Consider the following 55,794-nt stretch of genomic DNA (forward strand, 5'->3'; position numbering starts at 1 on the left):
AAATTAGGAGAAAGGATTGCTCTTAAAATAATTTCGGAAGAAGTTTTTTATAGAACCTGGTGGTTTGCTTTATTACTCTTTCTTTCTGCTTCCTTCACTATTCTGTATTTGTTTTATCAGTATAAAATAAAACAGGAGCTATTTGCTAAAAATGAAATTGCCTTAAATGATGCCAAAACTAAAAATACTATGATGTTAGAAATCCATCATAGGATTAAAAATAATCTTCAAATTGTTTCCGGACTACTTGGCCTGCAGATGGCAAAAAGCACTAATAAGGAATTAAAAGCAAAATTGCAGGATAGCCAAAGTAGGATCGAATCCATAGCCGGTATTCATAACCTGTTATATAATTCAAACAATCAGGATCTTATTTCTGTTAGAGAGAATATAGAAAAAAGTGTTGCTTACTACAAAAAGCTTTTTCCTATTAATGCAAGGTACCGTTTAGACATAGACGGTTCCATATTAAGCATCAAACAAGCCACCCCTTTTGCTCTTTTACTGAATGAATTAATAAATAACTCAAATAAACATGCTTTCCAGGAAACAGAGCATCCGGAAATTTTTATAAAATTTGAAAAGCGGGATAACAAGTATGTATTTGTATATTTTGACAATGGTAGTTTTAAAAAACAAGAGAGCCAGAAAGAGTCTATGGGTATGAAAATAATAGAAATGATGAACAAGCAATTAAAAGGAGATTTAAAGATCGAAAACGCTACTAATTTTAAATTAACTTTACTTTTTCCCACAAATGAATAGCATAAAAATATATATTTTAGAAGACGAAATAATAACCCAGGAGCTTCTAAAACAGACGTTGGAGGATCTAGGTTTTACAATTTGCGGAATGGCAACAAATGCAGAAACTGCGCTTGGCGAGATTGCCTTTTTAAAACCAGACATTGCTATTTTAGATATTAGAGTAGAAGGTCCCCAGTCCGGGATATGGCTGGGAAATCAGTTAGATATTCCCCTCATCTATTTAACGGCTTTTAATGATGTTGACACCATAAAGAAAGCAATTGCTACAACACCGACCAGTTATTTGGTGAAACCTCTTAATAATAAGGATCTATATATTGCGGTTGAATTGGCTGTAAGTAAAATAAAAAATAAGTCGCAAATCATTGTAAAGGATAAAGACAAAAAAATTATCCTTTCTGAAGAGCAGATTTTATTTGCCAAAAAAGAGGATCAATATCTAATATTACATTTAAAGGATTCTGAAAAATTAGTAAGGTCCAGTATTAAAGATTTTTTGGATCAGATGAATTCTCCATCATTTTTACAGGTACATCGTTCTTATGTAATTAATAAAGATTGTGTCACTGCATTTAATAATAAAGAAATCATCATTAATAACAGCAGGATTCCACTATCAAAAAGCTATGCTAAAGAAATTTTAGAAGAAATTTCTTAACCTTTTTGTAGTCCTATATTAATTTGGACATTAAAGACTTTTGGTAGAGCAAAATAAACTTTTTGGCCAAAGTTTGGTATGTTTAGTCCGATTGGCCGTTTAACTATTTTTGGTACAAAAATGCACCAAAGCTTGTTCAAGGCTAAGGTATAACTTGTCTCCTACCTGTTTCCTACTAGTCCATTTTTTGGAGTAGTTCTTCTTATATAGATTAACTACAATTTTTGCCTTGTTCCCAATCATTAGGCTTGATCCATTACAATTCTGTACCTATTCTGTACCCATTGAAAAAAGAAAGGCCTCACATTTCTGTGAAGCCTTGTCTTTTCTAGTAGCGGGAACTGGACTCGAACCAGTGACCTTCGGGTTATGAGTTTTCAACCCTCACCCTTCAAAAGCGCCTAAAACACCTGTTTTTCAATGATTTATGATTGGTGTAATTTTTTTTAATATTAAAAAATAAGGCTTGAAACTAATAAATGTTGTACCTATGTTGTACCCATAATTTACTATATTTATAATTCAATGTATTTATTATGGCAACCATTAGAGCAGTTTTACGTAAAAAAAAGAACTCAGAAAATAAATTTCCGATAGCAATTAGGATCACAAAAGACAGAAAAAGTACGTTTCTGGGTACCGGTCAATATATTGAAGAAAAATACTGGGATAAAACAAATAGGTGTGTGAGGAAAAAACATCCTAATGCCAATTACATCAACAATTTTATTATATCGAAAATTGCCGAAGCAAATAAGAAAGTTCTCGAAGCTGAAAGCAGTGAAGAATACCAAAACGTTAGATCCATAAAAAGGAAAATCACACAGAATAAAAAAGTCGATTTTTTTGAAATTGCAGATAAGCATCTGGAAAATTTAAAAAACAGGAATCGACATCATCAATATGATACTGAGGTAGGTCGCTTAAAAAAGCTAAAAAAATTTATAGAGAAAAACGAATTAGGTTTTAATGAGATAACTGTTTCACTTCTTAAAAAATTTGAAGCCTATTTACTTCATAATAAAAAGCGTTCACCGCGTACGGTAGTGAACTATCTGATTTTAATACGAACTATTTACAATCTTGCCATATCTGAATCTTTAGTTGACAGAGGTATGTATCCCTTCGGAAAAGGAAAAATTCAGATCAAAATTCCAGAAACCCAGAAAATTGGTTTAAACCTTAAAGAGATACAACGCCTGGAAAATGCCGCCGATCTGACAGAACCTCAGCAAAAAGCCGTGCATGTATGGCTTATCAGTTTTTATTTTGCCGGGATCAGGGTAGGTGATGTATTAAAATTAAAATGGTCAGATTTTAATGATGGAAGGTTAATGTACCGAATGAACAAAAACAGTAAATTGGTAACCCTTAAAACACCAGAAAAGGCTGAGGCTATATTCAAACAGTATCGAAAGAAAGATTCCCTACAGGATTTAATTTTTGATTATCTCAAAGACACAGACCTATCAGATACCCATAGAGTTTCTATTAGAACCCAAAGTGTAAACAGAAACCTAAACCGGCTCCTAAAAAGGGTGGCATCAAAACTAAAGATCAAGAAAAAAATGAGCATGCACATTGCGCGGCACAGCTTTGGGAATATTTCTGGGGATAAAATCCCAATTCAAATGCTGCAAAAGCTTTACCGTCATTCATCGGTGACTACCACCATAAATTATCAAGCGAATTTTATTCATAAGGAAGCTGATGATGCATTGGATAGTGTAATCAATTTTTAAATTTAGGTGATGGCAATTACCTAAATTTTTTGAAAGGTGCCGGTGACCTCAGTAGTATCTTTCCATTTCCAAGAATATCTTCTGCAAATACAGATGCGGGAGAGATTAATTTCAGGGTTATTAAAGATATATTCAGTAATGGATTAACAGAAAATCTGCTAATTATGTCCGTCAATTTTTTTAAATATTTCTGGCATTGACTCTTCATCAATTGCTTTCATATCTATTAATTTCAGAGATTTTACCATTCTCTGGGTATTGGTTTTATAATATTGAAAATGCGGTGCTTCCAAATGAGACTCGTATGCTTTTTTATCAGCATAAATTTCTAAAATCCTTATTTGGTTAGGGTTTTCCGTTTGATACATGGGGAAAATTGAAACGACCCCGGGCTCCACCCTAACAGAGGCCTCAGCTTCTTCTTTCAAAATTTCCTTATATTCCTCTATGTACTCAGGATAAATTTCTAATTCTGCTATTCTGATGAGCATTTCCTTAGAGCTGAAGGCATCTTTACTTACATTATTTTCTTTGCAAGATGAAAAACATAGTATGATTGTTAAGAAAGCAAGCTGGATTTTTAATGACTTCATAACTCCCATTTTTATTTATTATATCTCCCTTAGATTTCTATATTCTCACTGGTTAAAAACCAATTTAGAAAAAATTAAGTTTCCCAGCTTGTAATATACAGTTATTTAAAAGTCCTTTATATTTGAATTCAAGTTGAAGATAGCGGTTAAGGAGTGGCCAACACCTTGCAGATGATGGGGGCGACTTGCGGCTGATAAAGACGGCGTTATCTAATATTAATCTGCAAATAAGTCCCGTATGAGGCGGGGCTTATTTTATCCAGCGCTGAGGCGAGAGTTTCTAGCATATTATATATCTTACCAAGGTACATAAGTGAACCACCCGGAAAAGGAAATTCAGTAATTAAAACTTTACACGATTCTTTATGGTTTTTCAAGTGTTAGGCAAGATTTTATTGCTCTGGTTCTCTCGGCCTTTTTAGTGAAGACTATAATGTATATCTCCCTTCATAATTTTTGGTATGTTTGTGACCTCTGAGCTGCTATAAATAATTGATACTAAAAATTTGCATATACATTCGTCCGTACCACCAACAGGAAGGCTTACTTCCTAGTATCATTCTTTTTCATTCGCAAGTCAGTTATTTTCCACAATTGATAGTCCATTTTATACATAGATTTAAATGCTAAACATATTTCCGAAATCATTTTACTGAAATCCTCGTCAGGCTTCCATTTAACTTTGAAGTTTCCAATATCTATGTCATTATGTTTTTCTGTATGCGATAAAAAGAATTTTCTAAACATTAAGAACAATGTATCTTTGTAAGTATGAAATAATTCAGGATATTTTCTTTGCACATCGATTGAGAAAAATGAATTTTCCTCATACTCAAATCCACTGAATTTTTTTAGCTTAAAAAGTTCTAGCCAAAAAGAATCGCTCATATTTTTCAGGTTATCAGCATGAAGAAATGATGTTGTTAAGTAAATCCCTTCTAAATCAGTTGCTAAATAATAAGTGCCGCCAGTCTTTTTTGATTCAATTATTAATGATGGTCCATATAAATTCACGTACATTTTACTTGTATCAAAGTCATCTTTAAAATTTCCATATTCTATAGCCAAATCAGCAATTTCCCCAAGTATGCCAGAAGTTTCGTAAGTCAAATTTGTTAACTCTTCCTCACTTTGGTTCTCCATATCAAATAAAGAGTTCCTTTGCCGGTTCAAAACTTCAATCCAGCGGTCGAAATTCTTAAAATCACCTTTAATTATATTATTTAATCGATTATTCATTGAATATTAAATTGGTTAGGAGTAATTAATATTAGTGCGTTAATAAACTTAACATCCTGTCATTTACTGACTCAAGTTGGTTGGATTGAATGCGAATACCAAATATGCTCCGTTTACCGTTATTATAATTCCTAATAATATGGGACATTAAGTTCATCTTTTAGAGAAAGAATTTCATCTTCTATTTCTCGAATTTCTTTTCTAAGAATATTGATATTTTCCTTACGTTTATCGCATTCTTCTTCTAAGGTTGCAATTTTTTCAAGTTTAGAATTGTGATTATCAATTAAAAATTTATTCCTCTCAATTTCCTCAAATAAATATTGCTGATAACCCTCTACATAGCTACCATATTCATCCTCGGACAAATATTCCCACTTTTTACTTTTTTTTGAAATAAGATATTTCTTCAATGTCTCAAATGAAAAATTGAAATAAAAATTATCAAGGAAATCTACGAGGTCTATAGACAAAGTAGGCTTTTTGATTCGTGATAATTTTTTCTTCTTATCATCATCTATAGAGTTCGAAAAGAATGGTTCAATAAAATACTCTTTATCACCAACGGTCGCTACAATGTCAATTCTAACCTTCCCCAGCTCGGTATTATACTCCTTTTCGGTTTCTATTCCTTCTATTGCTAAATTTTTACTATCAGTTAGATTTGCTGTATCCGTCCGAGCCAGTGTTTTTAGAAGTTATGGATTCTGGTCATTTCTAGTAGAGATATATTCCCCATCATTCCCTTCCTTATCTATCCCTGCCATCTATAAAACTCTACTGGGTTTCAAAGCTCTGAATAAAGCTAAGAATACCTAAAAGGATTATTCCTTTGTTCTCCCGATCCATATTGATTAGTACTGGTCTGTTATTATATCTGAAGAGCACAGCTGTCCACAAGGATTTAGATTGGAGATTCTGCAATGTATCTGTATAAATCTTTTCTCTGGATTCTTCGGGTTCTCCTTCACTATAATCAAGCATATGCTTATTACCCCTTTGAAGCTTTTCGAACTGGGCCTGGGTCACTTTCCTTTTGGGAAGATTTTCGTTTGATCCAAAATACTCCCATATTAAAAAATAAATTTTCATTATTTCTTCCAACTCCTGCGGGGAAACATCTGCTCTGTAACCTAGAAGAACGGTTAGGAAGAAAGGTTGATGTTTAAATATTTCCTCACAAATCCTATTTACATACTGCGCATCTAAAGTGTCTATTTTTCTGATCAGACCGGCTAATTCAGAAGTTTCACTATTGTCCTTTTCATTATAAGTCACTTTCTTCATAATTATATTTTAGTATAGGATTCTTGTGGTATCTCTCAAGGGAAGCTTGCTAAGCTTTTTGATAGCCGGGCAATAACTCCTCCAGTTTTTGGATGCTATGATTAGGTATTCTTTGCAGAGTATCCTCTAACCACTGTTGGGGATTCACACCCTGCATTTTACAACTCCCAAAGAAGGAATATAACATAGCCGCATTTTGCGCAGCCTTGTGAGAGCCTGCAAACAAGAAATTTTTTCGGCCGAGAGCCAATGGACGAATAGCATTCTCAATAAGGTTGTTATCCAATTCGATCCTGCCATCTTCAAAGATCACCTCGAACTTAGGATATTGATTTATAAAATACGTCATGGCTTTCCCCATCGCACTTTTAGGTAACACCTTAAACTGTTCTTCCTGGATCCAGGTTTTGATCTGTTGCAGTAGCGGCAGCACCTTTTGTAATCTTAGTTCCTTTCGCATCTCTGCATCCCCGGCTGCTGCTTCTTTGATCGCTCGTTCCTCCCTATAAATTTCACTAAATATCGCTAGTGCTTTTTCTGCCCTTGCTTGATCCTGGTCCCGGGCATCCACAAATTTTCGCCTGGCATGCACCAGGCAACCGGCCATAGTAATATCCGGATCTAACCCGATTTTATCATATACCGTGTAACCATCGCATTGAACGTACCCTTTATACCCATCAAGGAGTTCCTTGGGACCATGTTGCCCGCGTCCTTTGCGGTAATTAAAGAGCACCAGTTTTTGCAAGGGGTCGTGATAGACCCATTGATAGCCTTGATGTGTGCTGCCTTTTTTATCACTATCCAGCACCTTTATCGGGTCGAGTAGACAAGGGGAATTTCACCCCAAGTCTCTCACAGCACCGTACGTGATAGTCTCCCATCATACGGCGCTTCCAGATTAACGGTACAATTAGTAAGGTTTTATATCTAAGACAGGTTTCCAATGCTCAAACAATTGTGGGTTAGTCTTGTACACATTTTTTAGCCATTTTCGAGCTTGCACTCTACTGCGCTTTCTGTACCTCCTAATCCATCTAACTATTTTCCTGTTTAACCAATACCATAGTCCACGGGTTGTCCATTTCGAATACTTGCAAAAATATTGATACCAGCCCCTTATCATAGGGTTGATTATCTGTGCCAGTTCTTGGATGGATCCCCGAAACTTTCTATTGACAACCTTCTTAAGTCTTCGCCTTGCTTCTTTCTTTGAGGCGTGGCTCATTACTGGAAAGTAAGTCAGTTTCCAACCATTTTTGGTTGGTCGTCTGAGGGGGCGGAACGTGTAACCGAGAAAATCAAAACTTGTATTCTTGTGACTTTCGCTGTGCACGTGATTCTTGCAATACACAATGTGAGTTTTCTCACTATTGAGTTCCAACTTACAAGCTTTCATCCGTTTAGAAACAGCCTCTCTAATGAAATATGCTTGTTTCTCTGATGTGCAATGTATGATGGCATCGTCGCAATATCGTTCGAAAGGCATATTGGAGTGATGGATTTGCATCCATTTATCGAATGCAAAGTGAAGAAATATATTGGCAAGTAGCGGACTAATGACGCCGCCTTGAGGAGTACCTTTTATTCTATCGGTGATTTCACCTTCTCTGGATACTCCTGTTTTCAACCACCTTCCAATATACATCAACACCCATTTCTCTTTTGTATACCTTTCTACTGCCTTCATCAGTAGGGTATGGTCAATGTTATCAAAGAATCCACGAATATCAAGGTCTACCACCCAACTGTAATAACCACATCTGGACACTGTTTTCTCCAGTGCCTGATGCGCACTTTTCCTGGGTCTGTATCCATAACTATTCTGATGAAAACTGCTTTCCACCTTGGGTTCTAAGTAACTTTTAATCACCTGTTGCGCAATGCGATCCGATACCGTAGGAATTCCGAGACTGCGAAAGCCTCCTGTTTTCTTGGTTATACGAACTTCCTTTACAACAGGCGGAAAATAACTGCCTGAGGTCATACGGTTCCAGATTTTATACAAATTTCCAGAGAGGTTCTCCCTAAAATTCTGTAAACTCTGTCCATCGACTCCGGCACTGCCCTTTTTGGACTTTACTTTCTTGTACGCATCCAATACCATTTTCTTGGTTATTGGATGTTGTTTTGTTTCATAATAATCAATCATCCTTCTTTCAAAGTTGTGTCTTACATAAAACTAATCTGGCTAAGCCCTTCCCTCCATCTCCATTACAGAGACTTCTGCAGTACTACGGCTTAGTCCGCCTCTGTACAGTTCATTGGTTTTCTGCCTCACGGGGTTTCCGCTTGTGCATTTCCCTTACCATCCCTGTACAAATTCCCTTGTTCCGTTAGATCGCCTATTTCAGTGTCCTGCCACCTCTGTACCGCCTGTCACTTAGTCAACTTCAGGTTACTGCCACTAAGTTTTATTCTCGGAGAAGAAACACAATTCTCCGATTTCGACAGAATCTGGCGATATCGGTACTTTAACTTAACCAGTGATTCACTTTCGTTCAGCTCACTGAAATTCACCTGACGAGTATTCTCTCGCCTTTTCCTTGTCGCTCAGCACCTCATTCTTTCGAAATAAAGCACCACAAGGTGGTTTGTAGGGTCTGTCTGTCAACCCCTACGGTGGGTCTACCACCATCAATCTAACAGCCTGCGGCATTACTTTAGGCCGCTTCAAGGCACACACTTTCATCCGCCTGGATGTACCCGTCTTCAAGGATTTTTTGCTTCAAGGTATTATAAAGAGGTTCCAACAGCTGGCAACAACTCGCCATCCAGTCACTTAAAGTACTGGAGGCCGGTTCCCACCCAAACTCTCGTTTAAAGCGCTGGATCTGACGATAGAATGGCAGGTGATCAATATATTTACTCACCAGGATATAGGCCAGTAAGCAGGCCTCGGCAATAGATTTTTCGATAGGACGCGTGGGTAGTGGTGCGATTAGTACCCCTTGCTGGTCTTTCCTGGCATATTTAGGACGAATGGTACGTCTTTTAACCAGGCTGGCCGGGGTATATTCCAGGGTTTCACTAACTTCCTCGCCAATTTTTTTCAGCGTGCTTACATCTTCTTCTGGTTCAAGAATGACTTCCCGCACCGGAAGGTGTTCCGGCAAACTACCACGTCCCGGGTGTTTTTGTTTTTCCCGGGTATAGGTGATCGTTTCTTTAGGTGCAGCTATTTGCCCCGGTTCATCTTGTTTTTCAGAAAAAAGCGATAGTTGCTGTTCCAGGATTTCTGGGATAAAACGTTCCGATTTAAAACCCTGGATCAGTTTATAGAGCTGCCCGAGTTGCACTTCCAAAGCGGAAATTTTCTCCTTAAAGAATTCATTGGACTCTCGAAGTTGCTCGTTTTCTTTTTGTAGCTCCTGGTAGGTCATCGGGTAGCTAAAATACAACCCTTGTTAAAAATATACCAGCATTTATTGGGCTTTTTTATAGCGTTTTCTCCGGGTAATATTAGTGATGGCTACCCCGTCTATGAGCATTACCAGTTGGGTGTAATCCAGCTGGAGTCCTCCCACGGATGCATCGTAATCGGGCAACTCAAAAGTACCACGCTCCAGGCGTTTATAATATAACACAAAGCCCCCGGACTGCCAGTGCAGCAACTTGACTTTATTGCGCGCTTTATTGATAAAGATATAGACCGAACCATCCTGGGGACTATGACCTAATTCTCCAAGCACCAAACCACATAGCCCGTCAAAACTCTTACGCATATCGGTACCAGGAAGATATAACTGGTAATTCAGGGAACTGCTTAAGGCAAACATTACAGGGGAATTTCAATTTCTACGCCATTACCTAAACGGATGTGCATACTCCTGGAGGATGTCGGTGTGGTAGAAGGGTCGGCCGATAAGGAAACAAAATTGCTTTTAGCGGGTTTTGTAACTTGCTCCCTGGGAAATTTCTGGATCCAATAGGATAGCTTGCCTTTGCTGATTCCATGGGCACGGGCAAAAGCGGATTGATTTTGATCTGATTCATAAAAGCTGGTGACCAGCTTACGCATTTCTGAGGTAGAAGATCGAGTCATTTTTAAGTATATTTAGACTGCTAAATTATAACCTACACGGTTCTCAGAAAAGATGCACTTAGACGGACGCATACGATTTGCTTTTAATCCTTTTTTAAATTCTCCCTGAAATGAGTAAGGTATATTTGTATCTAGTATCGCATTAAAATCGAGTTGAAATTTTTGCCTATGTTTTTCGGGAAGGTCATCAATTAAGAGTTCAGGTATATCCAATTCTCCAATTTGTTTAAAAACCTCTTTTGTTAACCAGTGTATATAAGACTCTAAATTGCCGGAGCACTCAGTATTGGGTTTATGTCTGAAATGTGGATTTCGGTGATTAATAATAGCTATAAAATTATCCTTACACACAGGACAAATTAATTTCAACCTATTATCCTTCGTAACCTTCTCTATTGGAACATTTTTTTTGTTGGCTTGGTTAAATGCAACGGGATATTTTATGCTGTATTTATACAAGTAGTACTTTTATTCTTAGAACTTATTTATTTTTCTTATAAACGGCAAGGACTACTTTTCCTAAAGGGGTGGTATAATATTTTTGTAGCTTGCTTGTTGGCTTGTCCTTAATTGTTCTTCCTAGAAGTTTATTTTCAAACAATGATTCAATATGGGTTTTAAAATTTTTTGTTTGGTTTGAAATATTCAAATTATCCTCCAAAATTTCTTCAGTTGGGTTTACATTTTCCGGAAAAAAGCCCTCCAAATTATGTTTGTTAATTAATTCCACCAATTTATTATAATCTACATCTTGGTTACCATCATAGTTACTGTCTTGGTTACCTGCAAAAACATTAAAACACGGCAAATTCAAACTTAACTAACTATTAAATATTCGAGGGGTATACATACTCCTGAATAAATTTTTTAGCAACCTATATTTATAAATTCAAAAAATACTTATCTACCCAAAGCGGCACTTCTTCAGTTTGAAAAGTAACTTTCTTGCCCTGATAAACATCGAGTATTAATTTCGAGGTATTTTCACTATTATCAAAAATAAATGACCGGTAAGAATTTTCTATTGCTTCCGGCAGTAGCTCAAGACTTCTGTAATATCGTTGTTCTGTTTTCTCGGGAGGCACATTATGACCACCGCTCTTCACACGCTCTTCAACCCTCGCTTTATTAATTTCTACATTCTCTGTACATATAAAATATAAGTAGTTCTTATAACCTAATTCCTTGGCTTTCTTAAGTGTTTCTATTTTAGAAGGATGTGACATTACCGTTTCAAATGTAATTTTTTGACCAGCCTGAATTAATTCGGTTCTTAAAAAATCCGTAAGAATTGAAGCCTCATAAGAATGTGTGGCATTATTAGGGTTAGATATTATACCATTTTGGCAATTAAGGTCTATGTTATAACCCTGGGAAGAAGCTTTCTGGAAAAGAGAATGATTTTGAAGAAATTTATTAAATTTTAGTCCGTGGGATTCACTAAGATTAAATGCCTTTAAGGACAACTGGTTCCGGTTGCGCAAGAGATACTCAATCTCATCGGCATTAAGATAAATACCCAGACTAAATTGCGAACGTATTTTATTAAAAATGGTACTTTTTCCGGAGCCATTAGGGCCTGCAAACATTCGCAATCTTTTGCTGGCCATAATAAATTAAGGTATGGTAATTGTCTTTCCTTTTTGTACTGACTTTCGAGGTGCTAAGGTTTGAATAACTTCAAAACTTCCATCCTTTTGTTTGCGAATCACTTTACCATCTTCTACTTCGATAATACTCTCTGAAATCGCTACAGCCTTATGATAAGCCTCATTTGTAGCACTAGCAGCAATCGCTCCTATAAAGGAAAGATCTCTATCATCTTCCAACACTTTAAATCTCCTATTTTTTACGCCAGGTTTTAAAGCTGCCTTTCTTAATTTGTATTTTCTATTATTTTCCATTTGCACTAAGAAACTAAGTTATAAACTTACTATTTTTCGGGGATTTATGCAAACAAACTACTTTTGTAAGCTAAAAATTCTAGTGATTTAGATTAGAAGGGATTTACTAGCTTAAGCACTTTTTCTCTGGTTTCTAAAAATTACACTTTTTACACAATACCCGTTTTTTCCGATGAACCGACTTAAGTTGGCAGTAGTTTTTTATCTCATAATTGATGGTGTGTAATCAACCTTTTCAAGGTCAAATTCCCAGTATTTTCCAAAATTTTCTTTTTTTTCGGTCAAATTTCTTAGTAAATCTCTAAATAACTTTTTTTCTTCTTTATTTCTTTCTAATTCACTTGGTAAATCCGTCATTACGAATTGTTGATATCCCTTTTTAGTGATTTTTATTTCATCTAAATGAAATGTATTTAGCATAGCTTATAAGAATCTATATCTTCCATTTCGAGTATCATAGTCATCTGAACTTACTATTACTTGTCCATTCTGTTTTCGAAAAAAGTTAAGTTTCATCGGTTTCCCATATGATAATCTAGAATTCCAAATGTTGAAGGTTTTTCTGAAGAATGATTAAATTCGCTTAATAAATAATCACATTCTTGATCCGATATTCCATCAACGATTTCTCGATGAGATTTTCGAGTATTATATTCTGCCTTCCCCAATCCAATTGGTTCAGAGTGTGCTAATAATGTCCTTATAAGTAGTTTTTTATCAATATCTGTTATGTCAAATTCCATATATTTTTTGCTATTTATTTTCTTGTGAAAAATATAATCCAGATTCTACAATTTTATTAATATCTGATGATGAATTAGCATTATTTACTTCTATGGATAAATCACTTAACGCTTTCTCGTTAATCTTATCCAAATGATTATTTTTTATAATTAATTCAATAGCTTTTATTAATCTACCTTTTATCTCAGATAATTGTTTCTCTCTATTTGGTAGGAATGTATGTTTGATTCCATTTTCACAATTTATCAAATTAATCAATTCACTCTTACTTGCTCTACTTACTCTTCTATTGAATCGAAAACCTCTCTTGAGAAAATTTTCGTATTTCATAGCATTAACTTCATTCTGAGGTCTGCCAATTTTTCCCATTAATTATTTGATTTTAAAATTCAACTATTTAATAATAAAGAATGACAAAAATTACCGCCAATGGTCTCGGTTATCGCATGTTGGCGGAGTAACTGATTTGTCGGCTTAGTATAGGTTTGTTTGTCAAGTTAATTATTTTCTTTCTAACGGTACCGGATATTTGCGATGAACCGCTCTGTTGTAAGTATTTATTGTAGTAAAATAATTGTTCCGGGCATCAAAGCATTTAATTTTTCTGCATTTTCTAGAGTTACATTTGTTCCCTTAGCAGCAACCTCTTGTAAATTATGGTTTTCTTTTAATGGTAATAGATCGTTAATCGAAGTATTATTAATATTAATTTTTACAAGGCTCTTTAATTCGGCTAACTTATTTAAATCCCTAATATTAGTTGAATACGCGTAAATAGTACGAAGATTTTCAAGTTTTCTTATTGCATCTAAATTTTTAATTTCAGTCCGAAATATTGATAGATATTTTAGATTTTTAAGATTTTCTAATCCATTTAGTGAATCAATATCAGTATTACTTGCATTTAAAAAATTCAATTTTTTAAGTTCTTCAATTCCGTTTAAATTAGATATATGTGTATTATGAATATCCAGATGTTCCAAATTTTTGAATTTTGAAATATTTAAAAGAGAATTTAACGCTGAGTTTTTAGCATCTAAAAACTTTACACTTTCTAAAGTTGGCATAGTTTCTAAATTACAGCACCTCATACCATTTAAAAATAACCTTTCAATTCTCAAAAAGTTTTCCAATGGTTTAAAATCAGTTATCAAAAGGCTCGTATCAAAATTAAAAAAACAATCTTTGATTTCTTTTAGTTCATCAATGAACTTTTTTAGTTCAAATTTGTTGTATTGTTTAATTTCATCTAGTACTGAATTGAAGTCTTTTATTCTCCCACTGGTAAAAAACCTATATTCATAATTGTGATTATAAAGCATAATAATTTTCCAATCGTAGCTTAGTTTTTTCCACCATATTATGTCTGAATCTAGATTCAATAATTCTTCGAAATTAAAATCAAGTCCATTTTGGCTAAATATCTCATTTATTTCCTTCCGGGAATAAGATTTTTCTTCTTTCATCTAAAATGAATTCTTTATGGAAATTTAAATATAAAATTTTTTATTGAAGGATAATCTGCTCGTTTTTAATACTCGCACGGTTGTGAGAGTTAAGACAAAAATACAAAATCTCGCACATCACTATTCAATCGGCTCCACCTTCACAACCTCTACCGACTTATTCCTAACCTTTCCGCTATCTTGAATAACGCGGGTAACTTTTAATGTCAATTTTATCATATCATAATCTGGAGCTGGAAAGTCAAATAGATTTGCTACCGATTTATAGCGAAATGCTTTTGCTAAAAGACCTAGATGTCTAATACTATATTTATGGCGTTGGATAAATGATTCAACATTACCTACAAAACTTTTTGAGACTCCCATCTTTTTGCTTAAGTCTTGTTGAGTCCAATTATTCCTTTCTCGAAGTTGTTTTATGTATAGGATAAAAAGATAATCTAAGTGAGATATTTCACTGTAGACAGTTGTAATTAAAACCTTTTTATTAGACATAAATCATAAGTTTTTTAAACCAACATATTGGTTTATTAAAAAATGTTTCTTATATTTGTTTCGATAACAATTCAAATCATTATTAATGAGACTTGTACGGATTTAATTAATCCATAAAATACTGTCACTCCCATATTGGGAGAGAACTAACGATGTTGCTCGTTCGAAAAAAAGACCAAGCATTTCCATACGAGTTGACCGTGAGTTCGTCCAAAATTGCCAGAAATAGGTATCTTTACAGAGCCTTTCTGGCGGACGCCTCTCGCGTTAAACTTCTGTATGGACGTCAAAGCTTTTCGAAGCTAAGGCGGGGTTAAAGCTTGGTCGTTTTACCCTTTCGGACAGAAGTGTGAGGGGCGTTTTTTTGTATCTCATCTATCAGCAAATCGTTTACATAATTTTGAAAACTATGAAAACGAGAAGAACAGACCCATTAAAGCACTTCTACGGTAGTAAACCGGCAAAAGGTTTTGTCTCGTACCATAGCCTTAAGGTACAACCCCGATCGTTACAACCTATATCAAAAAACATCAAATGCGCCCCAGAATAATGAGGGCGTAACCGGTCCGCTACCTGTGCAAAATAAACAGGCATTGCCAGAAGGGTTAAGACACTACATTATATGGTTATTCGCAATGCTATAAATGTAATAGGTTTTCCTTATTCGTGCAAATCCAAAATTTGCGTTCTTAGGTGAGCAGGGCCGGTTTTGGTATTTAATAAATTAACCTACACTATAATTTATTTCAGGCCAAAGCGGTCACCGGTTGCAAAATCGCAGCTGTATTCACTAATTCCTAGCTTGCGGGAGCAGGAAAAATCACTTAAACAATCCCGTGGGTCGCCGTTGTGAGCCCTATAATTTTCAGCGGCTTTTGGGTGGGGCTCCGCTGGAGCCTTGGGTAAAATTATTGGTGAATAGGTTTAAGTGAAACCGGTATTTGGGCACCGGTTTAGAAAAAAAAGAAATTGCTATTGAAGAAAAGTTTGAATTAGCCTATAAGCAAAAAGACCTTCCTCCTAAAGATTGGCGTCTGTGTGGGGAAGGCCTAAGCTTAAATAAAACAATGTTTCATTCAAAACACACGTAAAATTATGAAAAATAATTACTCGCGCCTTAAATGGGTGGCGCTAATTATTATAGGCGGGGTACTCTTCTTCCTGTCCAAGGCTGCTAATGCAGCAACCACTACTCCCCTGCCCTTGCAGCAGCAAGAAGTTTCAGGTGTAGTAGAAGATCAAAACGGCCTTCCTATTCCAGGTGTTACCGTTACAGTAAAAAATACCAATAGAGGAACAGTAACTAATTTGGATGGAGCATATAACATCATTGCTCCTGCCAATGGGACTTTGGTTTTTTCCTATATAGGTTTTAAAACAGTAGAAATCCCGGTAGATAACAACGAAGAAATTAGCATTCAATTAGAGGAAGATGTTTCTGCCCTTGGCGAAGTAAAAATTAATGCTGGCTATTACAATACTACTGAACGAGAACGAACTGGGAATATTTCAAGAGTTACCGCAGAGGAAATAGAACTACAACCGGTGGTAAGTCCTATACAGGCCCTGGCCGGTAGAATGGCGGGGGTAGAAGTTACTTCCGGTGGCAGCCATCCTGGAATGGCTCCTACTATAAAAATTAGGGGAACCAATAGTTTACGGGAAGAAGGAAACTATCCTTTATATATTATAGATGGTGTTCCTATCAATTCAACCCCGGTAGAAAGTAATTCCCTTATGTCAAGTGCGGGGATAGATCCGTTAAATAACCTGGATGTCTCTAATATTGAAAGTATAGAAGTTTTAAAAGATGCCGATGCTACCGCTATTTATGGCTCCAGGGGAGCCAACGGAGTTATTCTAATTACCACAAAAAAAGGACGTGAGATTGGGACCAGCGTGAAAGCAAGATTTTATACTGGCATGGCAACAGTTCCTAATCGATGGGATTTATTAAATACCGAAGAATACCTTGAGATTCGAAGAGCAGCTTTTGAAAACGACGGAGTTGAGCCCACAGAAAGAAATGCTTATGATCTTTTATTGTGGGATCAGGATCGTTATACCGACTGGCAGGAATTTCTTTATGGAGGGACTTCTGAAACAACTAATGCAAATATTACTTTTTCAGGTGGAAATGAAACTACTTCATTTAGATTTGGTAGCTCCTATTATACCCAGGGCACAGTTTATCCCGGGGATTATGATTACCGAAAAGTAACCGGGAATCTAAATCTTAATCATCGCTCTGGAGACAATAAATTCAACCTAAGTCTTTCCCTAAATTACGGAGTTGACACCAACAATTTAGTGGGAAATGTAGGATTCAATGCCACCACAGCATTTTTGCCACCCAATGCACCTGAAATTTTCAACAATGATGGATCCCTGGCCTGGGAAGAATGGGGGGTGGCCGGACTTGATAATCCGCTGGAGGGCTATTTTAATACCAGCAATACGCAAACCAACAATTTCATTTCAAACCTTACTTTATCCTACGAAATCTTTCCTGCATTAAGGTTTAAAACCAGTATGGGATATTCCTATTATGATTCAAAGGAAATGAGAAAACAACCTTCCCAATCGTATAACCCTGCTGATGAAACACCGAATAACTCTTCACACTTAAGCGCTGGCCGAAAATCCTGGATTTTGGAACCACAAATTTTATTTGAAAAGTCTTTCAATAATTTAAAAATTGATGCAATAGTAGGAGCTACTTTTCAAGAAAACATCCAAAACCAGGAAGGTTTCCGGGCAACCGGATATGCTTCGGAAGCATTAATCGGCAATATCGCCGCAGCTGAATCAATTATAAATGCCAGAAGAGAAAGTGCAGAATATAAATATGCAGCCCTATTTTCAAGAATTGGCATTAACTGGGATAGAAAATATTATATTAATCTTACCGGAAGACGGGATGGCTCGTCTCGGTTTGGCCCTAATAATAGGTTTGCCAATTTTGGTGCTGTAGGAACTGCCTGGATTTTTACCGAAGAAAATTTCTTTAAAGAAAAACTCCCATTTTTAAGCTTCGGGAAGTTAAGAGGAAGTTACGGTACCACAGGCAATGATCAAATAGGAGATTATGGTTATTTAAATGCCTATGAAGCAACCGATGGCCCCGGGGGATTATACCCCACTGGCCTGGCCAACCCTAATTATTCCTGGGAAGTTAATAAAAAACTTGAAGTAGGTCTTGAAATAGGTCTTTTTGAAGAACGTATTCGTGCAGGATTTAGTCGTTACCGAAACCGTTCTTCCAATCAATTGGTAGGTTATCCACTTCCAGAGATTACCGGTTTCACCTCAGTACAAGCCAATTTACCTGCAACAGTTGAAAACTCCGGTTGGGAATTTGAATTTTCAAGCCTCAATATAGACAGCAAAGAATTTAGATGGCAAACTTCTTTAAATGTTAGTCTCCCAAAGAATGAATTGGTTAACTATCCCGATATTGACCAGTCTTCATATGCCAATACCTATCGGGTAGGTTACCCGTTAAATATTTCCCTTTTGTTTGATTATACCGGCTTAGATCCTGAAACGGGTTTTTATACGGTAAGAGATGTAAATGAAGATGGAAGCTTTGATTACCAAGACCGTATAATTATCCAGGATTTAAACCGTGAACTGTTTGGTGGCATAAACAACAGCTTTTCATTTAAAAATTTTAACCTACAATTTTTATGGGAGTTTGTAATGCAAGAAGGTTTACAAACTAGCTTTGATGGTGGGACAGTAGGTAATTCAAGATCGGTTGCACTGGCTACACTTGCAGGAGAATCCGTTTATCAAAAAATTTCACAATCTGCACAGGCAAGAACTGCTTATGGCTATGCTATCAATACTTCAATTCCTGTTGAAGATGCATCTTTTGTACGCCTGAAAACTATAACACTTAACTATAACCTGCCAAAAGCATTCACGCGGAAATTTGGAATGGAAAATTGGAGACTTTTTCTTCATGGCCAGAATCTATTGACCTTCTCGGAATATTCCGGAATGGATCCCGAACGCACTTCTTCAGGGATTGGAAATCTGAGAACGATAACTGCGGGTCTTGAAATAAACTTTTAAAACTTTTTAATTATGAAATCACGACTTTCTATAAATAACACATTTGTAATTGCTATAGCGCTTCTATTCCTCTCGTGCGAAGATTTCGTGGAAGTAAGCTCTCCAAATAATAAGCTAATACAACAGGATGTTTTCAGCACTGATGCAACAGCGAGAAGTGCAATGAATGGAATTTACAATCAATTATTCAAGGCAGCATTTTCAAATGGCTCCAGAAGCAGTGTAACTGTCCTGTCCGGATTATCAGCCGATAATATTCGGAATATTAATCCGAGTAATTATACCCGGATGGAATTTGAGGAAAATGAATTGATCCCCGATAACCCAAATAACCTTTATTTGTGGTCCAGTGCCTATAATATTATTTATATGGCCAATTCCTTATTGGAGGGAGTATACAACTCCGAAAATTTAAGCGAAGGTGTCAAATTACAATTAGAAGGTGAAGCCAGATTTATTAGAGCCTTTAGCTATTTTTATCTTGTAAATCTCTATGGTGAAATACCCCTTTTAACAACCACTGAATATAACAATAATCAATTAGCTTCGAGATCTCTTATTGAGGAGGTATATGATCAAATAATAAATGATCTGGAAATTGCTGCTGATGTATTAGGTACGGATTATTTAAATGGAGAACGTACCAATGTTAACAAATATGCAGCTACAGCATTGTTAAGTCGCGTAAACTTACACCTGCAGAATTGGGAAGATGCTGAGAGTCTAAGTAGCCAGGTTATAGCGGAAACTGGCACCTATCAACTTTTGGATAATCTCAACGATGTGTTTTTGGTTAATAGCAAAGAAGCTATTTGGCAAATTTCCCCAATAGGAGATGGAGGCTTTATTAGTAATACCAACGAAGCAAGTATGTTTCTTATCCATCCTGTGTTTTCATTTGTGGCCAGTATACAACTTCGAGAAACTTTTGTGGAGATTTTTGAAGAAGATGATTTAAGATTTAATAATTGGATAAGCTATCACAATGAGGAAGAGGCCTTTTTCGCCTATAAATACAAAGTTTGGAATACGAGTGAATTCCCTATTGAGGAATATTCTATGGTATTACGCCTAGCAGAACAATATTTAATTCGGGCTGAAGCGCGGGCAAGACAGGGAAACATTTCAGGTGCTGTTGAGGATCTAGATATTATAAGAAGTAGGGCCGGACTGTCCTTAATAGCGGATACCAGACCTGATATCTCTCAGGAAGAGTTACTTGATGTAATCATAGAAGAGCGAAGAAAAGAATTATTTGCTGAATGGGGTCATAGGTGGTTGGACTTAAAACGTATAAATAAAGCAGGAGAAGTCTTAGGACAATCTAAACCAATGTGGGAAGAAACGGATGTTTATTATCCTATTCCTGCAGAAGAGCGAAGAAAAAACCCAAACCTAGATCAAAATGACGGCTATTAATTTCCGAACTATAAATAAAACTTACAAATCATACTTTTTCTTAGCAGCATTTCTATTCCTGTGCATTGGAAGTGGCCGAACGCAGGAAAATAGGAAGGGACTCAAAGAAGAAAGTTTACAATTGGATAGTTTGGTAAGGTATGGGAGCCTTGACAATGGTTTCACCTATTATCTTCGAAAGAATGATGTTCCATCCAATCGTATCGAGCTAAATATGGTTGTAAAAGCAGGAATGTATCATGAGGATAAAGATCAATTGGGATATGCCCACCTTTTAGAGCACGTTTTAGCAAAAGGGACAAAGAATTTTCCAAGCCTGGATGCCAAATTTAGTGGACCCGCACAAAATAAAAGTGCCAAAACGGGATATACATTTACCTGGTACTATGCTACTATTCCATCTCAAAATAAGCCATTATATCAAGATGGGCTACAAGTGCTTAGGGATTGGGCACGTGGCATACGTATAAACCAAAAGTCTATAGCTGTTGAACAGGCTGCGGTATTAGGTGAGATGAGAACGATTAATCCTTATAGGGACTGGAAAAGCAGGGTCATTCATAAAAAAATTTTAGAACCTACTGATTTTAAAACTTTCAATTTCAAAAAGGAAAAAACAAGTATCCAAAATTTTAACCCGGATTCTTTTCTTCGGTTTTACCAAGACTGGTATCGACCGGATTTACAAGCTGCAATCATCGTTGGAGATATTAATCTGGATAATACGGAATTAGAAATAAAGCGCTTATTTTCGGATTTGAAAGTACCAGAAAACCCAAAAAATGCTGAAGCCTATGTAAATGCTCAGAAGTTTGAATTGGATGGGGAAATTTGGTTTACAAGTGTGCTTGATAGTGTACGTTCCAATCTTCGATCAACAATATTGCGAAAGCAACCTAATTATTCTTACAATCCAAGTTCTAAATCTGATTATAGGTCTTTCTTAATTCAGGAACTTTATTGGCTATTAATTGAAGAAAAACAAAACCAATTTGAACAGCAACGTCACCCCCCATATTCCAATTTGAATCTTAATTATAGGCGAAATCTGTTAGGAGGAGGACAAATTTTGGCTTCAAAAATGGAAATTGATTTTGAAACAAATGATACCACACATATGAAAAAGCGTCTGGAAAAAACAATGCTAGCCTGGAGACAAATGCATTTGGGAATAACTAGTTCTGATTTAGAAAAAGGCAAGAAATCGCTAATGCAAAAATATACAGAAAGAAACTCTTATCCTTCCTCGGAGTGGATTAGTAGGTTAAAAGATCATTTTGTAAAAGGTAGCGCAGCCCCTCATCCAAGCGTAGAATCAAAATTGGTTTCTGAAATTCTTGAACAGATTAGCCTTAGGGAAATGACAGCTTTTATAGGTGAACAAGCAGCACTGAATAAAAATACAGATTTTATATTTTTTAGCGAAAAGATTGAAAGCATACCCTCAGATGAAAAATTAAGGAAATGGATCAGGGAAATTAGTGCCAAAGAAGTAACTCCTTTAAAGCCACTACCTCCTCCCATACATTCTTTAGCAAAAGCAGCCAATATCCCGAATAAAGTAAACAAGAATGATTTTGGACAAAAAGAAAATATTATTGGTGTAACTACAATAAAGCTTAAAAACGGAATTAAATTAGTCCTAAAACCAACCAAGCCACGTTCTGATAATTTCAAAAATAAAATTTCATTTCAAGCTTTTCGATCAAATCGAAACCCCTTAAAAAATCGCAAAAAATATCTGGCGACAAAGGTTTATCCTGAGGTAATAAGATATACCGGTGCCGGACCCTATAACAAATTTGAATTGGAGCGCTTTAAAAATGAAAAGCACTTAAATATTAATTTTAGGCAAACTAAGGATTTTCAATTGATAACTGGGAGTAGTACTCAAGAGTCCTGGAATGAACTATTTAACCTCTTGTATTTATATATGAACAATCCAAGGAAAGATTCGGTTGGCTTTGCTGGATGGAAGGCTCAAAAGAAAGAACAATTGAGCGGGTTTGGACTGAGGGGTTCAACCAGTTTTATAAAAAATGAAATTCTAACTAAATGGTATCCACAGCTTCCAAAAATGAGAATGAAGGACCTAGAAAACTTAACAGAGGAAGAAGTAATAAATGCCTCCAAAAAATGGTTTAATAATTTCCAAGACTATACATTTATAATTACTGGGGGTTTTAATAAAAGTCGTTTAATACCTCAAATAGTTCAAAAACTTTCAAATTTTCCGGCACGTAGGGAAGTGTTTTCAGGAAAAACGACCGGTTTTGATTTTCCTTTGAAAAAAATAGATGACACCCTTTATTTTAAAAATATAAACCAAGCTTTTGTTAATCTTTATTACCCGGTTAAGGTAACAAGAGATTTAAAAACTCAAGCTATATTAAGGCTGTTGTCTAGAGCATTGGGAGATCGCATCAGAAAAAGATTACGTGATGGTTGCTATGCACCTATTGGAAATGGAGAATGGCTTGATACTAAAAATGGAATTTTTACATTTTTCATCCAATTTAACAGTGAACTTGGTAATGAAGAGAAAATGATTCGATATGCCAGGGAAGAATTTTTGGCATTAAAAGAAAAAGGTGTAGAAAGGGAATGGCTGGAAAAAAACATTGCTAAGGAAGTAAAGGGGTTTGAAGGACGTTTTAATAATTTTGGTTATGGAAATTTCTGGCCTGAATACCTTCAGTCTAAATTGGTGGTTGGAGAAAATTATGTTCAGGATATTTTACAGTATGGCACTTTATTGGAATATTTTATATCCTTAGAAGAAATCAATAGGGCAGCCAAACGATATCTAACCGAAGAAAACATGCAAAAATTTCTTTCTCTTCCTGAAAGTAGGAAGCAGGTAAACTAAGTTAAAAGGCACATCACTTTACGCGATGTGCCTAACATTCAATTGAGCAATTAAAGTTCAATAACCATTGGATCCTCAGAAGAGCTTCCTTTTGGCTCTTCATCGTTCCTTTCATCGTAGACTTCATATATTGGTCCGTTTTCCCCGTCTTGTACGCGGCAGGTAAATTCCCCGGTTTCACATGGTTGCTCATCAATACTCACCCAAGTAGTTCCATTGAGTAAAATATAGTCCTGTGCTTGCTCCACTGGTTCCGGCTTCGGCTCCGGATCTACCGTAGCAAAGGTCAATCCTATGGCAAATATCATTGCCAACATCGGTAATAAAAATTTTAAATTTTTCATCGTATTAAATTTATAGATTAATAAATAATGCCGTTGTAAAACAGGTAATCGGCTTCCACCTGCATCATCGCGCAATAAAATCTTTAGGAGTGTTACTGAAAACGAAGTAGGGCTTATAGTTTTTGCTTCTTAACTTCATTCTTCAAAAACTCCATTTAAAAGCTTTTAATTCATTGATCATCAACAGTGTAAATATCAGTAAAAATACTTAGTCAAAGTGGAGGTAAACTTGTCAGATCAGTATAAATTCATCCAAATTTTATGAATTTCGGGTGATTTTTTTGTAAAATCTAGGAGTTACATGAGTTTCCTTTTTAAAACTCTTCGAAAAATGGGGGTAAGAACTAAAGCCCATCTTAATTGAAATTTCCGTTAGGGAGAGACTCGTATTTTCAATGAGTATTTTACATTCCCGAATGCGCTGCTTATTATAATATTGGTTTGGGGTACAACCAAAAATCTCTTTGAACCCAGTCTTTATTTTATATTCATTGGTATTGAAGAGCATAGCTAATTGATCTAAAGTTTTAGGAGGTTCATCCAAATGGTGAATAATATAGATATGGATTTCGTGAAATAATTTTTGGTCCCATTTTGAAAACGTTTTGATTTCAGAATTTTCTGGTAATTCTGAGAAAAAATCTTTAGAGCCATCCATAAGATAAGAAGTCACTATATATTTTTCCTCTACTACACCTGTTAACCTAGAGACAACAGTATGCAAATTTATTTTTAGCAGTTCATCAAAATGATATTCCAAACGGATATCAAAAGATTGTTCTTTGCCTGCTATGAACTTCAGGATTTTTTTCTCCCAAGTTTCCTGAAATTTTCTAACAAGTAGTTCAGAAAATGCTTTGCCTAAAATATTATTTTGGGCAACTTCAATATTATCAGGATGCTTATAGCTATAATCCATCACCCTTAAATTTTTGTCCAACAGAAAGTTCGCTGTTCGGATCACCATAGCTTCGGTATTTCTATTAAGCCATAAAAATTGATGCCGCTTTCTATAAAGTTCTTCTGAAGTTTGATTTGCATAAGCATTGAGCCCTTCGAGCTCATCCCTGTGGTGGGTGCGTTTGATTTGAAAGGCAAAATTGCCTTTAGCTATTTCGGTAAGCATGCGGTATATACCACGTAAATTTGCCCTATTAAATTCACGTTCCATAATTGTAGGTTTAGATTAATATTTCATTGGGTGTAGGGTTTTAAATAATGCATAGCCTGGTTTTTATGTTTAAAAATCTGAGTCGGTATTTTATGATTGTGAATTTTGAGATAGAATTCGGTAAGCCGAATAGCAACCGGAGATGTGGAATGAAGTGCCAGGGCATTTATTAGCAATGTCCCTTCTTGAACAAGGTAGTGCCGGGCATCTGAATGTGCTCCAACAATACCGTCAAGATTACAAAAAACCGGATATTCCTTGTTCTGCTGAAATTCCATCCGGTCTCGAGCAATTCTTTTGGCAACTTTTAGAGAGACTACAAGATCTGGCTTATAATCTACGAATAGAATACCATCTTCAATCCAATATGTACCATACTTACCTTTAAACATAAGGGGCTGTTTATTTTTGTTAAGTAGGGTTTTTTAAGGGAGTATCTGGAAGAACCAGTTTTACATATCTCAAATATAAAAGATAAAATTCAATTAATACTTATACAATCTGGAAGTAAACTTGTGAATTTAATTAATATTTAGCAGTTTTTCTGCTTTTAACATCTCGAATCATATAATTTGAGCTAATTTATTGCCAATTAGGGTCCCCTGGTATAATATATCTAAACAAAACCAAACTTGAAAAGAGCCCAACAACGATTTTATATATTTTCATTTACTACCAGCATGTTCGAAAAGACTATGTCGACATTTAGCGAAAAGGTTGAAGGCATTATCAAGTCGGAGGATTCCGATTTGAAAAAGGCTGAATGCGGTATAAATCTTTGTATCAAAACCTTATCCCGATTGCAAAAGCTGGTGGACCGGGAAGATTTTGAGGATAGCCAATCGGAAATTGATTTTTTCAAAAACATCAAACCCTACCCGATGAGCTACCTTATCTATTTCACTGAGGTACGTTCTTGCGAGCTCTTATTGCCCAAAGCAGGGAACTCTCATAAAGTGCGATTTCTGAAAAAAGAAATCAAGAAAATCAATAAGTTCTTTTCAACGAATAACGGATTTGTTCATTATATGGAACAAAACCATAGTTATCTGGATCACCAGTTCTTTAGCCGTCAGAGTCAGGTGGACTTTTCCCTTACCCCTTCCATTAATTATTACGAAAATCCTGAGTTTTCTACCAGTCATGATATGCTTTGGGCCAAAGTACAGGCACTGTATCGTTACATCCATTATATCCGTGAACAATTAGAGCGGTTAGAGCCCGGCAGTAGTTCTGAATTTAGAGAACGACAACCCAGTCTTTTAGTCTGGTCAGGCGGAAAAACTGATTTAATTGAGCTTATATATGCCTTGTTTGCCAGCGGATATTTAAACCACGGAACATCAGACATTATTACCATTTGCAAGGCTTTTGAGGATATTTTTAATATCAAGCTGGCTAATCCCTATAAAACCTACTCCAATATTAAAGCTCGAAAAGGCGACCGCACTAAATTCTTAAACCTGTTAATAATGTTGCTTGAGACCAAAATGAATAAGGATGATGATTAATAGTACCAATTAACCATGTACCCCTGCCCCTGCTAGTAAATTATCTTTCTCCATCTCATTATCCAATACTTTTCAATTCTTGCAAAGGAGTGCAACCACTTTCAATTTTCTTTTATTTTTTATTCTAAAAACACGTAAGTAACCACGTAGTTACGTGTTTTCGGTTTTGTCTATTATTTCCAGCACAAAATTCATTTTTCAAGGCACTGAATTTACCAAATTATCTCAAATCGTATCAAAAACTATGAAACGTTAAAGTTTTACGTAGTTACCACATCCCTATATAAAAACTCTCAAAGGTTAATTACAATTTTGACAGGAGACTTTTTTAATAACCTGAAGGGGGCTATTTAAATTATTATAACCTATAGTCCCCTTTTTAAAATCCATTGTATTATGCCTACATCAATTATTACCACCGACGATTTAAGAGAATTTAAAATGGAACTGCTGGATGACATTAAAAAACTGCTTGCCCAGCAAAAGTCAGGAAGGATTAAAAAGTACCTGAAATCTGCTGAAGTTATGGATCTTCTCAAGGTAAGTCCTGGAACGCTTCAAAACTTAAGAATAAACGGTACGTTGCCTTATACCAAAATAGGTGGGCTCATTTATTACGAGATGGATGAAATCCAAAAAGTAATGGAAGAGAATCGTGTGCATCATTTAGAATACTAAGCGATGAATTATATAAAGCTTTTAAACGCCGCTTTTGAAAAATTTTATTTTGATGAGCGTCTAAATCCAACGCATATCAGCTTGTATATGGCTTTATTCCAGGAATGGAATAGTAGCAGATTCGCGCCGGATTTTTTCGTGAACCGAAGGGATTTGATGAATGCTGCAAAGATAGGATCTAAATCTACCTATCACAGATGTATAACCAATCTTGATACCTGGAGTTACCTGGAATACTTTCCTTCCAATAACCCTTATAAAGGCAGTAAAATCAAGATGTCTATTATAGGGACAAGTGATGAACCTGAGGAAGACCATTACGATCCCAAATTAGAACAACTTGCGGAACGCTACCATCCCATAAGGGAACAAGTAATAGACCAACACTGTCCCACCAGTGGACAAGCTTTGGTATCTACTATAAACAATACTAAACCAATAAAACATAATAAACATCCAAACAGTTTGAAGGTGGTACTGGATTTTTTTAGTAATAAAAATTTTAATCTTAATTATGGAAAAGAGTTCTACGAGTACTATGAAGACCGGCAGTGGCAGACAAGTGATGGTTCTGATGTGAGAGATTGGCGCGCTCTGGCTAAATATTGGGTCGAACAAAAATCGCTTATGAAAGAAAAAAATAAGTTAAATAAAAAGCAAGCATCCCATTTCAGGGACAACCTGCGAACCACAAAAAATAAAGATTATGGACAACCCCTCTAAAATAATTGAAGGTGGCATTGAATATTCCTTAGGCAGGTTTGACGGAAAATGTGTGCACTATGACTTTGAAAAAATTCTGGTCTACCTTGATGCCAAAGGAAAATTGCTCTTCGGGAAAAATTTCAAAATTTATAAGAAAGACAAAAAAATCCTATTAAAGTTATGTTCTTATTTCATCAGGGACAAGGCTACCTGCGATAAATATGAAATTGATATCGAAAAAGGGATACTACTTTCAGGTCCAGTAGGCTGCGGTAAAACTTCTTTGATGAAATTATTAAGGCACCTGGTGCCCGCACAACGCACTTACGAAATGATCCCTTGCCGAAATGTAACCTTTAGTTTTAATCATTTGGGATATAAAACTATAGAAGAATATGGAAGTTCCAGGTTTTTCTGTTTTGATGATATGGGCGTTGAACCGCCCGGTAGATTTTACGGTAAAGACCTGAATGTTATGGGAGAAGTACTACTCTCCCGATATGACCTTTTCCTGGAAACCAATAGAAAAGTAAAAACACATGCTACCACTAATTTAAATGCTGAAGAATTGGAAGAACGTTACGGTAACCGTGTTCGCAGCCGGATGCGGGAATTGTTTAATTTAGTAGCTTTTGATCAAAATGCTAGGGATAAGAGGAAATAATAAGCTAAGCTAATCCTCCCAGATTATGCTGAGCGTATGCGCCCCTTTCATTAGGCAATGTTCTTTAAAAGGAAGTTCTGCTTGACCGGAAAATTTTATATCAAACCAGTCCATAGCAAATACTGGTTCAGTGCGTGAGGATACCCTACCCATCGAAAAATATTCTCCCGCGACCGTATCTTCAGGAAGTCTATCCTTACCATATTTTAACCATCTAAATTTAAAATCAAATGATGACCAGAACCACTTAATTTTGCCTTTATAAGCATAAACAACCATTATAGGCTGATTGCCAATAGCGCAAAACCTAAGTGCAGTTGCTGTTTTACTGGTTCCATATTTTTTTGACAGCTCTTCTATTATTCTAAATTCAAATTTTTTCCGATAACAATATTTTCTAAATCCAACTTCAGGCATCAATAAACAAGAAGAAAAATAATCTGCTTGTCTTTCCGCCCTATTTCTACTTTGAAATCCAGTAATTGAACAATGACTAGGTGAAAGTCCTTTGAGTAGTGAATTTCTATGATCGTCTATAAAATAGTGACCTAGTTCGTGTCCAAAAGTAAACCGGGCTCTTTCCGAGTAGGCTTGAGATAACCTGTCTAAGTTTATGAAAATATGGAAATTATTATGCTCACATTCAAGAAGACCATCAAATGAGTCTGAGTAATTGCCAAAACTGTAAGATATATTATTCTTTTCAGCGATTAATATGGGATCGACTTGCCCATTTGGAAAGTAGTAATCAGCAATACCACTAGCCAATTCATTAAGTTCTTCAACATCGCTACGTGAAAGGAATTCATTTTTTCTTGGCATTTCTCTTGTCCTTATTCATTTGCTGTCTATCTTTCTCAGATATTTTTTTACCATCTCTTGCCGCCATAGCTAAGTTTTTTGAAGCCTTGTTTTCAGATTTCTCAATGGATATAACCTTAGCAGAAGATTTATTTCCAGAAATAATATCTGCTATGTCAGGCCACCTTTTTGGAGTTACATACCCATCACTAAATTTTTTTTCAAATGCCTTAATTTCATCTGAATTTTTAGGTGTAGAATATCCGTGCTTTCTCAAGAGCTTTCCAATGTCTTTTTTATTAGATGTCATTTTCTATAAGTTTAGAGTTTATCCTTCAACATACTCTCGATTTTCTTTTTTGACCTTGATATGATTTGTCTGATGTTTTGCCAAGTAGTTTCAAAAGTCTTTTCCATTAGGATTATTTTTTCCTTTGTCATTCTTTTTTCATCATCATAAAGCAAAAAGTACATACGTACAATATCTGCTTTTTTACCAGAAAATTCGGCTAAACAATCATCTATCAAGTTACGTTTTTCTTCCAGCTCTTTATCCAACTGATTGAATTCCTCTTCACTTACAAACCATTTCCACTCACTGTCTTCATCATCAATAATTGTTGATTCAGTCTCTCGAACAGATTTAATTTTCTTTAATTCCTCCATCAACTTATAATGAGCAATAGTGGCTAAATACGCTTTAAAACCATCTTCTTGGGTGGAGTGTTTCTTTTTGTCATACTCCCAATCTAAAGGAGAATCCCATATCTTAATAAATACTTCTGAGGTTACTGTTAATGCAAGTTCTTCTCTTTGCAGTGTGAATCCAATATGCTGGTACGTTACATTGTAAACAAATTTTCTGAAATGCTCATATAATATTGATATTGATTTTTTGGCTTCAGAAGGAGAGTCTTCCTTCACAGCAATTTCTAATAATTGGGTTTCTATGTCCATAAACACCTTCAATATTATATGATAAGAGTGTGACAAAATTTTACGTGTCACACATTGTTCATATAACTATATAAATCAAATTATTAATACGTTCATTAGGAGATCAAATATATAGAAAACTCCAAAGGACATAAAATTAAAATTATGGCAACTAATCCACCAAAAGACAATTCCAGAAAAGGTGCTGTGAGAGACCGTTCACAGACCTACAACCCAAAAACTGATTCTTGGGTAAAACGTGATTCAAACACGGGTAGGTTTATGGATGGAAAAACCTCAAGCAACAAACCTTTTAAAGGAGTAAGAAAAGAAAAGTAAGCTTATTCCCCAGAGCTTGATGTTGGGGTAGTGTTCAATTAAACAATTCTTTTATGAATTCTATAAATTTTGCAGAAGGTAGGCTAAGTGTTTGCCATAAGAACAATTGTGTTAATGTTCGAGGCGATGTAGCTAAAGCTATAACCTTTGGACTTGCTACATTAATTGTCATTGGTAGTATAGCTAAAGTTCTTGAACAGCCCAACTAAGTAATTATGGTGGCTCTCATTAAAGTCAGCCACCATAATTATAGCATCGCCATAGTCCACAAAGCAAATTGTCGTTGACAACATCCCAAAGAAGACCATTTAAAATATAAAAACATGACTGAATCCTACAAAAAAGAAATTAATGAAATACTCGAAATTCTGGGTGAGAACTTGGATATTACAGAGAATCAATACAATGCAGCAGTAGAAAGCTACGAAGCGGTTGGTGATTGGCTATCTAAGGAAGGTTCCTTCCTTTTTCCTTACTCGCCAAGAATAATCCCTCAAGGATCTTTTATGCTCGGAACTATTATTAAGCCAATATGTGAAGATGACGACATTGATATCGACCTTGTGTGTAAACTAAACGGAAAGCCTGCCCATTGGACCCAAAAGCATTTAAAAGAAGCTGTTGGTGATAGGCTTAAAGAGCATTCTGTGTATAAAAATATGCTGGAAAGTCAAGATGGTGGCCAAAGGTGCTGGACACTTGAATATTCAGACCAAGCAAATTATCATATGGATATTCTTCCATCCATTGCCGATAAGAATTTTACAGTCTTACTTAACGAAGCTTTCAATAATCATCAACAATTGGATACAAACAAATTGGCCATCCGAATAACAGATAAAGAGAACATTTTCTACTCAATAATGACCGAGACTGAATGGTGGCTAAAAAGCAATCCTTTTGGGTATGCAAAATGGTTTTTTCAAAGAGCAATATACAGTTCAAAACGAATGTTTGCCCTGAGCGAATCCGTCGACCCAGTTCGTCCGTTTCAAAAGGAAAAAATGCCGTTACAGCGTGTAGTTCAACTTTTAAAAAGACACAGAGATATAATGTTTTCCTCAGATGAGTATGACAGTGAAAACAAACCTATTTCTATTATCATAACTACTCTTGCGAGTAGAGCTTATGATAAAGGTGAAAATATTGCCGATGCTTACATAAACATTGTTAGTAGATTGCGGAGTTATATTGAAACAAAACTAAATCCTAAAACAGGTCAACAAGAAAGATGGGTAAGCAACCCAGTTAATGAAGCAGAAAATTTTGCTGATAAATGGGCATTAGTTGCTCAAAAAGAAGAATACTTTTATGCCTGGCTTGATAAATTGGAAGAGGATTTATCTGCGATTAAGTATGGTGAAAATAAGGGACTACATATTTTAAATGAATCATTTTCGGCGCAGTACGGAAATCAGGTAGTAAAGAGAACTTTTGCTGAGTATGGCGAAAAAAATAGGATTCTACGTGAGAAAGGAAATAGAAAAATGGCAATAGGTACTGGTCTTTTAGGCAGTGTTGGTAAGCCAATTCCTAATCATAATTTTGAAGGGAATATTTAAAGATGAGAAGTCAATATTTTAAAACCAATAGCAAGAGAAAGCTTAAAGGGATACTTTCTTCAGAACAGCTAAAAAAGATTAAAATAGATTTCCCAGATTCACAATTGGTCAAAAATTCTTGGGACAGCTTTCAAATCATAATAGAGATTCAACCTACGGCTATTAGCGAAAAGTACCAAATTCTCGTTAACTACGAAAAGAATAGGTCTATTAGAGTGTTTGTGATTGAGAAGGATTTAAAAATTGCTTCAAACAGAACCAAGCTACCTCACGTCTATAATAGTAAACAACAACAGTTGTGTTTGTTTTCCCCCAGTAAAAAAGAGTGGAATGGATTTACTTATATTGTGGATACGGTAATTCCTTGGGCAAGTGAATGGCTTTATTATTACGAATTATGGCTACCAGAAGGGCAATGGTATGGTGGTGGTCATAATGAATACCCTAATGAAGATTATACAAACATTATAAGAGATGAAAAATAAAAAGTTTAAAATACTTTCCATAGATGGTGGTGGAGTAAAGGGTGTATTTCCAGCAATGTTCTTAATGCTACTTGAGGATGAACTAAAAAATCGCTCGGATGGTAAATTCCAGATTTATCAGCATTTTGATTTGATTACAGGGACTTCGACTGGTGGAATTATAGCAATTGCGTTAGCACTTGGCATTCCCGCTAAGGAAATTTATAATCTTTATTTAGATAATGCCAAAGGGATATTTGGCAAAAAGAAGTCTTTCTGGTTTGGACAAATTCGTAATTCTGCACACGAAAGAGAATTTTTAGAAAAGTTGGTGCGCAATAAATTTAAGGAAATAAATGATGGCGTAGAACCAAGGCTTGATGATTGTAAAACAGATGTTTGCATCCCCATATACGATTTGATCCAGGGCAATCCAAGTGTTCTCAAAACAAAATACCATCCCGCATTTGAGCGAGACTACCATATTCCTGCATACCAGGCTGCAATGGCAACATCTGCCGCACCCACCTATTTTAATCCTTACACATCCGAATATGTAGATTTGAAAGGGACAAAGAGAATTTTCTCAAACAAAGTAGATGGCGGTGTGATGGCAAATAATCCAACTTTGGTAGCTTTCTTAGAAGCAATTAAAGCTTTTAAAGTTGAAATGTCTCAATTGGAAATACTGTCGTTAGGTACTGGTCATAAAAAATTTACTGATGGTAATTCTCGGAAAAGATGGGGGCTTTACTACTGGATGAGAAAAGACAAACGTCAACGGCTAATAGATTTATTTATGCAAAGTCAATCACAACTCGTTGCAAATTATATCAGTCTTTTATATCAAGGAATCGATAAGTCGGAAAAGGATAATCCTAATTTTATTTACGATCGAATAGATGTTTTGCTCAACGAAGATAATTTTATTGATATGGATGAGAGTGACCCAACAAAAATTAAAAATTTTGCCGAATTAGCTTCAATTGCATTTCAGCATAATAGAAGTTCAATCTTGCAAAAACATTTTTACTAATAATAAACCTCACAACTAATCACTTTTTGCGGTAAATCAAGAATTCTGCAATAAGCTGTTTAAATATCTTTTTAGTTGTTTTAAAAACTTCTTTAAATAATTTCTTCATTGTACATTTTTTAGAGTAGTTAATAAGATTAGACTAATATGCTTCGGATGTGCTTGGATAAAAGAATTTTCATCCCGATTGCTCATAAGGCCCAATTCCAAGGAGCACCAACTGTTTCCTGAAACACTTGAAAATTAAAAAACTTCACACCCCTACTTTCAAAGCCTAAATGCTTTCTAATTTGGTTTTGTAATTGATAGACAAACCAAGTAGACTCATTTGAATTTCTAGATTCGTATTTTTCAACATACACCTAAATCCCTCTTGCAGTGGGATTATGAGAATGATTGCAGTGCAAAGAAATAAACAAATCAGCATTCAGTGCCTTTGCCAGTTTAGTACAATCGGATAAGGAAATAAGCGTATCGCTATACCGGATCAAATAAATATCCACTGGTTTTTATGACTTTTCGTTGAGCCTTAAAGCTCCAAGGTTATATCCAGTACCACATCTGTTTATTTAATGCGATTTATTCCGATGGCACCAGATTCTTTTCCCCTGTGTCCAACATCAATAACAATTCGTTTTCTGGTTGCCGGTTCTTGTCAAAATTGATGCACATATTCAGGAACAAAATCACAAAATTGATGTTTTTGTCCCCTCCTCCCCTTTCCACATTTCAAGTTATCAACACCCCATTTTCAAAATTTCATAGCATTTAGTGCTAAATGAAACCATTGAAAATCAACTAACTACAAATAATATTTTATCCACAATTTATTGATTTTCAATAATTTAAGTCATTAAATTTCTAATTTTCTCATAACGAAATCGAATCAAAAATTTAAAATTTTCCGTTATGAAAAAATCAATCTTCCTGGCAACTTTTTTATCGTTGCTTTCCACTTCACTTTTTGCGCAAATCGGCGGGATCGAAGATTCTGTGGCTGATATTTCCGATACTATAAGGAATATATTTCCAATTATACTTGGAATCATCTTTTTGGTCGGCTTTCTTTTTAATGCCGGCCACTTCTTTGGGGAAAACTCCGATCTCAAAAAGGGAATTACCCGCGTCCTGGTCTTTGTACTTATAGCAGGAGCCGTGGTAGGCATCTTCACTTATTTGATCAGCATTGTAGTTTAATTCTTAAAAGGTAAAATCATGAAGAAGTATGAACCTTATAGGAACATTCGGAAGGGTGCCGTCATCTTTGGGCTTTCCCTTCCCCTATTTGCACTAATGATGCTTTCAATTATCGCTTCCCTGTTGGTCATCATTTTTTCCTTCAGCCTGGGTATGATTATCAGCGCTATGCTCTTTAATGCATTCTTGTATATCGGGTTAAACCGTACCAGCAGGCTCCTAGAATTTATGCAGATGACAGGGGCATTTCCGAAAATGATTAGTAACAAAAAAGATTCTGGTATCGATTATGAAAAAAATTAAGCTTTCCTCCCACTGGCCAATTGCCGATATCCGAGACAATATCGTTTTTTCCGGTAATGGTAACGTTGTGATATGTTATCAGCTGGACCTCCCTGAAATCTATTCCCTCTCAGAGAAAGATTTTGAAGACCTGCACGCCACCTGGTTCCAGGCGCTTAAATCCCTACCGGTGGGTACAGTAGTGCACAAGCAGGATATTTATGAGAAAAAAGCATTCACTGCAACTGCACTTCCAAACAAAACCTTTTTGGAAAAGGCCACCCGGGATCATTTTAAAGATAGAGAGTTTATGGAACACCGCTCCTTATTATTCTTCACCCTGACCAGGAACAAAGCGTTAAACAACTCCAAATACGTAAACCCTTTTCGAAAAGTCTCCAGAGGCATCATCAGGGAACTTGATGCGAACCTGCAAAGTTTTATCAGCTCGGTAAGTGATTGTGTTTCCTTTATAGCAAACAGCCGAAAGATTTACATACAAGCATTAAAACCAGAAGAAATCACCAATCTCACTACCGAATATTTTAATGGTTTCAATGAGGGTTTCGATACCGATATCCTACTCGAAAAACAACATATTCAAACTGGGGATAATTATTTTGATGCCTTAGCTATCAATAGCGAGCTGTGCTTTGGCGAAAGGGTACAGTCGAGCAAGACCAATGAGAAATTCACATCCGATGATTTTGTATTTCACCAGGGGTTTATTGATGGGCTGGGGCTTCATTTAAAGGAAAACCATATAGTCAACCAGATCCTCTACCTAGATGATAAACACAAGTGGCGCAAGCTACTGGATAAAAAAGTAGAAGAACTTAGCAAAAGTTCCAACTTTGGATCACAAAACAAAGTCGTTCTAGGAAAGATTCAGGAAATCCTGGAAAAAATTAATAGCGATGATAACGCACGGATTATCCGGGGCCATCTTAATGTCATCTTTTGGGATCGGAATCCTCGTAATTTGGAAGGCATTGCCTCTAAAATTAAGGCGGAGTTTAAGGAACTGGATATTACCCCTTACGCTCCGCGGGGCGAAGAACGAAAGAATTACCTGCTGAACAGCTACTGCTGCTTCTCTTCCAATTTTTCCGATGAAGATCTTTATGTGACCGATTTAAAACATGCCTTGTGCCTATTTATCAATAACACCAATTACAAATCGGACCCTACCGGTATCATTTTTAATGACCGCGAGCATAACATTCCTGTGCTAAAAGATGTTTGGGATGAGGGAAAGAAACGCATTAAGGCGCGGAACTTTGCCATCTTCGCCCCTACCGGGGAAGGGAAATCCTTTTTGGCCAATAACATCCTGCGCCAGTATTTTGAAAACGGAGTACGGCTGGTGATTATCGATCTTGGAGGTTCTTATACCAAGTTCGCTAAACTCTATCCTGATAAGTACACTGTATTGCGCTACGAGAGCGGAAAGAGTTTAGGGATCAATCCTTTCTACATATCCAATCCCAATGATGTAAACCCGGAGCGGTTGGAGGATCTTTTAGTGTTCCTATTAGAACTCATTGCTGCAGATGATAAAGTTACCAAAGCACAATCCGTAGCCATTAAAAAGATCCTCCGTTACTATTACAAAAACACCACGGAAAACCATTCCCTAGATAGTTTTTACCGTTTTATCGAGCAGCGAAAAGATGAGCTGCTGGAATCCCTTAAAATCCATCCCGACTACTTCAATGTTATTAACTTTTTGCATGTGCTCTCGGAGTATGTCGGCGATGGTCTATACAGCTTCTTATTTGAAGTTAGCGAAGATCAAACTTACAAGATCGAAGATAAGCGGCTGATTGTTTTTGAACTCGATGAAGTTAAGGACAATAAAGAGATCCTCTCGGTGATGCTCAAACTAATCAAGTCGGCGATCCAGCGTACGATCTGGAAAAACAGGGCAGAAAAGGGAATCATCCTTTTTGATGAATTCGCCAAGCAACTCAAGTTTGACAATGTCCTTGAAAGCGTTGAATTCTACTACCAGGCCATCCGTAAACAGAACGGTGCCATTGGAATTATTTTACAATCCATAAATCAGCTTCCTAATAATGCGACTTCCTCAAGCATCCTGGAAAACACCCAGGTGATCTACAGCCTGAATAATGAAAAAGGTTATGAAGAACTGGCCAGGCGCTTGAGCCTGTCCAGCCACGATCTCAACCAGTTGAAATCGATCAGGAATAATTTGACCGGCAAGTGCAAGTACACCGAGATCTTCATTAAGATAGGCAAGGAAAGCAACATTTTCCGCCTGGAAGTACCACCCGAAGTCTATGCCGCCTATCTCACCGACGGCACCGAAAACGAGGTCATAATGGCCATTTATAATGAGACCAAAAATATGGAAAAGGCTATAGAGGAATTCATCAGGAAGGCCTAAATGCTCATTAACAATTAAAACAATTCGATATGAAAAATAAACACAAAACCTGGATACTCACACTTGCCCTAGCTTTATTTTCATCTGGCCACATTGTGGCCCAGGGGATGCCGGTGTATGATAACACGAACTTTGTCAGCCTGGTTAAATCTCTTGTGGAATCAGCCAAGCAAACCGCTAATCTTGTCAAGACCGTCAACTTTTTAAAGGCACAGAAAGAGAATATAGAGAAGGTCAATAGCGTGGTACAGGATTTAAAAGCCGTTCGTGAGATCGGTCGTAACAATCAGCGGCTTATTGCGGTGATGCAGGATGATCTTCGGGATATTTTGAATTCCCCTTATATCAAACCCGACGAAATAAGCAGGGTGACCGAATCCTTCAGTGCCGTGGTAGATAACTCCCTGGAGACCGCAAGCTTTATCGATGAGATTTTATCAAGTGATCATTTAAAAATGAGTGATGCCGAGCGGGCGGATGTTCTAAAGCGAAAAGAACTCGAGTCTAAAGAAATGGTGACCGATGTGCGGCTAAAAACCAAGCGTTACCGCGAGATCATTTCTTTTCGGGAAATGCAGGACAGGATCAATAATCGGGAAACAGGCTTTTGATGATGGAAGGGGTAATCATATTGGCTGTAGGTGTCGAATATATCGATGGTGTTTTCCAAACCATCCAGGAGAGCGAGTTTTCCCGCTATACTATTGTTAGCATGAAAACTTTGGCTGTACTTTTCTTTTTGGTAAACATCCTTAAAAAGTATAATGAAGGGATAGCCGATAGGCAGGGCTATACCTGGGGGCTTTCCCCCGGTGATTTGGCAAAAAACTTTGCGGTGGTTTTACTAGTTATTTTTTCAACGCAAATCCTGGGTTTTTTTGACAATATTCTTGTAGCTATTGAAAATCAATACCGCGATACAGCTCCTGCCCTATTGCCACTTCAGATGCAGGAGATCCCCATCGAAGAAGATGTCTCCCCTATGGGGGCGATGCGTAAAGCTATGGCTTTACTTTATGAGGCTCTAGTTACGCCGCTATATGGGTTTAAAACCTTTGCTTTTCTTATCAGCCTGTTTTTATGGATTTTGGATTTATTCATTTATCCCTTATTCCTTGCGGAGCGCTACTTCCTGCTTGGGATTATGCAGGCCTTTTTTCCGCTGGTACTTAGCCTGGCGGTATTTGAAAAGTTTCGCTCGATGGCCTATGGTTTTTTCCGGTTGTATGCAGCGGTATATATGCTGGTGCCTGCATTCTTCCTGGTTAATGTATTTATCAATGCTCTTTATACGGAAATCAACACCAATTTTTGGGAAAACCTATTCGGTACGGATTACGGGAGCGGTTTTTTTGCCCCTGTGGTAGAACTGGGTTCGATAGTATTTATCGTTTTTTTAAAATTCAAGCTCTACCGGCGTGCCATTTCATTTACCCTGAGACTGTTCACCACTTAATCAATAGCAACCGATATAACCACTTTAAATCATTGAAAAAAATATTCTAAAAATGAAAACACCTTATAAAAATATCTATTCGGTATTAAAGGTAAACCGCTTTATCGTGCTGGCCGTAGTGCTTTGCTCGATGTTTTGCAGTGTGTTTGCAATTTGGATGGCCATCTCCACCAGGAATAAGGCCTTGAACAGTGCCTTCGCCATCAATACCGACGGCAGTATTATTCCTTTAAAACTGGTTACCCAAAAAGAAAACTTCCGGGTAGAGGCCCTGGCCCATTTGGAGCTGTTTCACACCTACTTCTATAATATTGATGCCAGCAGCTATGAGAAAAACCTGGAAAAAGCATTATGGCTTGGCAATAGTTCGGTAGATAACCTATACAGGCAGAAAAAGGCCGAAGGGGTTTACAACCGCTTATTGCAGTACTCACTGGTTCAAAAGGTATTAACGATCGATTCGCAGCTCGAAGAAAAGGAGGAATCGTTTCATTTTAAAACCACTGTTATTTTTGAAATCAACCGCGGCAATATAGTAGACACCTATGAATTAGTAAGCTCAGGAAAACTGCTCATCGTAGATCGACACTTTCCCCATAACCCTCACGGACTTCTCATAACGGATTATTTCGAAAACAGTTTAAGAAAAGTACCCTCACAAAATTAAAATTAGAACGGATGAAAATTGAAAAGAACAAAATTGTATTCATTAGCGTCCTGGTGGTCATTGTGATTTTTCTTGTCACCTATACCTTAATGATCACTGGGGAGGAGGAAGAGCAACAGGAAAACCTCAGGCAAACGGAAATCCCAGCCCTTGAAGAAGAAAGCCAGCAAACCTATGATTCCAAACTGGAGGCTATTGATAACCTCAAAGAAGTTCGGGATAGGAATGCGCCAAGTATTTATGATGAAACGTTTTTGGATTCTTTAGGTTATTACGACACCGAGCTTTTGGAAAAAGAAAAAGAGCGCAAGATCGATAGTATTTATGAGCTGGGAAAAGCCCGGCAGGCGCAAATTGTAAACCTTACACAAACTCGGCCAACCAGACCACCGGAGAATAACGGCTCATACTCAATTAAAACAATAGCGAAGGCTGATACTGCAGAGATTCAGGAAGCGCAAAAAATAGCGGCCAAAGAAATGGAATTGGAACATCAATTATTCTTTGCTTCTGCATCTATGAAACCCGAGGTTTCTTCCAAAGAAGCTACCGATAAGGAAATTAAGGTGGTCGTCGATGGCACCCAGGTAGTCAAAGCCAACTCCAGGCTTCGGATGCGACTTTCGCAGCCTGCCAGGATTGGTGATAAACTTATTCCCAAAAGCACCCCGGTTTTTGGTTTTGTTAGTTTTCAGCCTAATCGTGTCCTGATTGAGATTGAAAATATCAATAAGCATCAAACTAGCCTAAAAGCTTTTGACCTTGAAGATGGTAGCGAAGGTATCTACATCGAGAATAATTTCCGGGCGGAAGTAACCACGGAAGTCTTGGATGATGTAATCGGTGATATTAATATCCCAAGTGTACCCCAGGTCACTGGAATAAGCAAAGTATTTCGCCGAAATAACCGCAATGTAAAAGTGACCATTCTAAATAATTACAGATTAATTCTCAAAGCCAGCAGACCTGAATCAAATTGGGGATTGGCTAACCAATAAAACAATCATTATGAAAAAGTATATTTTAACCAAGGCCGCTCTACTTGTTTTTATTATGACCAGTGCACAAACCCAGGAAAAACTGGACACTATTTACGCTAATGAGTACAAGAATGTTGCGCTATTTTTTCCAGAGGAAATTAGCCAGGGTATTACCGGTGCTGAGCATTTTGTCTTTACCTACAACCGGGAAAAGCAGCAACACTTCGGACTGCTGCAGGCCAAGCCCGGCAGAGAAAGTAATTTACTTGTTATCGGAACAAATGGTTCGGTATTCTCCTATATCCTGAAGTATAAGAAACAGCTTTCCCGGCTGAACTATTTTATCCCTGAAGCGGAAAGGATTGGAAAAGAAAAGCCAGTTGTCAAGGATTCAGTTAAGGACAAAAAACCGCAAAAGAACTTAAACAAGAAGGAAGATCATTACCGCAGATTCTGCAGCTACCTGCTGAGTAAAAAGCAACACATAGGCCGCATAAAAAAACGCAAGAACGGTATTATTTTAAGTGTTGAGAATATCGTTTATAATAAGGAGCAGCTCTATTTTGTGATCGAAATTGAGAATAGATCCAGCCTGGATTATGATCTTAATTTCTTAAACCTGGCGATTGAAACCCGCAAAAAGGGAAAGAAGAAATCCTTACAACGCTTATACCAGGATCCGGTTTTCAAGTACAACTTGCCGGCTAAGATTGGAAAAAAACAAACGGTAAGATTGGTTTATGTGATGCCAAAATTTTCCTTGTCTAAAGAAAGGAGGGCGATATTGGAACTTAATGAAAAGGATGGGGAACGTAATTTAAAACTAAAGATCTCCCATCGGTTTATTAATAATCCTAATTGATAATTTTGAAAAATTCCGACTTTAAAAGTTTAAATTTTTCTGGCTTTTGCACCCCTGCCAGTCAGTCTATAACGCTGTTTACTACTTTGTGGTTTCTCGGGAATGGTCATTTCAATCAAGCCTTCGGCAAGTGCAGGTTGCAAATAATTTTTTCTAAAATTTTCTCTATCGGAAAGTCCTAAATGATATTGCAACTCACTTCTGCTATCTTCACCATTAATCACATTTAAGAGATCCTGAACTTGCGGGGTTACTTGCGGGGTCTCTTGCAGGGTTACTTGCGGGGTTTCATTAGTAGTTTTATCAAAAACTTCTTCTGAAGCTGGAAAAACCATTCGTAAAAAGTTCTCGGAGAAACGGAAGGAATCTTTACTATAGGATTCTAATATTCTGGGGATCCCCGATCCAAGTTGTTCTACCAAATCTAGGTCTTTATAAATGCGCATTAATTCTTTGTTGCGGGGAATCGAAAAACCTTCAAAAAATTCATTTTTACTTAAGCCATCCGGTAAAGAACCTGCAGAAGTGATTTCTATCCGATCACTAAAAATTTCAAACTTTGGAGCTATTTCACGAGTGTAATCATTATGGACAAAGGCATTTATAATGGCTTCCCGCAGTGCAATGGCATTCCAAAGACGATGTTCTTTTCGTTCACTGTGGGTGATTTTGGTAATCGTTCGATTTTCCAAGTTCATTTTATCCAATACGCTCTTAGTGGCTTTTATTAAAGAGCAGTAACCATATTCATTACTTTCAACTAAATCGACCCGTGTATTCCCTTTATACTTAGCTAATTTAACAGAAACATTATTTTCATCTGCTAATAAATATGCTGCATAATTCAAGTCTCCTCCTGTCGTAGTTAGCTCTAAATTTTTTCTGAATTGTTTGTTGAGGGGCTTTTGTTTTTCCTGGTAATATATATGAAGTTGCTCAAACCTTAAATCCTGTCGGTGTGCTTTTATTTTTCCGATAGAATTTCGGGTACGTGTGGCAAAAAGTTCTTCAATGAGTTTTTGTGACATAGGCTCTGCCGCAGAACCAAGCCGTATAAAACAACCTTTTTCACTCATTCCAAATTTTTTGAGATGGTAAGGTTTTTCTGAACCGCTTGCTACGATGATTTTCAGAATATCATTCCCATCCCGTTCCTCAGTTACAATATCAAATAACCCAAGTGCAGAAGGCCGTATATTGTTCCTTACCCTATCCTTAATTTTCAATTGCACACTATCAGGATCTTTCACCCCAAAAGTTCTTCCTTCCTTATCAATCCCTATATAGATAATACCGCCTTCACGATAATTTAAAAAAGCAACAACTTCTTTCTCCAAACCATCGGAAAGCTCCCTTTTATATTCTATACGGTTGGTCTCACTCATAAAAAAGATTTTAACGCCACAAATATACTTATAATTACTGGTCAAATATAGACTTGGCCTCCTTATACACCCGCTCAAAATTAGATTCCAAATCAGCTTTGGAATAAGGTTTTTGATCTTTAGCCGAAGGCAGATCGCGCCTAATATTCTGCAATCTAAACTGTACCTTTTTATCCTTTCCATCTGCATAGGTTATAAATTCTCCCTGGTTCAGGCGAAAGAAAACATCGGCACGGATTTTTGGGATTTCCTTCTCCCCGGTTGTTACTCGGGTATCAAAATCAAGGCTATACCCGCGGTTGACACTGGTGGTAGGTTTCTTTACAATTTCAAAAAAGCGCTCGTAGTATTTGGCGGTGTCGGGGTCATTTACCTTTCCAAAGAACTGGTAGGACAGGTTGCTTAAAATAGCCTTACTAGCTTTATCCCCATACATCATATCATTTTGGATCTTATCCTGCATTACATAAATAGTAGCGATATCATAACTCCTCAGGGTTGCCGGGATCCGGTGCATATTCAACAAACGAAGGGTGGGGGCTTCTTCCATCAGTAGGAAGGAAGCTTTGGAGTTTCGCACACTCATTTGTTTAGTTATGGTATGGATAATAGTGGCTATTACCGGAGAGTAGGAAGCTTCGTATTTTGGATTGTTCACTACGGAAATAACTGCAGGGTTTTCTTCACTATTAATATTAAGCGGAACCTCATCTTTAGAAAGCACCATAAAAATCTGCTGGGTACTGATCCTTTTAAGCGCATTGGCCAGGGTACTTTTTACACCGGCCGTTTGCCGCTCAGAATCTTTCCCACTGATAAAGGCATCGGCCATTGCTCGGGAGGTGGTATTGGTTTCCAAAAACTGGATCAGGCTATCGGTATCCAGGTACTGGTAGGTAGCGATAAGGTGCGGGAGCGTACAAAACTTCGGGTAATCCGTTTTTAATTTCCAGATCAGTCCCCCGATTAGCCCTTCTGCGGCATCATTAAAAAATTTTGTAGTCCCCGAGGTACCTGACTCTCGTTGTTCAAGTAGGTTTTCCACTAGGACCCGGGAGACTTCATTGACGCTTTCCTCATTTTCCAGGTATCGTGGAGCTATGGGATTCACCCGATGGATGATTTTATCAAAGGAAATAATCTTAAAGGGAATTTCCCGGTCCTTAAAAAGGGGATAGGCCATTTCGGTAAGCTCAAAGTCCTTATAGTCGTGAATCACCCCACAAAAATTTTCCTTTTGAAAATGCTTTAAAAAGCCATACACCACGCTTTCGGTCTTCCCGCTTCCGGCAGAGCCAATAACGGAAACACCGCGTTTAATATTCTCCAGTTTAAATTTTCCGTTGGTGGTCGTAAAACCGACTTGGTATTTTCTATCGATCTTTTTATTATTCTCACCCTTATGTAAAAATACATACATCAGGGTATTGATTAGGAGCAACGGACACCCCAGGAATAATAAAGCCGGAATCCACTGGTTATCCTGGACCCCATAAATGCCAAGGGTCACTATCAGCAATAAATTCAAAATAAAAGCAAAGCGGTTGATCAGCCTAAAACATATATAGAACAATATGCTTACCAGCCCGATGATCAGAAGCAGTCTAACAAGATTTTCTATGTCCATAATAATTAAAATTAAATACCGATTGAACTTGATTTAACGGCTAGCTCCACCCCTTTCTTAAGCCTGTTAAAAATTTTGAGGGCAACTTGTGCCTGGGAAGTTGGAATGCTGGGCATCATCGGGATCCCTGATTCCCGGATAAGTTTAAAAGCAAGTGCTTTTTCGTTAGCCGGTAATCCCATTAGCGCGGTAAAATAGTGGTTCGGGTTTTTAATAAATTCCTTTCGAGCCGTATAGGTTTCCACAAAATTGCGCTGATAGCCGAAGGTTTTATCAAAGGTCTTTTCTGCTTTTTCAAAAAAGCGGTCCCGGTCAAATCCGCGTTTAACGGTCTTACCATTAAAATTAACTTCCGAAGCTTTGTATTTACTTCCCGGGGATAAGCTAACCGAATTGGAAGCATCTTTTCTACTTACGATAATATGAATATGGCTTTGGTTTCCTGCTTTGGGCATCCCCTGTACAATTCGCTTACCATCTTGCCGGTGTGGTGCCCTGGTTTCCAGTTTCTCAATTTCCTTTTCCCGTTTTTGAATACTTCCCTGCATCAGCTCGGTTTCTATTTTTCGGATTTCACTTTTGAGTTGAAGGATTTTAGTGGCATAAGGTTGGTTTTCGCGAACCTGGCGATCTGTACCTTTAAAACTCCGGCTATGTTCAATTTTAGCGTAATATTTAATATCATTGACATTAATTGGCCTTCCGTCTATTTCACGGTTAAAGCAGGCCACATAATCCTTCATCAATTCCCGGGTGTACTTTTTTAGATCCTTACTACTGCTTTGTAGGCGTTTTAATTCATATTTGGAAGGGCTAACGGTAATGGAATAGAACTTGGGTTCTTTCTTTTTGAGCTTGGAGGTATTATTATCAATTTCTTTGACGACTTTCTCAGGGGTAATGGCATCCTCATATTGATTAAAGAAATGTTCCTTTACCCCTTCTTCTATCCCTTCATTTTCTTTTTCCAGGTAGCTAACAAAACCGGCCGAACTTTGGGAGTAATTCCCACCTAATTTTTGGGGAGTGATCGTGATATACATAGCAGGAAATTTTAAAGGTTATTATCAGAAAAATTCTTTTCACCCCTACCATCTTGTTCCTGTTTGGGAATACCATCTTTTTTCTCCCGGAGGATTTTCTTTTCCAGGATGAGGGGTTTCTTTGGAGGTGCTTCGGTTTGGAAAAGTGAGGCGATCATCGCCGCGGTAGGTTTGGTTTGGGTTTTTTCCATATCACGCATAATGGCAATAACCGCATTGATACGTTTCTTAAAAGAAGCTTCGATAGTCCTGCCGGTTGGCCCTAATTTTTCGTGGGGGGAAATTTCATTATAGAAAAAAAACTCCAGCATTGTTTCCAGGGCTTCGGTGTGTGATTTGAAGTGTGTTCTTGAAAATTCCTGGAAACGTTTTGCTGTTTCTTTTTTAAACCTGATGCCAATAAATGAGTCCATAATTCGCCGATTTGTCGCAAATTCTTCCCTAGAAATGGGCGTTGGCAGGCCATTTGTCGCAAATTGCTTAAACACAGGAATTCAAACAAACATTAAATAACTGATTTACAGTTATTTAAAAACGAAAAGGAGTACTTAACATCGCGTAGCGTGTTACCCTCTTGCTACTCCTTTTCGTCCCGCAGCGCGGGACAAAAATTCCGTACAATTTGGCCTATTGCCTGTCTTGATAGACAGTCAAAAGCCCCTTGCCATTTTTCAGGAAAAAATTTCCGTTGTTAATTATTTGATTGCAGGTTTATCGGCGAAAGTCAAAAATGGATACGCCTGCGTAAATTTGAATGCTGAAAGTCAGCGAAATAAATATAAGGATTTTTTTAGTACCAGGTTGTAATAAACAAATATTTCCTATTCAACAGGGTGAGCAAATTCAGGAATTTTTTTATCTTTATTGAATAGGTTTCAATGACCTAAAAAGAAAGGGGAAATTCAGGTAACAGCGAATTTTCCCTTTTTGTTTTCAAGGAATTGGTTTATATAAAAAACTGCCGAATACATTTTAGAATAAAATACTTGGGAGCTTCTTGAATGATTAACCTATTCAGATATTAAAAATATAGGTATAGGAATATAAGTTTTTTAAGCCTTCCTCCTCGATTATTTTCTTAAAATCGGATTGGTGTTCCCTTGCATACCTTTGGATCGATTTCCCGTATTTTTGGGGTTACTTCTTCCCGGGAAATTTTGATTAGCCGTTTTTGGGGTTTTTTGTTCAAATCGTTAAAATTCAGATAAACCATGACTTTCGGGTTTTAAAGCATGCCATTATCGGCAAAACTATAGTAATCTCCACCGGGCGTTAAAATCAAATGATCCAACACTTTGATATCAAATAACCCAGCGGCATTTTTAATTTTACGGGTAAGGTCTTTGTCGGGGTTACTTGGTAGTAGCGTTCCCGAGGGGTGATTATGGCAAAGGATAACCGCTGTACTAAGGCTCTTTAGGATAACTCCGAAAATAAGGCGCAGATCCACAAGGGTATAGGTAATCCCGCCTCTGGACACTTCAAAAATCCCTTTTACACGGTTATTGTTGTTGAGCAGAAGGAGTTTAAAACTCTCGCTCACTTCTATTTCATCTTTATCCCAATTGGAATAAAGGACATCGGCAGCGGTAGCGGAAGATTTTATTTTTGGTGCTTCACTAAGTTTTACCCTGCTGCGATAGGCTATTTTTATTTCACTAACTTTGGTTTTCATAATTATTGATTTTCTTAGATTAATAATTAAAAGAGGGCGCAACTTTGGAGATAGGCGCCCTCTTAGTTTTAAAAATTACTGGTCTGCGTTTTCCTTGTTTCCAAGGAATAGGATTTCATTCACCAAAATTTCGGTAACATATCGTTTCTCCCCGCTTTGGGTTTCATAGGACCTGGAAGTTAGTTTGCCACGGATGGCCACTTCTTTACCTTTATCAACATATTTCTCGATAAGCTCCGCCTGTTTTCCCCATGTCACAACATTGTGCCATTGCGTATCCTGTACTTTTTCTCCTTTTGAATTTTTATAGAATTCATTGGTTGCAATTGAAAAGCTGGCTACTTTTTTACCACTTTCAAGATTTCTGATTTCCGGGGTTTGTCCCACATTTCCGATTAACTGAACTTTGTTTCTAAGCGTACTCATAATTAAAAGATTTAAAAATTAATAATTGATTTACTTATTATATCCGGGGCGTTTTCCTGTTTTTGATTTTTTTTACTTCGCTTCCGGGTATGTTGTTTTGAAATGATTTCATGAGATTTTTATTTGATTTACTTCCTATAGAGTATCCTATGATAAATCCAAATTTCCTTTCATAATTTTCTTCTATAGTTCTGCTTTTTATCCACAAAGCCTTTTTGATCGACATACTTTTTATATCCAGAGCATTTTCCTTTTTTTGATTCTTTTGTGCCGTTGCGATATTTTGTGGTGGATTTGATTTCATCTTTTTTTGTTTTCGACTTACTTCCCATAGAGCCTTTACATTACCTTTTTTTGATGCAAATAATTTTACAATATCCAGACCTGCATAGGGCGTATAAAAAGCGAAGCGGCTTTATGCCGCCCGCAGGAATGGATGTTGTTATTTCGCCACCAAAAAAAGTTAATGTGCTATGTGGACGGCCAGGAAGTCGAAGGCCTGAAGATGAAGAGAAGCTACCTTCAACGCTAAGGCATAAAATGAGGTATGAAGGAATTCTATGCAGAATTTGGAAAATAAGTTTCTAACCGCTAAAAATGTTCACTTGGATTGAACCTTCTTGCAGTACATATGAAGAATAACTGGAGCGGTGAATTAGGAAAAGTAGCCCATTGTATTCACATAAGGTGTCCCTCGCGCAATCACCGCAAATGCCCGGGCCACCAACTTATTTCTTATTATATTGATTGTACTCATTTTGCTCTTACCCATTTCAAGCCTCCTCTCATTGTATATATTATGACAATATCCCGTTGTCCCTACAGTAAAACCTAAAAACTTAATCATGAAATAAGTAGGGAAATCTTCAGAATATCCATGAGAACTAATTGAAATTTAAACTTTCTTACCAATACTTTAAAACCTATTTAACTAATTGCGTAAATAATTATATATAATTTGAAGTTCTAATAATAAAAATTAGAGCTATGAAAATATCTAATATTTTATTTGCATTCGCAGGCAGTATGGGAAGTGGGTATTTAGCCACTAAAGTGATGGAGAAAGTGTCCATGAAGCTGTTTGAGTTAGGACCTCAAAAAGATCAAGAGAAAGAAGAAGAGGTAAGGCCAGGTCCTCCCTTTAAAATCGCGGCAAAAAAAACTCTTAAAAATTTGGGATTTGAATTAAATGAGGATCAGGAAAAAATGATGGGACAGGTTTTCCATTTTGGTCTGGGTATGGGATGGGCAGGTCTATATCCTATTTTAAAATACACCAATTCCTTCTCGACTACTTCTAATGGCTTGATTACGGGTGCTTCCCTTTCTCTAATTGTAGATGAAGGGATTACCCCTGCACTAGGTTTTAGTGCTCCAAACAAAAAATATCCTACATCTACCCATATACGCGGTTTTCTTGCACATTTGGTTTATGGTGTGGCAGTGGCGGTGATTTATGAGGGGATTTCCGGTATAGTGAGTAAAATTGATGAAAGGAGATAATTCAGCAGTATAGGACCTTTTCGGTTGGAAAATTAAGCAGTCTCATCTAACATTCAAATTAAACCAAAAGGGAGGCTAGAGAATTTGCTAATTTTTATATTTAAGTTTTTGCTTAAATAATATATTAATGATACATTTGTTTCGTAATTAAAAATACTATTTATGAGTTTAGAAATAACCTGTACCAGAAATGAAGCTGATCATAAGCAAATATTACGCTGTAAGAACACTATTGACAAATCTTCTTCCAGCTTTCAAACAATGAGTAAAATTTTAACGCTTGCGGGAAATGAGGTACGTTTAAAAATCCTTTTCCTGTTAGATATGGAAAATGAACTTTGTCCTTGTGATATCGCTGATATTTTGGAAATGAGCGTGCCGGCAGTTTCCCAGCATATCCGGAAAATCAAAGATGCCGGTATCATTTCGTCACGACGGGAAGGTCAAACCCTATTTTATTCTTTAAACGATGGAGGGGAAAAAATCCTTTCTTATATATTTCAAGGAATAAAACAATCTAAAATAGCCGTTTAAATAGTTTAATAAATAAATCACAAAAATAAAATAGCTTAAATAATGAAAACGAATTCTAAATCACCTAAAAAAAATGAATCCAGCGGACTTTTAGGAGCTGGATTGCTTACAGCGGCGGCGGCCTCACTTTGCTGTATCACACCGATATTGGCCTTGATTTCAGGCAGCGCCGGCATCGCCTCCTCTTTTTCCTGGATGGAACCCTTCAGACCATATCTTATTGGTATTACCATCTTAGTACTGGCTTTTGCCTGGTATCAAAAATTAAAACCAAAAACCCAGGAGGAGATAGACTGTGCCTGTGATGAAGACGAAAAGCCTTCTTTCTTTAAATCCAAAGCTTTTCTGGGTATAGTTACTATTTTCTCCGTGTTAATGTTGGCTTTTCCTTACTATTCTGAAATCTTTTATCCTGATAATAAAAAAGATATTGTAGTGGTGAGCCAGTCAGATATTCAAACTATAAAGTTTGATGTTGAGGGAATGACTTGTGCTGGTTGTGAAGAAAGCGTAAAACACGCAGTAAATCAATTGGATGGGATTTTAGATGTAATCCCTTCTTATGAAAATAAAAACACCGAGGTTAAATTTGATAATACAAAAACTTCTAAAGAAGATATTGAAAAAGCGATTAATTCTACCGGATATAAAGTGGTACATAAGTAAATTCAAACAAAATATTATGAAAAATCTATTAGTAATAACAGTTCTAGTTTTATCATTAACCTCATTCCAGGTTAAAGCGCAACAATGTTGCCCTACATCAAAAAGCCAAACAATAATGGAAGCAAGTATCAACCAGCAAACAACAAACACAGTTAAGTTTAAAATTGACGGAATTACCTGCGCGGGTTGTTCTAATGCTATTTACAATGCGCTTAAAGAAGTAGAAGGTGTTGTGGAACATTCGGTTGAATATCCCGGGGATATTGCCATTATTAAATTCGAAAACTCTAAAACAAATATCGAGACCTTAAAAAAGATTATAGAAAAGAAAGGCTATAAAGTTGAAAAGGTAATAGAGACTACCCAAAACGAGTCATAATTTTTTATTTACTCATATACTTAAGAAGTTACTTATATAATTAAGGAACAATTTACCTTTTTACATATTCAAAAAAAACAAAATTAAAATGGAGTGGTGAATCGTTATTTTATGCCTTCTACAATTTTAAAACAATATAAAGGAACTGAAGCTGTTGCAGGTGAACTTGATGGGTTAGTTAGTAATATTATTGCAGAAGTAACAAAATAAATCTATAAGCTATGTTGAATAAAAAATCTTTTTTATCCTTATTAGCCTTGTTTACAGGAGGATTTGTGCCTATAAACTTAATTGTGCTTTCTTTTGGCTATGCCCAATATTTCAAGGGAATCACAATGGGACCGAAAGTCATTAAAACAGCCCATGAATTTGGTGAGCCATATATGCTATTTGTATATATCCCTTCTATGCTCATCTTAACATGGATTATTTTTTACAGCAAGAAAAATTTCCCTGATCTATATAAACGAATTGTCGTGGGCCTCTTAGCAGGGGCAATAGCTACTATAGGTCTGGACTGGCTTCGTCAGATGGGGGTGATAGCCAGCTGGTTACCGGGAGATACTCCGGAAATGTTCGGGAAGATGGTAACGGGTAGTTCCGACTTTAATTCGTATTACTGGATAGGTCAATTGATCCATTTTATGAACGGTGCAAGTTTTGGATTGATATTTACCCTGGTATTTGGAAACTTTATCTCATATAATAAAACGGTTTTATGGGCAATAGGCTGGATGCTGATTATGGAGTTAGGCATGATGACCGGCCCTCCTATGGGACCGATGGTTGGGCTTTTTGGCATCAAATATATGTGGCCTCAATTATTTTTGATCACCCTTGCGGCCCATATTGTCCACGGTACCATTTTAGGATTGTTGGTACACCACTGGCTGGGGATTAACCATACCAAATGGCTAATTCCATTTTTAAAAGATAAATCATAATCAAAAATAAATTGGGTAGTAATTACCCTCAATATAAAAATAAAATAAATATGCAGAAAGAGATCACTTTGCCCATTCAGGGTATGACCTGTACCGGTTGTGCTACAGGCATCGAAAAAAAAGTAAAGCAATTAGAAGGAGTTATAGCATTAGATGTATCTTATCCTAAAGGCGAAGGAAAATTCATCTTTGATTCCAGCACCACATCTCAGCAAGATATTATTGATAACATAGAAATGTCTGGCCAATATAAAGCTAGTAACGGCCAACAGGTTTCAGATAAAAATAATTTTGACCTTATCATTGTTGGTGGAGGGTCAGCCGCATTTTCAGCAGCCATAAAAGCTGAAAGTTTAGGTCTTAAAACCCTTATGGTAAACGCGGGCTTGAATTTTGGCGGCACTTGTGTTAATGTAGGCTGTGTTCCTTCAAAAAACTTAATAAGAGCTGCCGAAACGGCATATCACGCAACCCATTCTAATTTTCAAGGGATCAGGCCTAAAGGTGTAGATATAGATTTTAGCCAGGTTATTAAAGATAAAAAAGACCTGGTAGCGGCCCTGCAGCAACAGAAATATATGGATGTGGTAAAAGATTTTAAGAACCTGGCCATGTTAACAGGATGGGCTGAGTTTGTGGATAAAGGTACCATTATTGTTGATGGGAAAGATACTTACACAGCCACAAACATTCTTATTGCGACCGGAGCTACCACCTACATCCCTAATATTGAAGGATTAAATGAGGTTGGCTATCTAACCAATGTATCCTTATTCGATTTAGAAGAAAAACCGCAAAGCCTGACCATTATGGGTGCGGGCTATATCGGGTTAGAAATTGCCATGGCATACAATAGATTGGGCGTAAAAGTGCGTATCATAGAATTCACCGACAGGCCTTTAAGAAGCCAGACCAAGGACATAACAGATGTGCTCGAAGCACAAATGAAGAAGGAAGGAATAGAAATCCTGCCTAATTTTCGAGCCTTTAAATTTGAAAAACAGGGAGCGGATACTATTATTCATTGTAACTGTCCCGACGGTACTACCACACAAATTATTGAAAAAGGCAAAATAGTGGTTGCCACAGGAACAAAACCTAATACTTCTAAACTAGGACTGGATAAGATCAAAATGAACCTTTCAGCGGTGGGACATGTTTTGGTGAACGAAAAGATGGAAACCAATATATCCAATATTTTTGCTGCCGGGGATGTTACCCAGACCCCTCCTTTTGTTTATACTGCAGCCACTGAAGGAAGTACTGCTGTAAGCAATGCGTTCTCACTTTCAAAAACCGGTATCGATTATTCTTCATTGCCTTGGGTAGTATTTACGGACCCTCAAGTTGCTGGGGCAGGTATGGACGAAATAGTAGCCGAAGAAGCCGGCCTTCCCTTCGAAGTGTCTAAATTAGACCTTAGCCATGTTCCCAGGGCTTTGGCCGCACAGGATACCAGAGGGTTTATTAAACTCATACGTAATACTGAAACCGATAAATTAATTGGCGCCAGAGTAATCGCACCCGAAGGAGGTGAATTGATACAACAATTAAGTATGGCCATAAAGTTTGGTATAACCGTAAAAGATTTGGCAGAAAGCTTTTATCCTTATTTAACCTTAGGAGAAGGGATAAAACTGGCAGCTATTACTTTTGGAAAGGATGTTTCTAAATTAAGCTGTTGTGCCAGCTAATAGTATGGGAGTTTCACGATGTATTCAATTGAAGAAAGGGATCATGCCGGGATTATTGCTAATCCCGGATATTACTGGCTTTACTAAATATATTAACGAGGCAGATCTACAATACAGTCAGATTACTATCGCACTCTTGCTGGAGGCAATACTTAAAAACAACAAATTAGGGCTTCAGGTTTCAGAAATAGAAGGTGATGCCATACTGTTTTATAGTTTCAAAAAAGATTATACTGTAGATGAAATTATAGAACAATGTTTTTTAATGCATCGAGCGTTTCACCATCAATTAAAGCAAATAATTGAAACAGATTGTTCGTGTGGGGCATGTACGCTTTTAGGAGAGCTTAGTTTAAAGTTCATTCTCCATTATGGAGAATTGGGATCTGTTATGATCAATGATTTTTGCAAACTCTATGGTAAGGAAGTAATTATAGCCCATAGATTATTGAAAAATGATTTGGCACTCAAAGAGTATATCCTTGCTACGGAAGATTTCTTTACCCAGTACGGAACTAATTATATAAGAAATTTACAATTTGAAAAAACATCTCAGGTTATTGATGAAGTCGGGATTATAAATTATCGATTTCTAAAATTTTATTAATTGTAATTATTAAAAGCATATGAAGAAACAGGAAATAATATTTGACGGTCATCAATTTGTGAATGGTTTTGAAAAGATGCTCAAGGAAATGAACCTTCCCAATAGTGATAAAGTGTATTGGGAATTACTTAAGGGAAGACCCCTGCCTCGAGGTCGCTTTTCTGAAGTGATGGATGTCCCTATAGATAAAGCACATCAAATAATACAGCAATACGGAGAGGTCAATAAAGAAGGTGAAATTGTGGGTTATTTAGGACTTTCTTTAAATAAAACTGTACATCAACTAAACTTTGACAATAAAACTTTGTATGCCTGGTGTGCAATGGATAGTATTTTATTACCCCGGTATCTAATGCATAGATGGGAAATAATATCAATAGATCCTATAACCGACATTCCTGTAAAATTGTCTATTTCAGATAATCTTCTAGAATGGACCAGGCCTGTTCCCCTCTTTATTTCATGGGTCGAAAAGGCCGATAGTTGTGATATCAAATCAAGTTTCTGCCGGCACTCCTTCTTTTTTGGTTCAGAGGATGCCGCAAACAAATGGTTAGAAAAAAATCCATTAGGAAAAATTTCAAAAGTAGAAGATTTTTTTTCCAATTCTAGCGGGTTTAAATGTTGTTAATTCTATTTGTATGTATATCATAAAGTTATTCTAAACCTTCTTTGGTTTTTAGGAAAGAAAACGAGATTTATATAAATTAAAAACTAACCAATCTAAAATTTAAATTATGAAAAAGTACGATGTATTTGTAATAGGTTCTGGTATGTCAGGTATGACCGCTGCCAATAAATGTGCCTCCAAAGGCCTTAAGGTAGGCATTACCGATGAACTTCCCTATGGTGGAACCTGTGCCCTAAGAGGCTGTGATCCCAAAAAGGTGATTATAGGCGCAACGGAAGTACGTGATTTTGCAGAAAGGCTTAAAGGAAATGGAATAGATACAGTGCCTAAAGTCAATTGGGAAGATATTATGGCATTTAAACAATCTTTTGTGGATGCCATGCCTCCTAAAATTGAAAAAGGATATAAGAATAAAGACATAGACACCTATCATACTTCAGCTAAATTTTTATCTGATAACACCTTAGAGTTAGGTGATGAAGTTATTGAAGCCGATAAATTTGTGATCGCAACCGGAGCAAAACCCCGGGTACTGGATTTTGAGGGTGGAAATTTGGCTCTTTCAAGTACAGATTTCCTTAACCTGAAAAAACTACCTGAATCGCTTTTATTTATTGGAGGTGGCTACATTGCCTTTGAATTTGCTCATATCGCTGCACGGGCTGGTGCCGATGTTACCATATTGCATCGTGGTGATCACCCATTAGAAAACTTTGATCATGACATTGTACAACATCTTGTGAATGCAACCCGAAACCTGGGAATTAAACTTGTTTTGGAAACTGAAGTCTCTAAAATTGAAAAGAAAGAAGATCATTATGTAGTTACAGGAAAATCAAATGGAAAAGAGGCCACTTATAAGACTGACTCTGTCTTTAACTCGGCCGGTCGTCCTCCCGCCATATTTGATTTAGATTTGGAAAAAGCAGGGATATCTTTTTCAAAAAAAGGAATTGCGGTAAATGAATACCTTCAAAGTACCTCTAACGCCAATATTTATGCAGCGGGAGATTCGGCAGATTCAAGAGGATTACCCCTTACCCCTGTTGCAGTAATGGAAGGGCATGTTGTGGCATCAAATATCATCAAAGGGAACAAGAAAAAAGTTAATTATCCACCAATGCCTTCCGTAGTTTTTACTTTGCCTACCCTGGCATCAGTAGGATTAACCGAAGCAGAAGCCAAATCAAAACAGATAGAATATCAGGTCAATTATAACCATGCGGAAAGCTGGTTCAATGCAAAAAGACTGAATGTTAAGGAATATGCCTACAAAACTATCATTGATAAAGAGAATCAGACTATT

64 protein-coding genes and 1 pseudogene (2 of these 65 running past the window's edge) are annotated in these 55,794 nt (G+C 36.8%); 32 read left to right on the forward strand and 33 right to left on the reverse strand.

Annotated features, from left to right (window positions below; genetic code table 11):
* From APB85_RS15495 to APB85_RS15505, 3 genes are all read left to right on the forward strand, one after another.
* Positions 1-765: the final stretch of a histidine kinase dimerization/phosphoacceptor domain -containing protein gene (locus tag APB85_RS15495; protein WP_057482305.1), read on the forward strand. 2,277 nt of this gene lie to the left of the window's left edge; only the last 765 of its 3,042 coding nucleotides appear in the window; its start codon lies off the left edge, out of view; the stop codon is at positions 763-765.
* Positions 758-1,426, forward strand: a complete 669-nt coding sequence (locus APB85_RS15500; protein WP_057482306.1) for a LytR/AlgR family response regulator transcription factor — start codon at positions 758-760, stop codon at positions 1,424-1,426. Before APB85_RS15495 ends, APB85_RS15500 begins: the two co-directional genes overlap by 8 nt.
* A 536-nt stretch (positions 1,427-1,962) precedes the next feature.
* On the forward strand, positions 1,963-3,168 hold the full coding sequence (locus tag APB85_RS15505; RefSeq protein ID WP_013073363.1) for a site-specific integrase: 1,206 nt from the start codon (positions 1,963-1,965) through the stop codon (positions 3,166-3,168).
* Between the two features lie 158 nt (positions 3,169-3,326).
* On the opposite strand, the gene APB85_RS15510 is transcribed toward APB85_RS15505, so the two are convergent.
* The 18 genes from APB85_RS15510 to APB85_RS15595 all read right to left on the reverse strand — a co-directional run bounded on the left by APB85_RS15510 (position 3,327) and on the right by APB85_RS15595 (position 14,941).
* Positions 3,327-3,761, reverse strand: coding sequence for a putative quinol monooxygenase (locus tag APB85_RS15510; protein ID WP_041580114.1), 435 nt, complete (start codon positions 3,759-3,761; stop codon positions 3,327-3,329).
* A 543-nt stretch (positions 3,762-4,304) separates the two neighbouring features.
* Positions 4,305-5,000, reverse strand: a complete 696-nt coding sequence (locus APB85_RS15515; RefSeq protein WP_013073366.1) for a hypothetical protein — start codon at positions 4,998-5,000, stop codon at positions 4,305-4,307.
* 131 nt (positions 5,001-5,131) lie between these two features.
* Complete coding sequence (locus tag APB85_RS15520; protein ID WP_103294480.1) at positions 5,132-5,473, reverse strand: hypothetical protein; 342 nt, start codon at positions 5,471-5,473, stop codon at positions 5,132-5,134.
* 304 nt (positions 5,474-5,777) lie between these two features.
* Positions 5,778-6,287 carry a hypothetical protein gene (locus APB85_RS15525; RefSeq protein ID WP_013073368.1) on the reverse strand — a complete coding sequence of 170 codons (510 nt, stop codon included), beginning with the start codon at positions 6,285-6,287 and terminating at the stop codon, positions 5,778-5,780.
* A 49-nt stretch (positions 6,288-6,336) separates the two neighbouring features.
* Complete coding sequence (gene tnpC / locus APB85_RS15530; protein ID WP_013073369.1) at positions 6,337-7,098, reverse strand: IS66 family transposase; 762 nt, start codon at positions 7,096-7,098, stop codon at positions 6,337-6,339.
* A gap of 102 nt (positions 7,099-7,200) precedes the next feature.
* Positions 7,201-8,439 carry a group II intron reverse transcriptase/maturase gene (gene ltrA / locus APB85_RS15535; protein ID WP_013073370.1) on the reverse strand — a complete coding sequence of 413 codons (1,239 nt, stop codon included), beginning with the start codon at positions 8,437-8,439 and terminating at the stop codon, positions 7,201-7,203.
* A 511-nt stretch (positions 8,440-8,950) separates the two neighbouring features.
* Positions 8,951-9,670 (reverse strand): IS66 family transposase, encoded by a 720-nt coding sequence (locus tag APB85_RS15540; protein WP_013073371.1) that lies wholly within the window; start codon positions 9,668-9,670, stop codon positions 8,951-8,953.
* Between the two features lie 42 nt (positions 9,671-9,712).
* Positions 9,713-10,066 carry an IS66 family insertion sequence element accessory protein TnpB gene (tnpB, locus tag APB85_RS15545; protein ID WP_013073372.1) on the reverse strand — a complete coding sequence of 118 codons (354 nt, stop codon included), beginning with the start codon at positions 10,064-10,066 and terminating at the stop codon, positions 9,713-9,715.
* Positions 10,066-10,332 carry an IS66 family insertion sequence element accessory protein TnpA gene (gene tnpA / locus APB85_RS15550; RefSeq protein WP_013073373.1) on the reverse strand — a complete coding sequence of 89 codons (267 nt, stop codon included), beginning with the start codon at positions 10,330-10,332 and terminating at the stop codon, positions 10,066-10,068. Before tnpA ends, tnpB begins: the two co-directional genes overlap by 1 nt.
* Before the next feature lie 12 nt (positions 10,333-10,344).
* Complete coding sequence (locus APB85_RS15555) at positions 10,345-10,791, reverse strand: competence protein CoiA family protein (protein WP_041579123.1); 447 nt, start codon at positions 10,789-10,791, stop codon at positions 10,345-10,347.
* A gap of 22 nt (positions 10,792-10,813) precedes the next feature.
* On the reverse strand, positions 10,814-11,140 hold the full coding sequence (locus APB85_RS15560) for a hypothetical protein (protein WP_041579125.1): 327 nt from the start codon (positions 11,138-11,140) through the stop codon (positions 10,814-10,816).
* Positions 11,141-11,213: 73 nt separating this feature from the next.
* Positions 11,214-11,942: a zeta toxin family protein gene (locus tag APB85_RS15565; RefSeq protein WP_013073376.1), complete on the reverse strand. Its 729-nt coding sequence runs from the start codon at positions 11,940-11,942 to the stop codon at positions 11,214-11,216.
* 6 nt (positions 11,943-11,948) lie between these two features.
* Positions 11,949-12,236 carry a hypothetical protein gene (locus tag APB85_RS15570; RefSeq protein ID WP_013073377.1) on the reverse strand — a complete coding sequence of 96 codons (288 nt, stop codon included), beginning with the start codon at positions 12,234-12,236 and terminating at the stop codon, positions 11,949-11,951.
* A gap of 201 nt (positions 12,237-12,437) precedes the next feature.
* Positions 12,438-12,656, reverse strand: coding sequence for a hypothetical protein (locus APB85_RS15575; RefSeq protein ID WP_013073378.1), 219 nt, complete (start codon positions 12,654-12,656; stop codon positions 12,438-12,440).
* A 92-nt stretch (positions 12,657-12,748) separates the two neighbouring features.
* Positions 12,749-12,979 (reverse strand): hypothetical protein, encoded by a 231-nt coding sequence (locus APB85_RS15580; protein ID WP_057482307.1) that lies wholly within the window; start codon positions 12,977-12,979, stop codon positions 12,749-12,751.
* Between the two features lie 10 nt (positions 12,980-12,989).
* On the reverse strand, positions 12,990-13,349 hold the full coding sequence (locus APB85_RS15585; protein WP_057482308.1) for a hypothetical protein: 360 nt from the start codon (positions 13,347-13,349) through the stop codon (positions 12,990-12,992).
* A gap of 188 nt (positions 13,350-13,537) precedes the next feature.
* The gene (locus APB85_RS15590) at positions 13,538-14,446 is read right to left on the reverse strand and encodes a leucine-rich repeat domain-containing protein (protein ID WP_057482309.1); all 909 of its coding nucleotides are present in this window, start codon (positions 14,444-14,446) and stop codon (positions 13,538-13,540) included.
* Positions 14,447-14,566: 120 nt separating this feature from the next.
* Positions 14,567-14,941: a helix-turn-helix domain-containing protein gene (locus APB85_RS15595; RefSeq protein WP_057482310.1), complete on the reverse strand. Its 375-nt coding sequence runs from the start codon at positions 14,939-14,941 to the stop codon at positions 14,567-14,569.
* A 1,095-nt stretch (positions 14,942-16,036) separates the two neighbouring features.
* Between APB85_RS15595 and APB85_RS15600 the strand changes: the two genes are divergently transcribed.
* Genes APB85_RS15600 through APB85_RS15610 form a run of 3 tightly spaced genes read left to right on the forward strand, consistent with a single transcriptional unit; the run spans position 16,037 to position 23,309 of the window.
* Positions 16,037-19,021 (forward strand): SusC/RagA family TonB-linked outer membrane protein, encoded by a 2,985-nt coding sequence (locus APB85_RS15600; RefSeq protein WP_057482311.1) that lies wholly within the window; start codon positions 16,037-16,039, stop codon positions 19,019-19,021.
* A 12-nt stretch (positions 19,022-19,033) separates the two neighbouring features.
* Complete coding sequence (locus APB85_RS15605; RefSeq protein WP_057482312.1) at positions 19,034-20,440, forward strand: RagB/SusD family nutrient uptake outer membrane protein; 1,407 nt, start codon at positions 19,034-19,036, stop codon at positions 20,438-20,440.
* Complete coding sequence (locus tag APB85_RS15610; protein ID WP_057482313.1) at positions 20,427-23,309, forward strand: M16 family metallopeptidase; 2,883 nt, start codon at positions 20,427-20,429, stop codon at positions 23,307-23,309. Before APB85_RS15605 ends, APB85_RS15610 begins: the two co-directional genes overlap by 14 nt.
* Before the next feature lie 50 nt (positions 23,310-23,359).
* On the opposite strand, the gene APB85_RS15615 is transcribed toward APB85_RS15610, so the two are convergent.
* The 3 genes from APB85_RS15615 to APB85_RS15625 form a co-directional block, all read right to left on the reverse strand.
* Positions 23,360-23,653 (reverse strand): DUF6520 family protein, encoded by a 294-nt coding sequence (locus tag APB85_RS15615; protein ID WP_057482314.1) that lies wholly within the window; start codon positions 23,651-23,653, stop codon positions 23,360-23,362.
* A 259-nt stretch (positions 23,654-23,912) separates the two neighbouring features.
* Positions 23,913-24,824 (reverse strand): helix-turn-helix domain-containing protein, encoded by a 912-nt coding sequence (locus tag APB85_RS15620; protein ID WP_075325756.1) that lies wholly within the window; start codon positions 24,822-24,824, stop codon positions 23,913-23,915.
* 23 nt (positions 24,825-24,847) lie between these two features.
* On the reverse strand, positions 24,848-25,216 hold the full coding sequence (locus tag APB85_RS15625; RefSeq protein WP_057482316.1) for a DUF7793 family protein: 369 nt from the start codon (positions 25,214-25,216) through the stop codon (positions 24,848-24,850).
* A 408-nt stretch (positions 25,217-25,624) separates the two neighbouring features.
* Here APB85_RS15625 and APB85_RS15630 point away from each other — a divergent pair, with 408 nt between their 5' ends.
* The 4 genes from APB85_RS15630 to APB85_RS15645 all read left to right on the forward strand — a co-directional run bounded on the left by APB85_RS15630 (position 25,625) and on the right by APB85_RS15645 (position 28,382).
* Positions 25,625-26,335: an RteC domain-containing protein gene (locus APB85_RS15630; protein ID WP_229792170.1), complete on the forward strand. Its 711-nt coding sequence runs from the start codon at positions 25,625-25,627 to the stop codon at positions 26,333-26,335.
* Positions 26,336-26,731: 396 nt separating this feature from the next.
* Positions 26,732-27,013 (forward strand): helix-turn-helix domain-containing protein, encoded by a 282-nt coding sequence (locus APB85_RS15635; protein ID WP_037317115.1) that lies wholly within the window; start codon positions 26,732-26,734, stop codon positions 27,011-27,013.
* 3 nt (positions 27,014-27,016) lie between these two features.
* Positions 27,017-27,736, forward strand: a complete 720-nt coding sequence (locus tag APB85_RS15640) for a hypothetical protein (protein ID WP_057482318.1) — start codon at positions 27,017-27,019, stop codon at positions 27,734-27,736.
* A complete protein-coding gene (locus APB85_RS15645; protein ID WP_057482319.1) occupies positions 27,720-28,382 on the forward strand; it encodes a hypothetical protein in 663 nt (220 codons plus the stop codon). Before APB85_RS15640 ends, APB85_RS15645 begins: the two co-directional genes overlap by 17 nt.
* A gap of 9 nt (positions 28,383-28,391) precedes the next feature.
* Here the strand turns inward: APB85_RS15645 and APB85_RS15650 are convergent, their stop codons facing one another.
* Genes APB85_RS15650 through APB85_RS15660 form a run of 3 tightly spaced genes read right to left on the reverse strand, consistent with a single transcriptional unit; the run spans position 28,392 to position 30,140 of the window.
* On the reverse strand, positions 28,392-29,204 hold the full coding sequence (locus APB85_RS15650; protein WP_057482320.1) for an ImmA/IrrE family metallo-endopeptidase: 813 nt from the start codon (positions 29,202-29,204) through the stop codon (positions 28,392-28,394).
* Positions 29,188-29,493, reverse strand: coding sequence for a hypothetical protein (locus tag APB85_RS15655; RefSeq protein WP_013073379.1), 306 nt, complete (start codon positions 29,491-29,493; stop codon positions 29,188-29,190). Before APB85_RS15655 ends, APB85_RS15650 begins: the two co-directional genes overlap by 17 nt.
* Positions 29,494-29,504: 11 nt before the next feature.
* A complete protein-coding gene (locus APB85_RS15660) occupies positions 29,505-30,140 on the reverse strand; it encodes a sigma-70 family RNA polymerase sigma factor (protein WP_013073380.1) in 636 nt (211 codons plus the stop codon).
* A gap of 144 nt (positions 30,141-30,284) precedes the next feature.
* Here APB85_RS15660 and APB85_RS17375 point away from each other — a divergent pair, with 144 nt between their 5' ends.
* From APB85_RS17375 to APB85_RS15675, 4 genes are all read left to right on the forward strand, one after another.
* Positions 30,285-30,458 carry a hypothetical protein gene (locus APB85_RS17375; protein ID WP_013073381.1) on the forward strand — a complete coding sequence of 58 codons (174 nt, stop codon included), beginning with the start codon at positions 30,285-30,287 and terminating at the stop codon, positions 30,456-30,458.
* A gap of 323 nt (positions 30,459-30,781) precedes the next feature.
* A complete protein-coding gene (locus tag APB85_RS15665) occupies positions 30,782-32,020 on the forward strand; it encodes a nucleotidyltransferase domain-containing protein (protein WP_013073382.1) in 1,239 nt (412 codons plus the stop codon).
* Between the two features lie 2 nt (positions 32,021-32,022).
* Positions 32,023-32,505 carry a hypothetical protein gene (locus APB85_RS15670; protein ID WP_013073383.1) on the forward strand — a complete coding sequence of 161 codons (483 nt, stop codon included), beginning with the start codon at positions 32,023-32,025 and terminating at the stop codon, positions 32,503-32,505.
* On the forward strand, positions 32,495-33,520 hold the full coding sequence (locus APB85_RS15675; RefSeq protein WP_013073384.1) for a CBASS cGAMP-activated phospholipase: 1,026 nt from the start codon (positions 32,495-32,497) through the stop codon (positions 33,518-33,520). The genes APB85_RS15670 and APB85_RS15675 overlap by 11 nt, the downstream gene beginning before the upstream one ends.
* Before the next feature lie 362 nt (positions 33,521-33,882).
* Here APB85_RS15675 and APB85_RS17535 read toward each other — a convergent pair whose 3' ends face one another.
* Positions 33,883-34,023 (reverse strand): N-acetylmuramoyl-L-alanine amidase family protein, encoded by a 141-nt coding sequence (locus tag APB85_RS17535; RefSeq protein WP_229792169.1) that lies wholly within the window; start codon positions 34,021-34,023, stop codon positions 33,883-33,885.
* A gap of 406 nt (positions 34,024-34,429) precedes the next feature.
* Between APB85_RS17535 and APB85_RS15685 the strand changes: the two genes are divergently transcribed.
* Genes APB85_RS15685 through APB85_RS15720 form a run of 8 tightly spaced genes read left to right on the forward strand, consistent with a single transcriptional unit; the run spans position 34,430 to position 41,374 of the window.
* The gene (locus tag APB85_RS15685; RefSeq protein WP_013073387.1) at positions 34,430-34,717 is read left to right on the forward strand and encodes a hypothetical protein; all 288 of its coding nucleotides are present in this window, start codon (positions 34,430-34,432) and stop codon (positions 34,715-34,717) included.
* A gap of 18 nt (positions 34,718-34,735) precedes the next feature.
* Positions 34,736-35,020, forward strand: coding sequence for a hypothetical protein (locus tag APB85_RS15690; protein WP_041579128.1), 285 nt, complete (start codon positions 34,736-34,738; stop codon positions 35,018-35,020).
* Positions 35,007-37,409 (forward strand): TraG family conjugative transposon ATPase, encoded by a 2,403-nt coding sequence (locus APB85_RS15695; RefSeq protein ID WP_013073388.1) that lies wholly within the window; start codon positions 35,007-35,009, stop codon positions 37,407-37,409. Before APB85_RS15690 ends, APB85_RS15695 begins: the two co-directional genes overlap by 14 nt.
* Before the next feature lie 29 nt (positions 37,410-37,438).
* The gene (locus tag APB85_RS15700) at positions 37,439-38,020 is read left to right on the forward strand and encodes a conjugal transfer protein (RefSeq protein ID WP_041579130.1); all 582 of its coding nucleotides are present in this window, start codon (positions 37,439-37,441) and stop codon (positions 38,018-38,020) included.
* Positions 38,021-38,022: 2 nt separating this feature from the next.
* Positions 38,023-38,865, forward strand: a complete 843-nt coding sequence (locus APB85_RS15705; RefSeq protein WP_041579132.1) for a hypothetical protein — start codon at positions 38,023-38,025, stop codon at positions 38,863-38,865.
* A 52-nt stretch (positions 38,866-38,917) separates the two neighbouring features.
* Positions 38,918-39,532 (forward strand): conjugal transfer protein TraK, encoded by a 615-nt coding sequence (locus APB85_RS15710; RefSeq protein ID WP_013073391.1) that lies wholly within the window; start codon positions 38,918-38,920, stop codon positions 39,530-39,532.
* Positions 39,533-39,543: 11 nt separating this feature from the next.
* Entirely contained in the window at positions 39,544-40,530 is a 987-nt protein-coding gene (gene traM, locus APB85_RS15715) for a conjugative transposon protein TraM (RefSeq protein ID WP_013073392.1), read from the forward strand.
* A 10-nt stretch (positions 40,531-40,540) separates the two neighbouring features.
* Positions 40,541-41,374: a DUF4138 domain-containing protein gene (locus APB85_RS15720; protein ID WP_013073393.1), complete on the forward strand. Its 834-nt coding sequence runs from the start codon at positions 40,541-40,543 to the stop codon at positions 41,372-41,374.
* Between the two features lie 29 nt (positions 41,375-41,403).
* Here the strand turns inward: APB85_RS15720 and APB85_RS15725 are convergent, their stop codons facing one another.
* The 7 genes from APB85_RS15725 to APB85_RS15760 all read right to left on the reverse strand — a co-directional run bounded on the left by APB85_RS15725 (position 41,404) and on the right by APB85_RS15760 (position 47,834).
* Positions 41,404-42,759, reverse strand: a complete 1,356-nt coding sequence (locus APB85_RS15725) for a Fic family protein (protein ID WP_013073394.1) — start codon at positions 42,757-42,759, stop codon at positions 41,404-41,406.
* A 34-nt stretch (positions 42,760-42,793) separates the two neighbouring features.
* On the reverse strand, positions 42,794-44,386 hold the full coding sequence (locus APB85_RS15730) for a type IV secretory system conjugative DNA transfer family protein (RefSeq protein WP_041579134.1): 1,593 nt from the start codon (positions 44,384-44,386) through the stop codon (positions 42,794-42,796).
* An 11-nt stretch (positions 44,387-44,397) separates the two neighbouring features.
* On the reverse strand, positions 44,398-45,429 hold the full coding sequence (mobB, locus tag APB85_RS15735) for a MobB family relaxase (RefSeq protein WP_013073396.1): 1,032 nt from the start codon (positions 45,427-45,429) through the stop codon (positions 44,398-44,400).
* Between the two features lie 11 nt (positions 45,430-45,440).
* Positions 45,441-45,842, reverse strand: coding sequence for a BfmA/BtgA family mobilization protein (locus tag APB85_RS15740; RefSeq protein WP_013073397.1), 402 nt, complete (start codon positions 45,840-45,842; stop codon positions 45,441-45,443).
* A gap of 812 nt (positions 45,843-46,654) precedes the next feature.
* Positions 46,655-47,104 (reverse strand): JAB domain-containing protein, encoded by a 450-nt coding sequence (locus APB85_RS15750; RefSeq protein WP_013073400.1) that lies wholly within the window; start codon positions 47,102-47,104, stop codon positions 46,655-46,657.
* Between the two features lie 75 nt (positions 47,105-47,179).
* Positions 47,180-47,530, reverse strand: coding sequence for a single-stranded DNA-binding protein (locus APB85_RS15755; RefSeq protein WP_013073401.1), 351 nt, complete (start codon positions 47,528-47,530; stop codon positions 47,180-47,182).
* Between the two features lie 37 nt (positions 47,531-47,567).
* Positions 47,568-47,834 carry a hypothetical protein gene (locus tag APB85_RS15760; RefSeq protein ID WP_013073402.1) on the reverse strand — a complete coding sequence of 89 codons (267 nt, stop codon included), beginning with the start codon at positions 47,832-47,834 and terminating at the stop codon, positions 47,568-47,570.
* 53 nt (positions 47,835-47,887) lie between these two features.
* Here APB85_RS15760 and APB85_RS17225 point away from each other — a divergent pair, with 53 nt between their 5' ends.
* Positions 47,888-48,118 (forward strand): hypothetical protein, encoded by a 231-nt coding sequence (locus tag APB85_RS17225; protein WP_013073403.1) that lies wholly within the window; start codon positions 47,888-47,890, stop codon positions 48,116-48,118.
* Positions 48,119-48,185: 67 nt separating this feature from the next.
* On the opposite strand, the pseudogene APB85_RS17725 reads toward APB85_RS17225, so the two are convergent.
* Positions 48,186-48,323, reverse strand: a pseudogene (locus APB85_RS17725) (IS110 family transposase); the annotation flags it as partial.
* A 194-nt stretch (positions 48,324-48,517) separates the two neighbouring features.
* Between APB85_RS17725 and APB85_RS15770 the strand changes: the two are divergent.
* The 9 genes from APB85_RS15770 to APB85_RS15810 all read left to right on the forward strand — a co-directional run.
* Positions 48,518-49,033, forward strand: a complete 516-nt coding sequence (locus tag APB85_RS15770) for a DUF1440 domain-containing protein (RefSeq protein WP_013073404.1) — start codon at positions 48,518-48,520, stop codon at positions 49,031-49,033.
* A 162-nt stretch (positions 49,034-49,195) separates the two neighbouring features.
* Positions 49,196-49,567, forward strand: a complete 372-nt coding sequence (locus APB85_RS15775) for an ArsR/SmtB family transcription factor (protein WP_037314308.1) — start codon at positions 49,196-49,198, stop codon at positions 49,565-49,567.
* A gap of 42 nt (positions 49,568-49,609) precedes the next feature.
* Positions 49,610-50,233: a mercuric transport protein MerTP gene (gene merTP, locus APB85_RS15780; RefSeq protein ID WP_037314311.1), complete on the forward strand. Its 624-nt coding sequence runs from the start codon at positions 49,610-49,612 to the stop codon at positions 50,231-50,233.
* A gap of 16 nt (positions 50,234-50,249) precedes the next feature.
* The gene (locus APB85_RS15785) at positions 50,250-50,612 is read left to right on the forward strand and encodes a heavy-metal-associated domain-containing protein (protein WP_229792233.1); all 363 of its coding nucleotides are present in this window, start codon (positions 50,250-50,252) and stop codon (positions 50,610-50,612) included.
* A gap of 221 nt (positions 50,613-50,833) precedes the next feature.
* The gene (locus APB85_RS15790; RefSeq protein ID WP_013073410.1) at positions 50,834-51,556 is read left to right on the forward strand and encodes a hypothetical protein; all 723 of its coding nucleotides are present in this window, start codon (positions 50,834-50,836) and stop codon (positions 51,554-51,556) included.
* A 50-nt stretch (positions 51,557-51,606) separates the two neighbouring features.
* On the forward strand, positions 51,607-53,250 hold the full coding sequence (gene merA / locus APB85_RS15795; protein WP_013073411.1) for a mercury(II) reductase: 1,644 nt from the start codon (positions 51,607-51,609) through the stop codon (positions 53,248-53,250).
* Entirely contained in the window at positions 53,240-53,857 is a 618-nt protein-coding gene (locus APB85_RS15800) for a DUF2652 domain-containing protein (protein WP_075325754.1), read from the forward strand. The genes merA and APB85_RS15800 overlap by 11 nt, the downstream gene beginning before the upstream one ends.
* 19 nt (positions 53,858-53,876) lie before the next feature.
* Entirely contained in the window at positions 53,877-54,488 is a 612-nt protein-coding gene (merB, locus tag APB85_RS15805; RefSeq protein ID WP_013073413.1) for an organomercurial lyase, read from the forward strand.
* A 106-nt stretch (positions 54,489-54,594) separates the two neighbouring features.
* Positions 54,595-55,794, forward strand: partial view of a dihydrolipoyl dehydrogenase family protein gene (locus APB85_RS15810; protein ID WP_013073414.1) — the 5' portion only. It continues 147 nt past the right edge of the window; 1,200 of the gene's 1,347 nt are visible here — the first part of the coding sequence; the start codon lies at positions 54,595-54,597; the stop codon falls past the right edge of the window.

It is taken from the genome of Salegentibacter mishustinae (assembly GCF_002900095.1).
GTDB classification, from domain to species: domain Bacteria; phylum Bacteroidota; class Bacteroidia; order Flavobacteriales; family Flavobacteriaceae; genus Salegentibacter; species Salegentibacter mishustinae.

What these genes read in the sequence shown, in the direction of transcription:
- APB85_RS15500 (WP_057482306.1), top strand. Translation starts at nt 758, where the DNA reads ATGAATAGCATAAAAATATATATTTTAGAAGACGAAATAATAACCCAG.
- APB85_RS15505 (WP_013073363.1), top strand. Translation starts at nt 1,963, where the DNA reads ATGGCAACCATTAGAGCAGTTTTACGTAAAAAAAAGAACTCAGAAAAT.
- APB85_RS15510 (WP_041580114.1), bottom strand. Translation starts at nt 3,761, where the DNA reads ATGAAGTCATTAAAAATCCAGCTTGCTTTCTTAACAATCATACTATGT.
- APB85_RS15515 (WP_013073366.1), bottom strand. Translation starts at nt 5,000, where the DNA reads ATGAATAATCGATTAAATAATATAATTAAAGGTGATTTTAAGAATTTC.
- APB85_RS15525 (WP_013073368.1), bottom strand. Translation starts at nt 6,287, where the DNA reads ATGAAGAAAGTGACTTATAATGAAAAGGACAATAGTGAAACTTCTGAA.
- ltrA (WP_013073370.1), bottom strand. Translation starts at nt 8,439, where the DNA reads ATGATTGATTATTATGAAACAAAACAACATCCAATAACCAAGAAAATG.
- APB85_RS15540 (WP_013073371.1), bottom strand. Translation starts at nt 9,670, where the DNA reads ATGACCTACCAGGAGCTACAAAAAGAAAACGAGCAACTTCGAGAGTCC.
- tnpB (WP_013073372.1), bottom strand. Translation starts at nt 10,066, where the DNA reads ATGTTTGCCTTAAGCAGTTCCCTGAATTACCAGTTATATCTTCCTGGT.
- tnpA (WP_013073373.1), bottom strand. Translation starts at nt 10,332, where the DNA reads ATGACTCGATCTTCTACCTCAGAAATGCGTAAGCTGGTCACCAGCTTT.
- APB85_RS15565 (WP_013073376.1), bottom strand. Translation starts at nt 11,942, where the DNA reads ATGGCCAGCAAAAGATTGCGAATGTTTGCAGGCCCTAATGGCTCCGGA.
- APB85_RS15570 (WP_013073377.1), bottom strand. Translation starts at nt 12,236, where the DNA reads ATGGAAAATAATAGAAAATACAAATTAAGAAAGGCAGCTTTAAAACCT.
- APB85_RS15575 (WP_013073378.1), bottom strand. Translation starts at nt 12,656, where the DNA reads ATGCTAAATACATTTCATTTAGATGAAATAAAAATCACTAAAAAGGGA.
- APB85_RS15580 (WP_057482307.1), bottom strand. Translation starts at nt 12,979, where the DNA reads ATGGAATTTGACATAACAGATATTGATAAAAAACTACTTATAAGGACA.
- APB85_RS15585 (WP_057482308.1), bottom strand. Translation starts at nt 13,349, where the DNA reads ATGGGAAAAATTGGCAGACCTCAGAATGAAGTTAATGCTATGAAATAC.
- APB85_RS15590 (WP_057482309.1), bottom strand. Translation starts at nt 14,446, where the DNA reads ATGAAAGAAGAAAAATCTTATTCCCGGAAGGAAATAAATGAGATATTT.
- APB85_RS15595 (WP_057482310.1), bottom strand. Translation starts at nt 14,941, where the DNA reads ATGTCTAATAAAAAGGTTTTAATTACAACTGTCTACAGTGAAATATCT.
- APB85_RS15600 (WP_057482311.1), top strand. Translation starts at nt 16,037, where the DNA reads ATGAAAAATAATTACTCGCGCCTTAAATGGGTGGCGCTAATTATTATA.
- APB85_RS15605 (WP_057482312.1), top strand. Translation starts at nt 19,034, where the DNA reads ATGAAATCACGACTTTCTATAAATAACACATTTGTAATTGCTATAGCG.
- APB85_RS15610 (WP_057482313.1), top strand. Translation starts at nt 20,427, where the DNA reads ATGACGGCTATTAATTTCCGAACTATAAATAAAACTTACAAATCATAC.
- APB85_RS15615 (WP_057482314.1), bottom strand. Translation starts at nt 23,653, where the DNA reads ATGAAAAATTTAAAATTTTTATTACCGATGTTGGCAATGATATTTGCC.
- APB85_RS15620 (WP_075325756.1), bottom strand. Translation starts at nt 24,824, where the DNA reads ATGGAACGTGAATTTAATAGGGCAAATTTACGTGGTATATACCGCATG.
- APB85_RS15625 (WP_057482316.1), bottom strand. Translation starts at nt 25,216, where the DNA reads ATGTTTAAAGGTAAGTATGGTACATATTGGATTGAAGATGGTATTCTA.
- APB85_RS15635 (WP_037317115.1), top strand. Translation starts at nt 26,732, where the DNA reads ATGCCTACATCAATTATTACCACCGACGATTTAAGAGAATTTAAAATG.
- APB85_RS15640 (WP_057482318.1), top strand. Translation starts at nt 27,017, where the DNA reads ATGAATTATATAAAGCTTTTAAACGCCGCTTTTGAAAAATTTTATTTT.
- APB85_RS15645 (WP_057482319.1), top strand. Translation starts at nt 27,720, where the DNA reads ATGGACAACCCCTCTAAAATAATTGAAGGTGGCATTGAATATTCCTTA.
- APB85_RS15650 (WP_057482320.1), bottom strand. Translation starts at nt 29,204, where the DNA reads ATGCCAAGAAAAAATGAATTCCTTTCACGTAGCGATGTTGAAGAACTT.
- APB85_RS15655 (WP_013073379.1), bottom strand. Translation starts at nt 29,493, where the DNA reads ATGACATCTAATAAAAAAGACATTGGAAAGCTCTTGAGAAAGCACGGA.
- APB85_RS15660 (WP_013073380.1), bottom strand. Translation starts at nt 30,140, where the DNA reads ATGGACATAGAAACCCAATTATTAGAAATTGCTGTGAAGGAAGACTCT.
- APB85_RS17375 (WP_013073381.1), top strand. Translation starts at nt 30,285, where the DNA reads ATGGCAACTAATCCACCAAAAGACAATTCCAGAAAAGGTGCTGTGAGA.
- APB85_RS15665 (WP_013073382.1), top strand. Translation starts at nt 30,782, where the DNA reads ATGACTGAATCCTACAAAAAAGAAATTAATGAAATACTCGAAATTCTG.
- APB85_RS15670 (WP_013073383.1), top strand. Translation starts at nt 32,023, where the DNA reads ATGAGAAGTCAATATTTTAAAACCAATAGCAAGAGAAAGCTTAAAGGG.
- APB85_RS15675 (WP_013073384.1), top strand. Translation starts at nt 32,495, where the DNA reads ATGAAAAATAAAAAGTTTAAAATACTTTCCATAGATGGTGGTGGAGTA.
- APB85_RS15685 (WP_013073387.1), top strand. Translation starts at nt 34,430, where the DNA reads ATGAAAAAATCAATCTTCCTGGCAACTTTTTTATCGTTGCTTTCCACT.
- APB85_RS15690 (WP_041579128.1), top strand. Translation starts at nt 34,736, where the DNA reads ATGAAGAAGTATGAACCTTATAGGAACATTCGGAAGGGTGCCGTCATC.
- APB85_RS15695 (WP_013073388.1), top strand. Translation starts at nt 35,007, where the DNA reads ATGAAAAAAATTAAGCTTTCCTCCCACTGGCCAATTGCCGATATCCGA.
- APB85_RS15700 (WP_041579130.1), top strand. Translation starts at nt 37,439, where the DNA reads ATGAAAAATAAACACAAAACCTGGATACTCACACTTGCCCTAGCTTTA.
- APB85_RS15705 (WP_041579132.1), top strand. Translation starts at nt 38,023, where the DNA reads ATGGAAGGGGTAATCATATTGGCTGTAGGTGTCGAATATATCGATGGT.
- APB85_RS15710 (WP_013073391.1), top strand. Translation starts at nt 38,918, where the DNA reads ATGAAAACACCTTATAAAAATATCTATTCGGTATTAAAGGTAAACCGC.
- traM (WP_013073392.1), top strand. Translation starts at nt 39,544, where the DNA reads ATGAAAATTGAAAAGAACAAAATTGTATTCATTAGCGTCCTGGTGGTC.
- APB85_RS15720 (WP_013073393.1), top strand. Translation starts at nt 40,541, where the DNA reads ATGAAAAAGTATATTTTAACCAAGGCCGCTCTACTTGTTTTTATTATG.
- APB85_RS15725 (WP_013073394.1), bottom strand. Translation starts at nt 42,759, where the DNA reads ATGAGTGAGACCAACCGTATAGAATATAAAAGGGAGCTTTCCGATGGT.
- APB85_RS15730 (WP_041579134.1), bottom strand. Translation starts at nt 44,386, where the DNA reads ATGGACATAGAAAATCTTGTTAGACTGCTTCTGATCATCGGGCTGGTA.
- mobB (WP_013073396.1), bottom strand. Translation starts at nt 45,429, where the DNA reads ATGTATATCACGATCACTCCCCAAAAATTAGGTGGGAATTACTCCCAA.
- APB85_RS15740 (WP_013073397.1), bottom strand. Translation starts at nt 45,842, where the DNA reads ATGGACTCATTTATTGGCATCAGGTTTAAAAAAGAAACAGCAAAACGT.
- APB85_RS15750 (WP_013073400.1), bottom strand. Translation starts at nt 47,104, where the DNA reads ATGAAAACCAAAGTTAGTGAAATAAAAATAGCCTATCGCAGCAGGGTA.
- APB85_RS15755 (WP_013073401.1), bottom strand. Translation starts at nt 47,530, where the DNA reads ATGAGTACGCTTAGAAACAAAGTTCAGTTAATCGGAAATGTGGGACAA.
- APB85_RS15760 (WP_013073402.1), bottom strand. Translation starts at nt 47,834, where the DNA reads ATGAAATCAAATCCACCACAAAATATCGCAACGGCACAAAAGAATCAA.
- APB85_RS17225 (WP_013073403.1), top strand. Translation starts at nt 47,888, where the DNA reads ATGCAAATAATTTTACAATATCCAGACCTGCATAGGGCGTATAAAAAG.
- APB85_RS15770 (WP_013073404.1), top strand. Translation starts at nt 48,518, where the DNA reads ATGAAAATATCTAATATTTTATTTGCATTCGCAGGCAGTATGGGAAGT.
- APB85_RS15775 (WP_037314308.1), top strand. Translation starts at nt 49,196, where the DNA reads ATGAGTTTAGAAATAACCTGTACCAGAAATGAAGCTGATCATAAGCAA.
- merTP (WP_037314311.1), top strand. Translation starts at nt 49,610, where the DNA reads ATGAAAACGAATTCTAAATCACCTAAAAAAAATGAATCCAGCGGACTT.
- APB85_RS15785 (WP_229792233.1), top strand. Translation starts at nt 50,250, where the DNA reads ATGAAAAATCTATTAGTAATAACAGTTCTAGTTTTATCATTAACCTCA.
- APB85_RS15790 (WP_013073410.1), top strand. Translation starts at nt 50,834, where the DNA reads ATGTTGAATAAAAAATCTTTTTTATCCTTATTAGCCTTGTTTACAGGA.
- merA (WP_013073411.1), top strand. Translation starts at nt 51,607, where the DNA reads ATGCAGAAAGAGATCACTTTGCCCATTCAGGGTATGACCTGTACCGGT.
- merB (WP_013073413.1), top strand. Translation starts at nt 53,877, where the DNA reads ATGAAGAAACAGGAAATAATATTTGACGGTCATCAATTTGTGAATGGT.